Source organism: Candidatus Methylomirabilota bacterium (assembly GCA_035936835.1).
Taxonomy (GTDB): Bacteria; Methylomirabilota; Methylomirabilia; order Rokubacteriales; family CSP1-6; genus AR37.
The window spans coordinates 1-42,487 of the sequence record DASYVT010000125.1 but is presented as its reverse complement, the minus strand read 5'-3'; the positions used below and the strand labels follow the sequence as shown (position 1 = coordinate 42,487).

41 protein-coding genes and 2 pseudogenes are annotated in these 42,487 nt (G+C 69.7%); 2 read left to right on the top strand and 41 right to left on the bottom strand.

Features of this window, described 5'->3' with window-relative positions; genetic code table 11:
• From VGV06_10780 to VGV06_10620, 33 genes and pseudogenes are all read right to left on the bottom strand, one after another.
• A partial coding sequence (locus tag VGV06_10780) for a SagB/ThcOx family dehydrogenase (protein ID HEV2055640.1) occupies positions 1-982 on the bottom strand: 982 nt, incomplete at its 3' end.
• Between the two features lie 4 nt (positions 983-986).
• Positions 987-2,003 (bottom strand): S-methyl-5-thioribose-1-phosphate isomerase, encoded by a 1,017-nt coding sequence (gene mtnA / locus VGV06_10775; GenBank protein ID HEV2055639.1) that lies wholly within the window; start codon positions 2,001-2,003, stop codon positions 987-989.
• A complete protein-coding gene (locus VGV06_10770) occupies positions 2,000-2,263 on the bottom strand; it encodes a DUF167 domain-containing protein (protein HEV2055638.1) in 264 nt (87 codons plus the stop codon). Before VGV06_10770 ends, mtnA begins: the two co-directional genes overlap by 4 nt.
• Entirely contained in the window at positions 2,244-2,723 is a 480-nt protein-coding gene (locus VGV06_10765) for a DivIVA domain-containing protein (GenBank protein ID HEV2055637.1), read from the bottom strand. Before VGV06_10765 ends, VGV06_10770 begins: the two co-directional genes overlap by 20 nt.
• Before the next feature lie 22 nt (positions 2,724-2,745).
• The gene (locus tag VGV06_10760; GenBank protein HEV2055636.1) at positions 2,746-3,015 is read right to left on the bottom strand and encodes a YggT family protein; all 270 of its coding nucleotides are present in this window, start codon (positions 3,013-3,015) and stop codon (positions 2,746-2,748) included.
• Between the two features lie 2 nt (positions 3,016-3,017).
• Complete coding sequence (gene proC, locus VGV06_10755) at positions 3,018-3,830, bottom strand: pyrroline-5-carboxylate reductase (GenBank protein ID HEV2055635.1); 813 nt, start codon at positions 3,828-3,830, stop codon at positions 3,018-3,020.
• A 2-nt stretch (positions 3,831-3,832) separates the two neighbouring features.
• Positions 3,833-4,528, bottom strand: a complete 696-nt coding sequence (locus VGV06_10750; protein ID HEV2055634.1) for a YggS family pyridoxal phosphate-dependent enzyme — start codon at positions 4,526-4,528, stop codon at positions 3,833-3,835.
• A gap of 24 nt (positions 4,529-4,552) precedes the next feature.
• Positions 4,553-5,347 carry a peptidoglycan editing factor PgeF gene (pgeF, locus tag VGV06_10745; GenBank protein HEV2055633.1) on the bottom strand — a complete coding sequence of 265 codons (795 nt, stop codon included), beginning with the start codon at positions 5,345-5,347 and terminating at the stop codon, positions 4,553-4,555.
• A 58-nt stretch (positions 5,348-5,405) separates the two neighbouring features.
• A complete protein-coding gene (locus VGV06_10740) occupies positions 5,406-8,759 on the bottom strand; it encodes an adenylate/guanylate cyclase domain-containing protein (protein HEV2055632.1) in 3,354 nt (1,117 codons plus the stop codon).
• A gap of 163 nt (positions 8,760-8,922) precedes the next feature.
• Positions 8,923-9,357, bottom strand: coding sequence for a large conductance mechanosensitive channel protein MscL (mscL, locus tag VGV06_10735; protein ID HEV2055631.1), 435 nt, complete (start codon positions 9,355-9,357; stop codon positions 8,923-8,925).
• 5 nt (positions 9,358-9,362) lie between these two features.
• Positions 9,363-10,520, bottom strand: coding sequence for a cell division protein FtsZ (gene ftsZ, locus VGV06_10730; protein HEV2055630.1), 1,158 nt, complete (start codon positions 10,518-10,520; stop codon positions 9,363-9,365).
• A gap of 94 nt (positions 10,521-10,614) precedes the next feature.
• Positions 10,615-11,859 (bottom strand): cell division protein FtsA, encoded by a 1,245-nt coding sequence (ftsA, locus tag VGV06_10725; protein HEV2055629.1) that lies wholly within the window; start codon positions 11,857-11,859, stop codon positions 10,615-10,617.
• Positions 11,860-11,867: 8 nt separating this feature from the next.
• Positions 11,868-12,779, bottom strand: a complete 912-nt coding sequence (locus VGV06_10720; protein ID HEV2055628.1) for a cell division protein FtsQ/DivIB — start codon at positions 12,777-12,779, stop codon at positions 11,868-11,870.
• A complete protein-coding gene (gene murB, locus VGV06_10715) occupies positions 12,776-13,657 on the bottom strand; it encodes a UDP-N-acetylmuramate dehydrogenase (GenBank protein HEV2055627.1) in 882 nt (293 codons plus the stop codon). Before murB ends, VGV06_10720 begins: the two co-directional genes overlap by 4 nt.
• Positions 13,658-13,660: 3 nt before the next feature.
• Entirely contained in the window at positions 13,661-15,058 is a 1,398-nt protein-coding gene (gene murC / locus VGV06_10710; GenBank protein HEV2055626.1) for a UDP-N-acetylmuramate--L-alanine ligase, read from the bottom strand.
• A gap of 2 nt (positions 15,059-15,060) precedes the next feature.
• Positions 15,061-16,161: a putative lipid II flippase FtsW gene (ftsW, locus tag VGV06_10705; GenBank protein ID HEV2055625.1), complete on the bottom strand. Its 1,101-nt coding sequence runs from the start codon at positions 16,159-16,161 to the stop codon at positions 15,061-15,063.
• Complete coding sequence (murD, locus tag VGV06_10700) at positions 16,154-17,572, bottom strand: UDP-N-acetylmuramoyl-L-alanine--D-glutamate ligase (GenBank protein ID HEV2055624.1); 1,419 nt, start codon at positions 17,570-17,572, stop codon at positions 16,154-16,156. The genes ftsW and murD overlap by 8 nt, the downstream gene beginning before the upstream one ends.
• Before the next feature lie 13 nt (positions 17,573-17,585).
• Positions 17,586-18,665, bottom strand: a complete 1,080-nt coding sequence (gene mraY / locus VGV06_10695; GenBank protein ID HEV2055623.1) for a phospho-N-acetylmuramoyl-pentapeptide-transferase — start codon at positions 18,663-18,665, stop codon at positions 17,586-17,588.
• Positions 18,665-20,056, bottom strand: a complete 1,392-nt coding sequence (gene murF / locus VGV06_10690) for a UDP-N-acetylmuramoyl-tripeptide--D-alanyl-D-alanine ligase (GenBank protein HEV2055622.1) — start codon at positions 20,054-20,056, stop codon at positions 18,665-18,667. The genes mraY and murF overlap by 1 nt, the downstream gene beginning before the upstream one ends.
• A gap of 8 nt (positions 20,057-20,064) precedes the next feature.
• Positions 20,065-21,576: a UDP-N-acetylmuramoyl-L-alanyl-D-glutamate--2,6-diaminopimelate ligase gene (locus VGV06_10685; protein ID HEV2055621.1), complete on the bottom strand. Its 1,512-nt coding sequence runs from the start codon at positions 21,574-21,576 to the stop codon at positions 20,065-20,067.
• Positions 21,577-21,587: 11 nt separating this feature from the next.
• Positions 21,588-23,630: a penicillin-binding transpeptidase domain-containing protein gene (locus tag VGV06_10680; protein HEV2055620.1), complete on the bottom strand. Its 2,043-nt coding sequence runs from the start codon at positions 23,628-23,630 to the stop codon at positions 21,588-21,590.
• Positions 23,631-23,660: 30 nt separating this feature from the next.
• Positions 23,661-24,122, bottom strand: a complete 462-nt coding sequence (locus VGV06_10675; protein ID HEV2055619.1) for a hypothetical protein — start codon at positions 24,120-24,122, stop codon at positions 23,661-23,663.
• Entirely contained in the window at positions 24,119-25,027 is a 909-nt protein-coding gene (gene rsmH, locus VGV06_10670; GenBank protein ID HEV2055618.1) for a 16S rRNA (cytosine(1402)-N(4))-methyltransferase RsmH, read from the bottom strand. The genes VGV06_10675 and rsmH overlap by 4 nt, the downstream gene beginning before the upstream one ends.
• Positions 25,028-25,029: 2 nt before the next feature.
• A complete protein-coding gene (locus VGV06_10665) occupies positions 25,030-25,470 on the bottom strand; it encodes a division/cell wall cluster transcriptional repressor MraZ (protein ID HEV2055617.1) in 441 nt (146 codons plus the stop codon).
• Between the two features lie 211 nt (positions 25,471-25,681).
• Positions 25,682-26,470 (bottom strand): M48 family metallopeptidase, encoded by a 789-nt coding sequence (locus VGV06_10660; protein ID HEV2055616.1) that lies wholly within the window; start codon positions 26,468-26,470, stop codon positions 25,682-25,684.
• Between the two features lie 9 nt (positions 26,471-26,479).
• Entirely contained in the window at positions 26,480-27,031 is a 552-nt protein-coding gene (locus VGV06_10655) for a prepilin-type N-terminal cleavage/methylation domain-containing protein (GenBank protein HEV2055615.1), read from the bottom strand.
• A 122-nt stretch (positions 27,032-27,153) separates the two neighbouring features.
• Complete coding sequence (locus tag VGV06_10650; protein HEV2055614.1) at positions 27,154-28,047, bottom strand: 3-hydroxyacyl-CoA dehydrogenase family protein; 894 nt, start codon at positions 28,045-28,047, stop codon at positions 27,154-27,156.
• A gap of 53 nt (positions 28,048-28,100) precedes the next feature.
• A complete protein-coding gene (locus VGV06_10645) occupies positions 28,101-29,516 on the bottom strand; it encodes an amidase (protein ID HEV2055613.1) in 1,416 nt (471 codons plus the stop codon).
• A 27-nt stretch (positions 29,517-29,543) separates the two neighbouring features.
• On the bottom strand, positions 29,544-30,383 hold the full coding sequence (locus VGV06_10640; protein HEV2055612.1) for an ABC transporter permease: 840 nt from the start codon (positions 30,381-30,383) through the stop codon (positions 29,544-29,546).
• A 52-nt stretch (positions 30,384-30,435) separates the two neighbouring features.
• Positions 30,436-31,389 (bottom strand): ABC transporter permease, encoded by a 954-nt coding sequence (locus VGV06_10635; GenBank protein HEV2055611.1) that lies wholly within the window; start codon positions 31,387-31,389, stop codon positions 30,436-30,438.
• A gap of 10 nt (positions 31,390-31,399) precedes the next feature.
• On the bottom strand, positions 31,400-33,010 hold the full coding sequence (locus VGV06_10630; protein HEV2055610.1) for an ABC transporter substrate-binding protein: 1,611 nt from the start codon (positions 33,008-33,010) through the stop codon (positions 31,400-31,402).
• 199 nt (positions 33,011-33,209) lie between these two features.
• Complete coding sequence (locus tag VGV06_10625; GenBank protein ID HEV2055609.1) at positions 33,210-33,551, bottom strand: hypothetical protein; 342 nt, start codon at positions 33,549-33,551, stop codon at positions 33,210-33,212.
• A pseudogene (locus VGV06_10620) lies at positions 33,548-33,883 on the bottom strand (MucR family transcriptional regulator). Before VGV06_10620 ends, VGV06_10625 begins: the two are co-directional and overlap by 4 nt.
• A 165-nt stretch (positions 33,884-34,048) precedes the next feature.
• Here VGV06_10620 and VGV06_10615 point away from each other — a divergent pair.
• A pseudogene (locus VGV06_10615) lies at positions 34,049-34,225 on the top strand (phosphonate ABC transporter, permease protein PhnE).
• A 39-nt stretch (positions 34,226-34,264) separates the two neighbouring features.
• Positions 34,265-35,710: a type II CAAX endopeptidase family protein gene (locus VGV06_10610; GenBank protein HEV2055608.1), complete on the top strand. Its 1,446-nt coding sequence runs from the start codon at positions 34,265-34,267 to the stop codon at positions 35,708-35,710.
• Here the strand turns inward: VGV06_10610 and VGV06_10605 are convergent.
• The 8 genes from VGV06_10605 to VGV06_10570 all read right to left on the bottom strand — a co-directional run.
• The gene (locus VGV06_10605) at positions 35,707-36,147 is read right to left on the bottom strand and encodes a heme-binding protein (GenBank protein ID HEV2055607.1); all 441 of its coding nucleotides are present in this window, start codon (positions 36,145-36,147) and stop codon (positions 35,707-35,709) included. The two genes, VGV06_10610 and VGV06_10605, sit on opposite strands and share 4 nt — an antisense overlap.
• 25 nt (positions 36,148-36,172) lie before the next feature.
• Entirely contained in the window at positions 36,173-36,478 is a 306-nt protein-coding gene (locus VGV06_10600; GenBank protein ID HEV2055606.1) for a Rieske (2Fe-2S) protein, read from the bottom strand.
• A 41-nt stretch (positions 36,479-36,519) separates the two neighbouring features.
• The gene (locus VGV06_10595) at positions 36,520-37,206 is read right to left on the bottom strand and encodes an iron-containing redox enzyme family protein (protein ID HEV2055605.1); all 687 of its coding nucleotides are present in this window, start codon (positions 37,204-37,206) and stop codon (positions 36,520-36,522) included.
• A 76-nt stretch (positions 37,207-37,282) separates the two neighbouring features.
• Positions 37,283-38,245, bottom strand: coding sequence for a dipeptide ABC transporter ATP-binding protein (locus VGV06_10590; GenBank protein HEV2055604.1), 963 nt, complete (start codon positions 38,243-38,245; stop codon positions 37,283-37,285).
• Positions 38,242-39,237 (bottom strand): ABC transporter ATP-binding protein, encoded by a 996-nt coding sequence (locus tag VGV06_10585; GenBank protein ID HEV2055603.1) that lies wholly within the window; start codon positions 39,235-39,237, stop codon positions 38,242-38,244. Before VGV06_10585 ends, VGV06_10590 begins: the two co-directional genes overlap by 4 nt.
• Complete coding sequence (locus VGV06_10580; GenBank protein ID HEV2055602.1) at positions 39,234-40,118, bottom strand: ABC transporter permease; 885 nt, start codon at positions 40,116-40,118, stop codon at positions 39,234-39,236. Before VGV06_10580 ends, VGV06_10585 begins: the two co-directional genes overlap by 4 nt.
• A gap of 6 nt (positions 40,119-40,124) precedes the next feature.
• The gene (locus VGV06_10575; protein ID HEV2055601.1) at positions 40,125-41,045 is read right to left on the bottom strand and encodes an ABC transporter permease; all 921 of its coding nucleotides are present in this window, start codon (positions 41,043-41,045) and stop codon (positions 40,125-40,127) included.
• Positions 41,046-41,075: 30 nt separating this feature from the next.
• On the bottom strand, positions 41,076-42,487 hold a 1,412-nt coding region (locus VGV06_10570; protein ID HEV2055600.1), incomplete at its 5' end, for an ABC transporter substrate-binding protein.

Genomic DNA, 42,487 nt, shown 5'->3' with positions numbered 1-42,487 from the left:
TGATGGTCTCAGCGAGCGCGCGGCCCGCCGACGGGCGCGGCGTGGGCAGCGCCACGAGGGCGCCCGCCAGGGACCGCCGCTGCCACGACGCCTCCCGCCAGGCCTGCACCTCGCTCTCGCCGTCGAGCGATGAGTTCTCATACGCATATCGAAGCAGCGGATAGTCCACCTCGGAGGACGACAGCGGGATCACCTCCGGCGTGATCGCGGTGATGACGGGAGACACCGGAGCGGGCCTCCCCTGCCCGCCCACGGGCGCCAGCAGGAGCGCGCCTTCCTTCTCCGCGTCGAGAGCGAGAAGCCCGTTGACCTCGAGGTCCACGAACCCGGTGATCGCGCGCGCGGGCAGGTCGAGCGCCGTCGCGGCTGCGAGCAGGTTGGACAGCATGCTGCCCGAGTCCCAGAAGAGGTGGCGGTAGCCCCGCGCCTGGTACTTCCAGGTGTTGCGCCAGTAGATGGCGGAGAGGATCAGCGTCGCCGGACGCGAGGCCAGGTCGTCGTCGGCAGCGGCGATGGCGAGGGCGCCGCGGAAATCTCCCTCGCGCAGGCGCCGCAGCGCGAAGTCGCCAGGCGAGAAGTGGTAGACCCCGGGCGCGAGCCCCGCCACATCGCCCGCGACCACGTAGACCTCCGTCTGATACAGAGCCCCGGTTGACGGCGCCGCGCGGAAGTACATGGCGCCGCCGCCCGGATAGCTCGTGCGCTTGGTGACGCCGGCCGAGAACAAGAGCAGCGCGGCGAGGCGCTCGAGGTCGAGCGGGGCCGCGCCGGCCGGCTCGGTCGAGATGGCCGCCAGCGCATCGAGAGCCGGCACGGGGAAGTCGCGAGGCAGGGCGACGACCGGCAGGCCGGGGTAGATCTTGAACGGCTCGGGCTTGGTATCCCAGTCGAGCCCGCGGGAGCCTGCGCGGACGGACTGCGGCGAATGCGCGGTAGCGTCGTGGTAGCGCCGGGCGGCTTCCGGGTGCCGGTTGCCGGACACGGCCCTACTTAAAGGAGTACGGGAAGCGGAAGACTCCCCGCTCGGTGATGATGCCGGCGATGAGCTCGGCCGGCGTCACGTCGAACGCGGGGTTGTAGACGGGCGTCTCGGCGGGCGCCGTCTGACGGCCGCCGAAGCAGCGGACCTCGTCACCGCCGCGCTCCTCGATGGGGATGCCGGCTCCCGACGGGATCGACGGGTCAATGGTGGACAACGGCGCCGCGACGTAGAACGGGATGCCGTGGTGGCTGGCCAGCACGGCGACCGAGTAGGTCCCGATCTTGTTGGCCGTGTCGCCGTTCGCGGCGATGCGGTCCGCGCCCACGATGACGAGGTCCACCTCGCCCTGCTTCATGACGAAGCCCGCCGCCACGTCCGAGATCAGCCGATGCGGGATGCCCTCCTTGACCATCTCCCAGGCGGTGAGCCGCGAGCCCTGCATCACCGGCCGCGACTCGTCCACCCACACGAGGGCGACGCGCCCGTGCTCGTGAGCGGCGCGTATCACGCCCAACGCCGTCCCGAACCCGGCCGTCGCCAGCGCGCCCGCGTTGCAGTGCGTGAGGATGCGGGCCCGCTCCGGCACGAGCGCCGCGCCGTGGGCCCCGAGCGCCTTGTTGCCCGCCAGGTCCTCGTCGAGGATGGCCCGCGCCTCGCCGAGGAGGCGCTCTCTCAACGCGGGCACCGGGAGCGCGCGGTGCGCCTCGGCGACGCCACGCATCCGGTCGAGCGCCCAGAAGAGGTTGACCGCGGTGGGCCGCGTGGCCGCGAGCCCCTTGATCGCCTCCTCGAGGTCGGCCACGAGCCCGTCGCCGTCGGGCGCCGCGCTCTGGCGAGCGGCCAGCACCACGCCGAAAGCTGCGGCGCAGCCGATGGCCGGCGCCCCGCGGACGACGAGGGTGCGGATGGCGTCGGCGACATCCCGCCAGCGGGTGTATTCGCGCATGCGCTCCTCGACGGGAAGGAGGCGTTGGTCGAGGAGCAGGAGACGGTGCCGCTCCCAACGGATCGGCGCGATCATCCCGGGATCTTCACGCCCTGGGGCAGGCGGAACCACTTGTCGCGCGACGCGGCGCCGCGCACGAGGTTGATAGACGAGGGGGCGACGTCGAACGTCTCGGCCAGGAGGTCGATCACCGCGCGGTTGGCCTTGCCGTCCTCCGGCGCGGCGGTGACGCTGACGCGGAGCGCCGCCCCGTGCCAGCCTTTGACCGCGTTGGCGCGGGCCTTGGGCTGGACGCGCACGTGGAGCAGGACGGCCTCAGGATTTCGCGGGCTCATCCCCGGCGGCGGCCTTGAGGTCCTGCTCGAGCAGGCGCTGGTACATCTCCACGGTCGAGCGGAGGCCCTCGGCCAGCTGGCGTCGGGTACGCTTCAGCGCGATGATCTCGCTCTGGAGGCTCCCCTCCGCCGCGCGCGAGGCGTCGATGATCCTGTCGGCCTGGACCTCCGCCTCGCGGATGATGACGGCCGCCTCGCGGCGCGCCTGGTCCTTCATCTCCTCGACGAGCCGCTGGGTCGTGACGAGCGTCTCCTGCAGGACCTTCTCGCGCTCCTCGAGGCCGCGCGTGCGCTCCTCGAGCGCCTGCAGCTGCTCCTTGAGCAGCGAGTTCTCCTTGAGGAGAGCCTCGTAGTCCTCCGCCAAGTCCTCCAGGAAGGTGTCCACCTCCTGGGTGTCGAAGCCGCGGAACATCTTCACGGTGAATTGCTGCTGGCGGATGTCCATGGGCGTGATACGCACGGTTCGTTGTCTCCTCTTGCGGCTAGTTCATCAGCGCCCGGAGCAGCATCGGGACGACCCACTGGATCAGAAGGATGACAATCATCGGCGAGAAGTCGAGGCCAAAGGTCTTCCAGGGCGGCAGGAGCTGGCGGATCGGCGCCAGCACCGGCTCGGTCAGGCGGCGGAGCAGGCGGACGACGGGATTGTACGGGTTCGGGGTGACCCAGGAGATGACGGCCGCCGCGATGATGACCCAGGTGTAGATGTCGAGGACGAACATGATGAGCCGGACGACCTCGAAGGGCAGCACCGCTAGCCCGCCCCCAGCTCGCGCGAGCGCAGCGTGGCGCGCTCGACGGCCTGGATCAAGGCGCGGCGGAGCCCGCCGTCCTCGAGCGCGGCGACACCCGCGATGGTCGTGCCGCCCGGCGAGGAGACCATGTCCTTGAGCTGGCCGGGGTGCACGCCCGTCTCGAGGATCAAGCGCGCGGAGCCGAGCACGGTCTGCGCAGCGAGCAGCGTCGCCGTGGCGCGGTCGAGCCCCATCTTGACCCCGCCGTCTGCCAGCGCCTCGATCGCGATGGCGACGTAGGCCGGGCCGGAGCCGGAGAGTCCCGTGACGGCGTCCATGGCGCTCTCCTCGAGCACCACGACCTTGCCGACGGCGGCGAAGAGCTCCTGCGCGGCTTCGAGGTCGCCGGGACGAAGGCCATCGGCGCGCGCGATGGCCGTGACGCCTTCCAGCACGAGGGCAGGCGTGTTGGGCATGACCCGGATCAGCCTCGCGGGCTTGCCGAGCTGGTCCCGGAGCTTGCGCGTCGCCACGCCCGCGGCGATCGAGATCAGGAGCTTGCCCTCGTCAACGGCGGAGGCGACCTCCTTGAGGACGGCGGCCATGATCTGCGGCTTGACCGCCAGGATGATCACGTCGGCGCCGCTCACGAGCGCGGAATTGTCCGTGACGGCCCGGATCCCGTAGCGCTTCGCGATCTCTCCGAGGTGATCCGCTCGGGGGTCCGCGGCGGAGATGGAGCCGGCGGGCACGAGGCCCGTCTGGGTCAGGCCCTTGATCAGCGCCTCACCCATGTTGCCCGCGCCGAGGAACGCGACCCGTTTGCCCTTGATGCTCACGCCCCGCCCTCCGTGACGGCCGCCCTCGGCGCGCGGGGGCCGAAGATCGCGGTTCCCACGCGCACCATGGTCGCCCCCTCCTCTATCGCTACTTCGAAATCACCGCTCATCCCCATGGAACAGTGCTCGAGGCCCGAGGCGTCCCGCAGCTCGCGCAGCCGCTTGAACCAGGGCCGTGAGGCTTCGACGCTGTCAGCCGCGGGCGGGATGCACATGAGCCCGCGCACGTCGAGATTGCGACAGCCCGTCATGGCGTCGAGCAGCCGCTTGAGTTCGGCGGGCTGCACGCCGCCCTTCTGCGGCTCCTCGCCGACGTTCACCTGCACCAGCACCCGCATCACGCGCTCGGCCTGGTGGGCGCGGCGGTCGAGTTCCCGGGCCAGCTCCTCGCGGTCCACCGAGTGGATCCAGTCGAAGAGGTGGACGGCCTCCTTGGCCTTGTTGGTCTGAAGCGAGCCGATCAGGTGCCAGGGCACAGGCCGCCCGAGCGCCGCGACCTTCTCCTTCGCCTCCTGCACGCGGTTCTCGCCGAGCGCCTTGACTCCCGCCTCGATCGCGAGCGTGATCCGCGCGATCTCCACCGTCTTGGATACGGCGATCAACAGCACGTCATCGGGCTTGCGCCCGGCGCGTCGGGAGGCGCGCTCAATCGCCTGCTGGACCTTCTCGAGATTGCCCCGTATGCCGAGCATAAGTGCGTGTCCGGTTGGCCGATTCTAGCACGCTGGGTCTCCCTCTTCCCCTGCGGGGGAGAGGGTAGGGTGAGGGGGCACGGCTGCAACGCTAACCAGCCGTCCCTTGTGGCCGCGGCGGTAGGAGTAGAAAAGGTCGGTGCGGCAGCCCGTGCAGAGCCGGGGGTTGTCTATCCTGTCGCCGCGAAGCCCCGCGCTTCGGAGCTGGTCCTCGTTGGCGGCCCAGAGATCGAGCATCCACTTGCCCAGGCCCACCGACCTGACCCAGGCGCCCCACCGGCCCGGAAAGGCCGCGTCGAGCCGCGCGATCACCGGCTTGTCCACCTCGTAGCAGCAGGGCCCTATGGACGGTCCGACGGCCGCCAGGAACTCCTCGGGCCGCCCGCCCGCCTCCACCAGCGCCAGGACGGCCGCCCGCGCCACCGACTGGGCGGTGCCGCGCCAGCCCGCGTGGACGACCGCGAGCCGCCGCCCGTCGGGGTCGTAGATCAGGAGCGTCACGCAGTCGGCGGAAAAGACCGCGATAGGCAGCCCCGGCCTATTACTCATGAGAGCGTCCGCGTTCCCGACGCAGCCACCCTCCGTCGCGCGGAGGACATCAGCGCCGTGGACCTGCTTGAGGAAGGCCGCGGGCTCCGCAGCGAGGCCGCACTCGGCGAGCAAGGGCGTGGCGTCGGGGCCGAGCGGCGGGAACGGCTCTCTGAAGGCCGTCACGCCCGGGAAGTTTCGCGTGGTGAAGAGATGCGGCACTCCCGCGCCTTCGAGCAGCGGCGAGAGGAAGTGCGTCGGCGGGTCGCCGTGGAAGCGCGGAGCGGTCATTGCGTCGGCCATTGTCTCACGCGGTCCGATCGGGCCGTGAGCTACAGCGCAACGACTCTCATGCCAGCTCCCGCATCTCGGCCTCCGCCTGCTTCAGCCAGAACCGCATGTCCATCTCGCGGTACAGCGTGATGGCGGTGGTGAGGTGGTCGCGGGCCTGCTCCTGCTTGCCCGTGCGCTGGGAGAGCTTGGCGAGGCCGAGGTGGCAGTGGGCGACGAGCGGGCGCATGCCGAGCTCGCCGGCGAGCGCGAGCGCGTCACGGTAGTGGCCGTCAGCGTGCTTCGGGGGATCGCGGCGGGCGGCGATCTCGCCGAGAAGCCGGAGGGCCCATGCCTCGTAGGGGCGTTGACCGCGCTCGCGGGCGAGGGTCAGGGCTCGCCCGGCGAATGCGAAAGCGTCCTCGAGCCGGTCGGCGAGGACGTACGCTTCGCCCAGATACCCGAGGGAAATAGGCTGGTAAAGTCCCAATCCCATAGTCTCAATGGCGCTCAGCGCGTGCTCCAGCAACGGGATGCCCTCGGCCATCCGCCCCGAGAGCGCGTAGGCGTAGCCCAGGCTCCCGGTGCTTATCGCTGAAAAGTAGGTCAGGTTCCACTCGCGACTCAGCGCCAGCCCGCGTTCGAGCAGGCGGACGGCGTGGCTGAAGTCTCCCCCGGTGATCTCGAGATAGGCGAGAACCCAGCACATGGAGGCCAGGCTGTAGGGGTGATCCAGTGCCTCGGCGAGGCGGATCCCTTCCTGGCCGTAGGCGATCCCTTCGTTCAACTTTCCCAGGTCGGCGAACCCCCAAGTCAAAAAATAGCGGGCCGCCACGGCAGGAAATCCGGCGAGGCCAAAGCGTTCCCGGCTCAGATCGCCTTCAAGCAACTGCAGGACTTGCAGGAGAAGCTCCTCGGCCTGTCGGTAGTCCCCCGTCCCGAGGCAGGCCACGCCGAGGTAGAGATTTCCCGTCACCTGGAGCGGAACATCCCCAAGCGACTCGGCAATAGCCTGGGCGCTCTGGCCGAACGCGAGCGCCTCCGTCGGATGACCAGTTATCCAAAGGTTGTGGCACATATAGACGGACAGCTGCCCGAGTCGCTGTCGATCGTCGAGCGTCCTGGCCAGGCCTTCGGCTTCGCGGAGATAGCCGACGATCCGCTCGAATTCTCCAAGCGGAAACAGTGCAGTTCGAAGATCGAAGCGAAGATCAATGGCCTGCTCCAGCCTCTCGCGGGTCTCGAGCAGAAGCTGCAGGGCCGTCAGCGCCTGCTCGAAGCACGTCACGGCCTCCCGGTTGGCGGATCGCGCCAAGGCTTTGGCGCCTGCCTGCCGGAGGTACGTGACCGCCTTCTCCCACACCTCACCCCGCACGGCATGGTGGGCCAGCCGCTCGACGTGCTCGATCAGCCGATCCGGATAGAAGCGCTCGATGGCGCCGACGATGCGGGCGTGCAGGGTCTTGCGCCGGTCCTGGAGGAGCGTGCCGTAGGTGACTTCATGGGTGAGCGCGTGCTTGAAGGTGTACTCGGGATCCGGAAAGAGGCGCGTCTCGTACAGAAACTCGGCCGCCTGCAGATGGGTGAGCCCCCGCTGCACCGCATCCTCCGCCGCCTCCGCCACGGCGTGGAGCAGCACGAAGGGCACGTCCTTGCCGATGACCGAGGCCGTCTGGAGCAGCTGCTTGTCGTCCGGCGGGAGCCGGTCGATCCGGGCCGCCAGGATCACCTGCACGGTCGCCGGGACCTCGATCGCCTGGATCGCCCGCGTCAGACGATACGCCCCGCGCTCCCGGGTGAGCGCACCCGTCTCCACCAGCGTCCGGATGCTCTCCTCGATGAAGAAGGGGTTGCCGCGCCTGACCAGCAGCCGCTTGAGGGGCTCCAACGCCGGGTCGTCGCCCAGGAGGACGCTCAGGAGCTCGCCCGCACTCTCGGGCGGGAGCGCGTCGAGCCGTAGCTGGCTGTAGTAGGTCTTGCTCACCCAGCCATGCTGGTACTCGGGCCGGTAGTTGACCAGCAGCAGGACCCTGGCCGTGGGAAAACTCTCCACCAGACCGTCGAGCACGGCCTGCGTCTCGGCATCGATCCAGTGCAGGTCCTCGAAGACCACGAGGACGGGTTGGCCCTGGCTCTCCCGGAGCAGGAGGTGCTTGACGGCGTCGAGAGTGCGCTGCCGCTGTTGCGGCGGATCGAGCGCCTGCCATTGGGCGTCCTCGACGGGCACATCGAGGAGGGCCAGCAACGCGGGCAGGATCGGCTCGAGTGTGCGATCCAGCGTGAGGAGCTTGCCCGTCACCTTCTCTCGGATCTCGCGATGGGTTTCGCGATCGTGAATCTTGAAGTAGGCCTTGAGGAGATCGATGACGGGCAGGTAGCTGGTCGCCTTGCCGTAGGACACGGAGCCGGCTTCCAGGATGAGCCAGTCCTGGGTACGGTGGGAGTGGGTGAACTCGTACACGAGGCGAGACTTCCCCACGCCGGGTTCCCCCACGACGGCGACGAGCTGGCCGTGGCCATCGTGCGCGAGGGCGAGCGCCCGGCGGATCTGCTCGATCTCGGCGTCTCGGCCGACGAATCGCGTCAGTCCCCGCGCGGCGGCCGCGTGGAGCCGGGTCCGCTGCGCGCTCGCCCCGGTGAGCGCGTAGACTTCCACGGGGTCCGCCATGCCCTTGACTGCGACCGGCCCCCGGGCCGCGACCTGTACGTAGCCTTCGGCGAGCTGGAGCGTCGCGGGGGCGAGCAGGATCGTGCCGGGCGTCGCCATCTGCTCCATGCGGGCGGCCAGGTGCGTCGTCTGACCGACCGCGGTGTAATCCATGTGCAGATCGGACCCGATGGCGCGGACGACCACCTCGCCGGAGTTGAGCCCCACGCGGATCTGGAGGGGCACGCCGTGCGAGCGGAAGACACCCTCCGCGTACTGCGTGACCGACTCCTGCATCCGGAGCGCCGCATAGCACGCCCGCACGGCGTGATCCTCGTGGGCGAGGGGCGCGCCGAAGAGGGCCATGATGCCGTCGCCCATGACCTGATTGACGGTGCCCTCGTAGCGGTGGACCGCGTCCATCATGCGTTCGAGCACCGGGTCGAGGAGCTTGCGCGCCTCTTCGGGATCGCGGTCGGCGAGCAGTTCCATCGAGCCCTTGAGGTCGGCGAAGAGGACCGTCACCTGCTTGCGCTCACCCTCGAGGGCGGCCTTGGAGGTGAGGATCTTCTCGGCCAGGTGCTTGGGGGTGTACGTCTCCGGGGCGGGCGAACGAACCGGGGCCGCGGTGCCGGCGGCTACGGCTTGGCCGCACTGGAGGCAGAAGCGGGCGCCCCCTGGTAATTCTGCGCCACAGGAGCCGCAGGCGAGCGCGAGGTGGGCTCCGCAGCCCAGGCAGAACCTGGCGTGGATCGGGTTGTCCTGCTGGCACCGGGGACACGTCATGCCGGGGAGGCCTCCGATTGGGGGAGTCGGGCCGGTTTCCTTCGTGGGACGAGTGGGCCGACCTTAGCCGGAGACTCTCTGTGGGTCAAGAACCGCCGACCCGGCGTGGGACGGGGGAGGAAGTTCCGCCTCGACCCCTACCTCGCGTACGTCGAGAGCCTGCCTACGCCGGTTTGACCTCCGAAGTGCAGTGGGCGCAGCGCGTGGCCTTCTGCGGGATGTTCGAGAGGCAGAGCGGGCACGGGCGCGTGGTGTGAGCCGGCGCGGCCGGGGGGAAGAGCCGGTTGACCTGCTTGATCAGCAAGAAGACGGCGAAGGCCACGATCACGAAGTCCACGATAGCCTGGAGAAACGCCCCGTAGTTGAGCGTCGGCGCGCCCGCCGCCTTGGCCGCGGCCACGGTCACGTAGTGCTGTCCCGAGAGGTTGATGAAGAGGTTGGCGAATTCCGCCTTGCCCAGGAGAAGGCCGATCGGCGGCATGAGGACGTCGCCAACGAAGGAGGACACGATCTTGCCGAAAGCCGCGCCGATGATGACGCCCACCGCCAGCTCGGCGACATTGCCGCGCGCGATGAACTCTTTGAACTGCTTGAGCATGCTCGCTAGTCCGCTTGCCTCCTCAGGAACGCGGGCACGTCGAGGTCCTCTTCCGTCTGGCCCACGGCCTCGGCGCGGATGTCGGCCGGCACGCGGCGGCGCCAGTCCTTGCTGGGGGGAGCGCCGGGACGGGGCGCGCGCTGCATGTCCACGACCTTGCCCGAAGGCTGGTTGGCCTCCTTGCGCTCGCTGAAGCCCGTGGCGATGACCGTGATGCGCACTTCGTCCTGAAGGCTCGGGTCGATGACCGCGCCGAAGATGATGTGGGCCTCCTCGTGCGCGGCCTCCTGGACGATGCGCGCGGCCTCTTCGACCTCGTGCAGGGACATGTCCGAGCCGCCGGTGAAGTTGATCAGGATGCCGCGGGCGCCGTCGATGGAGGTCTCGTCGAGCAGCGGACTCGCGATGGCCTTTTGCGCCGCGTCGAGCGCGCGGTGCTCACCCTTGCCGACGCCGGCGCCCATGAGCGCCATGCCCATCCCGGCCATGATGGTCCGCACGTCCGCGAAGTCGAGGTTGATGAGCCCGGGCACGAGGATCAGGTCCGAGATGCCCTGCACCGCCTGGAGCAGCACGGTATCGGCGACCTTGAACGCCTCGATCAGCGGCGTGCCGCGGTCGACCACCGCGAGCAAGCGCTGGTTGGGGATGGTGATCAGCGTGTCGACGACGCCCCGCAGCTCGGCGAGCCCGGCCTCCGCCTGCTGGGAGCGGCGCCTGCCCTCGAAGGCGAAGGGCTTGGTCACGACCGCCACGGTCAGGATGCCCATCTCCTTGGCGGTCGCGGCCACGATGGGCGCCGAGCCCGTGCCTGTGCCGCCGCCGAGCCCGGCGGTGACGAAAACCATGTCCGCGCCGTCCAGGAGCTTCTTGATCTGCTCACGGTCCTCGAGGGCCGCGTTCTTGCCCACCTCGGGATCGGCGCCGGCGCCCAGGCCCATGGTCAGGCGCGCGCCCAGCTGCAGCTTCACGGGAGCGGGCGACGCGCGCAGGGCCTGTAGGTCCGTGTTGGCCACGATGAACTCGACGCCGGCGAAGCGGGCCTCCATCATCCGGTTGATCGCGTTGGACCCGCCGCCGCCGAGACCGATGACCTTGATCTTGGCGTTGTCCTTCGTTTCCTCGAGCTCGAACACCGGCCGCCCCCCCCGTGGCTCTACCATCGGCTCCTCCTTGACCACCCTGCGTGAGTATCGCGGCTGGCCCGGCGGCAGCTGGAGGAAGAGCTCCCCCTGCCCCGCGGGCCTGGGCCCATTGCTAGAAGAGCTCGCTAAACCAGTCCCTGAGCCTGCGCATCGTCCCAAGCCCGGAGGAGCCGACGGCGTCATCCACGGAGGCGCCGCTGCGCCGCCCGCGCGCGCCGTAGAGCGCCAGGCCCACGCCCGTGGCATAGATCGGGCTCTGGACCACGTCCGACAGCCCGCCGATGCCCACGGGCAGCCCGCGGCGCACCGGCAGGTCGAAGACCTGTTCGGCCAGCTCCGGCACGCCCTGCATGATCGAGGTGCCGCCCGTGACGACGACGCCCGCCGCGGCGGCGTCCTCGAGCCCGGCCTTGGCGAGCTCGCGGGCGACGAGGGTGAAGATCTCCTCGGCGCGCGGCTGGATGATCTCGGAGAGGATCTGCCGCGACAGCTCGCGCGCCTTGCGCCCGCCCACCGAGGGCACGGAGATGACTTCGTCTTCGCGTACAAGGGCAGTCAGCGCGCAGCCGAGACGCTTCTTGAGCTCCTCGGCCTCGGCCGTCGGCGTGCGGAGCCCCACGGCGACGTCGTTCGAGATGTGGTCGCCGCCCAGCGGCAGGATGCCCGTGTACCAGACGGCGCCGTCGCGGAAGAGCGCGACGTCCGTCGTGCCACCGCCCAGGTCTATCAGCAGGATCCCGAGCTCCTTCTCCTCGTCGGAGAGGACAGCCTCGGCCGACGCCAGCGGCTCGAGCACGATGTCCTGCACCTGGAGCCCCGCGCGGTTGACGCTGCGGACAACATTCCGCACGGAGGTCGTGGCGCCCGTCACCAGGTGCACCTCGACCTCGAGCCGCACCCCGGACATGCCGAGCGGCTCTTTGACCCCGTCCTGGTCGTCCACGACATAGGTCTGGGGCAGCGCGTGGATGATCTCGCGGTCCTGCGGCAGGTTGATGGCGCGCGCGGCGTCCAGCGCCCGCTCGACGTCGGCGGCGCTGACCTCGCGGTGCTTGCCCGAGACGGCGACCACGCCCCGGCTGTTGGCTCCGCGGATGTGCCCCCCGGCCACGCCCGCGATCACGCTCGAGATCTCGACACCCGCCATCTCCTCGGCGTCGCCGACGGCCTGCTTGATGCTCTCGACCGTCGAGTCGATGTTGACCACGACGCCCTTGCGAAGGCCCCGCGAGGGGCTGGTACCGACGCCCACAATGTCGAGCGTGCCGATGGACGACCACTCCGCGATGACGCAGCAGATCTTGGTCGTCCCCACGTCGAGCCCTGTGATGAGCTGCCGTCCTCGCGATCTGCCCATGGCGCCCCCTACCTCGCCGCGGTTCTCAGCACGACCTGGTCGCGGAATCGCAGGTCGATCGACGTCGCCCTTTGGCCCGAGGCGCGGAGCTGCGCCAGCACGCCACCGAGCCGCCCCAAGCGGTCGTCCCAATCTTCTCGGCCGAGCCGCACCTCGACGCCGTCCAGCATGTAGAGCACCGGCCCCTCGGGGCGGCTCACGTCCACTTCGGAGATCTCCCTCAGCAGCGGGCTCTGCGCGCGCATCAGCGTGCGTATCAGGGCCACGCCCGCGGCCACGCGCTCGGACGACGTGCGACCAGCGGCCGCGACATCGTCGGCGCCCGCGGCCGACACCAAGGGCGCGTCGAGGGCGACGGCCCGCGTCTCCGGACCGAGCGGCACGCCCTGCTCGTCCACCCAGTAGAATCCTCCCGCGGGCCAGTAGAACCCTCCCGCGGGCCAGTGGAGACCCCCGGCATGGACGAGGACGAAGGGCTGGCGCTCTTCCACCAGCAGCGTGACGCGGTTCGGGAAGGCGCGGACCAGCTCGGCGCGGCGCACCATCGGCAGCGCCTCGACGCCCGCCACCGCCCGCCGCGCGTCGAGCCGGAAGAGGTTCTGCCCGGGCGAGAGCCCGGAGGCTGCGACCACCTGATCCACCGAGAGCTGACTCTGCCCCGCGACCTCGACGCGCTCGACGGCGAAGCGCGGCGCCATGAGGAGCCACCGGCCGCCGGAAGCGAGCGCGCCGCCCAGCGCGACCACGAGCAGCCCCACGCAGAGCCAGGCACCGCCCCGGCGGGCCAGCCGAAGCATGTGCCGGCGCCGCCGGCGGCGGTCGAGCCGCTGGTCGGCCATGGCCACCGTCGGCTCGGCCAGGTCCGCAAGGCCGCCGTGGGCGGCCCCGCGCGGCGAGAGGACTCCGGTGCGACCGCTCATCCTTCTCCCATGACCCGGATCTCGGGCTCGAGCGCGATGCCGAACTGCGCCTGGACGCGCTCGCGCGCCATGTCCATGAGCGCCGTGATGTCGGCCGCCGTCGCCCCGCCGCGGTTGACAATGAAGTTGGCGTGCTTGGCCGAGATCTCGGCGCCGTTGAGCCGCTTGCCCTTCAGGCCCACCTTTTCGATGAGGCGCCCGGCGACCTCGCCGTGAGGGTTCTTCCACACGCAGCCTGCCGACGCGAGCGCGAGCGGCTGGGTCGCCTTCTTGACCTTCAGGCGCTGCTTCATCTCCTTCTGGATCTCGGCCTGCGGCCGCCGGTGCATCTGGAGCCGCGCGCCCACCACGACCGCGCCCGCGGGCGCTGCGAAGTCGCGGTAGCCGAAGGAGCCGTTGCCGGGCTTGAACTCGCCGAGCGTCCCGTCCGGGTGGAGGAAGTAGACGGCCGAGATGAAGTCGCCGATCCAGCCGTCGGCCGTGCCGGCGTTCATGGCCACGGCGCCGCCGATCGTCGCGGGGATGCCGACGAGGCACTCGATGCCGCCCAGGTTGAGCGCCGCCGCCTCTCGGATCAGCGCCGAGAGCCCCACGCCCGCGCCCGCGACGGCCTCCTCGCCGTGGAACTCGGCGCGGCCCAGGCAGCCTTCGATCTTGACGACGACACCGCGGATGCCGCGGTCGCGCACCAGGAGGTTGTTGCCGCCGCCGATGATCTCCACCGGCAGGCGATCGCGCTCCGCGAAGCCCAGCGCGAGACGGATGTCCTCGACGTCCTGTGGGACGACGAAGATGTCCGCCGGCCCTCCGATCCGAAGGGAGGTATGGAAGCTGAGGGGTTCTTTGAACCGAACCTCGCCCCGTATCTCTCCGAGCATGGGCTACCTCCTGTTCGACTGGTCGCGCGGATCGTTGAGGCGCGTGAGAAGCTCCGCGCCCAGCTGGCCGACGTCCCCGGCGCCCAAGGTCAGCACGAGATCGCCGGGACGGGTGGATTCGCACAGGTAGTTGAGGATGCCGGCCCGGTCGCCGTCCATGTAGAGGACTTCCCGGTGACCGTGGGCCGCGATGCCGTCCGCGAGGTCCGTCGCGTGCACGCCCGGGATCGGCGCCTCGCCGGCGGCATAGATGTCCATGACGATCAGCACGTCCGACTGGTAGAAGGCCGTGAAGAACTCCTGCCGCAGGTGCTGGGTCCGGGTGTACCGGTGAGGCTGGAACACCGTGAGCACGCGCCGGTCGAACCCGGCCTTGGCGGCGGCCAGGGTGGCGCGGATCTCGGCGGGGTGATGCCCGTAGTCGTCCACGACGAGGACGCCCGCCGCCTCGCCTCGGATCTGGAAGCGGCGCTGGACGCCCGCGAATCCGGACAGCGCCTGCTGGATGCGCTCGAAGGGCACCTCGAGGTCGAGGCCCACGCCGACGGCGGCGAGCGCGTTGAGCACGTTGTGCCGGCCCGGCACTTGGATGGTCGCCGCGCCCAGCGTCTTGCCCCGGTGCAGGATCTCGAACCGCGACTGCATACCGGAGAAGGACAGCCTGCGCGCCGTGATATCGGCGCCGGACTCGAGCCCGTACGTCACGACCCGCTTCTCGATCAGCGGGATCATCTGCTGGATGTTGGGCTGGTCGAGGCAGAGCACGGCCGAGCCGTAGAACGGCACCTTGTTCACGAAGGTGAGGAAGGCGGCGCGGACCGCGTCGAGGTCGGCGTAGTAGTCGAGGTGCTCGGCGTCGACCGTCGTCACGACCGCGATGGTCGGCGTGAGCTTGAGGAAGGAGCCGTCCGACTCGTCCGCCTCGGCCACGAGGAACTCGCCCTGCCCGAGCCGGGCGTTGGCCCCGAGGCCGAGGACGCGCCCGCCCACCACCACGGTCGGATCGAGCCCCGCCGCCCCCAGCACCGCCGCCACCATGGAGGTGGTCGTGGTCTTGCCGTGGGTGCCGGCGATGGCGATCCCGTACTTGAGCCGCATCAGCTCGGCCAGCATCTCGGCGCGCGCGATGACGGGCACGCCGCGCTGGCGCGCCACCTGCACCTCGACGTTGGCGCGCGCGACGGCGGAGGAGTAGACGACGACGTGCGCGCCCTCGACGTGGCTGGGCTCGTGGCCGGCGAAGATCTTGGCGCCCAGGCGCTCGAGCCTTTCCACGGCCTCGCCCCGCTTCTGGTCGGAGCCCGTCACGCGGTAGCCCAGGGTCAGCAGCACCTCGGCGATGCCGCTCATGCCGATGCCCCCGATGCCCACGAAGTGGATCTGCTGGTACTTCTTGAACATGGCTACACGGTCCCCGCGTGCTGCGAGATGTTCAGCAAGACACCCGTCGAGAAGAGCGCCATGAGGAGCGCCGAGCCTCCGGAAGAGATGAAGGGCAGCGGCAGCCCCTTGGTCGGCAGGGCCCCCGTCACCACGCCGAGGTTCACGAGGGTCTGGGTCGCGAGCATGATGGTTAGTCCGAGCGCCAGGTAGCTGCCGAAGGCGTCCGGCGCGCGCAGCCCGATCCGCAGGCCCCGCCACACGAGGAGCACGAAGAGCGCCACCACGACCACGGCGCCTGCTAACCCCAGCTCCTCGCCGACGATGGCGAAGATGAAATCGGTGTGGGCCTCCGGCAGGTAGAAGAGCTTCTGCTTGGACTCGCCCAGCCCGCGCCCGAGCCACCCGCCCGAGGCCAGGGCGAGGAAGGACTGGATGATCTGGAAGCCCGAGCCCTGCGGGTCGTTCCACGGGTTCATGAAGGCGACCATGCGCCGCAGGCGGTAGGGCTTCATTGCAATAGCTGCTGCGATCATCGGCAGCGCCGCGGCCGCGATCAGGCCCATGTGATAGACGCGCGCGCCGCCCAGATAGGCCAGGGCCAGCGTCAGGGTCACGAGCACCATGGCGTTGCCCATGTCGGGCTGGAGCATGGTCAGCCCCGCCATGCCGCCCGCCACGAGAAGGAGCGGCAGCAGGCCCTGGCTGAAGGTCTCGAGCATCTCCTGGCGGCGCGTCAGAAAGGCCGCGAGGTAGAGCAGCAGCGAGAACTTCGCCAGCTCCACCGGCTGGAAGGACACGGGACCGGCGCGGAACCACCGCCGCGTGCCGTTGATCTCCTGGCCGAAGGGCGGCACGAGCACCAGCACCAGCAGCACGAAGGACACCGCCAGCAGCGGCACCACGAAGCGCTCCAGCCGGCGGTAGTCGAAGAGCATGCCGGCCCAGAGCGCGCAGACGCCGAGCACGGCCCAGAAGAGCTGCTTCTTGAGGAAGTACAGCGGGTCGTGGAAGCGGTCGGCGGCCATGATGGCGCTGGCCGAGTAGACCATCACGACCCCGAGCGACACCAGGGCCAGCACGAGGGCGAAGAGCCACAGGTCGGGCGTGAGCTTCCTAGGCATTGGCAAGCTCGTGGACGACGGTCTTGAAGACTTCGCCGCGGTGCTCGTAGCTGTTGAACATGTCGAAGGAGGCGCAGGCCGGCGAGAGCAGGACGACGTCCCCGACGCCGCCCAGGGAACGCGCCGCCGCCACCGCCTCCTGCATCGAGCCCGCGTCCACGCACGGGACACCCGCGGCCTCAAGGACGGCGCGGATCTGGGCGCGGTCCGCCCCGATCAGCACGGCCTGGCGCACGCGGCCGCGGGCGGCTTGCCCGAGCGGGCCGAAGTCCTGCCCCTTGCCCTTGCCGCCCGCGATCAGGATGACGGGCTCCGTAAAGCTCTCGAGCGCCTTGATGGTCGAGGCGACGTTGGTGCCCTTCGAGTCGTTGTAGTACGTGACACCGCGCTCGTCGAGGACGCGCTCGATGCGGTGGGCGACGCCCCGGAACGCGCCGATGCCGCGGCGGATGGACTCGGGAGAGAGCCCGGTCCACAGGGCGCACGCGGCGGCCGCCAGCACGTTCTCGACGTTGTGCTGGCCGCGCAGCAGAATCTCGTCGAGCGGGCAGATCTCCTCGACGCGGCCGTTGAGCTTGGCGACGATCCACCCGTCGCGGACGAAGACGCCGTGGTCGAGCGGCGTGAGCCGGCTGAACCAGAGGACGCGCGCGCGGGTACGGGGGGCGAGCGACGCCGCGACCGGATCGTCGGCGTTCAGCACCGCGCAGTCGGCGGGCGTCTGGTTGGCGAAGATCCTCGACTTGGCCTCGAGGTAGCGCCCGAAGGTCTTGTGGCGGTCCAGGTGGTCGGGCGTGACGTTGAGCACCGCCGCCACGCGCGGCCGCAGCAGCTCGGTCGTATCGAGCTGGAAGGACGACGCCTCCGCCACGACGAGGCCGTCCGCCGGGAAGTCGAGGGCGTGGGCGCAGAGCGGCGTGCCGATGTTGCCGCCGACCAGGAGCGGCCGCACGGTGCCGCCGACGAGCTCGCCCGTCAGCACCGTCGTGGTCGTCTTGCCGTTGGTGCCCGTGATGGCGATGAGGTCCGCCTCCATGACGCGCCATCCGAGCTCGAGCTCCCCAATGACCGGCACGCCGCGGGCCCGCGCGGCCTCGAGCGCCGGCAGCTCGAGCGGCACGCCGGGGCTCACGACCACGAGGTCGGCGCCCGCGAAGGCCGCGTCCGGGTGCCCGCCGGTCCAGAGAGCGCACCCCAGATGCTCGAGGTCGCGCGCTTCGGCGGAGAGCGATTCGCGGGCTCCCGAGTCCGAGGCGAGCACGCGGCCGCCCAGGCGTCGGATCAGGCGCGCGGCGGCGACGCCGCTCCGCGCGACGCCCAGCACGGCGGTCGTGCGCTCGGCGAGCCACTGCCGGTACGCCGCGCCCCGCTCCCCCGCCATGGGATCTTCCTCCACCCGCTCGCCTGTCATCGTGTTCACGCGCCTATCTCAGCTTGAGGGTCGTGAGCGCCAGGAGCGCCAGCATGAAGGACACGATCCAGAAACGGACGATGATCTTGGGCTCCGGCCACCCCTGCATCTCGTAGTGGTGGTGCAGCGGCGCCATGCGGAAGAAGCGCTTGCCCGTCGCCTTGAAGTAGCCGACCTGGATGATGACGGACACGGCCTCGACCACGTAGATCCCGCCGATGAGCGGCAGCAGGAGCTCCGACTTCGTCAGCACGGCAAGCGTCCCGATCGCCCCGCCCAGCGCCAGCGAGCCCACGTCTCCCATGAAGACCTGGGCCGGGTAGCTGTTGAACCAGAGGAAGCCCACGGCCGCGCCCACCAGCGCCGCGCAGAAGATGGTCAGCTCGCCGGTGCCCTTGACGTTCAGGATCCGCAGGTATTCCGCCAGTCTGAAGTTGCCGGAGAGATACGCGATGATCGCGAAGGCGCCGCCCGCCATCACGATGGGCCCGATCGCCAGGCCGTCGAGGCCGTCCGTCAGGTTGACCGCGTTCGAGGCGCCCACGATCACCAACAGCGCGAAGGGCACCCAGAGCCAGCCGAGGGTCACCAACCACCCCTTGAAGAAGGGGATGGAGAGCGCCGTGGAAAAGCCGTCGGGCGGCCACAGATAGAGCCACGCCATGAGCGACCCGGCCAGCGCGATCTGCGCGCCGAACTTCTCCTTGGCCGAGATGCCCTTCCTGGTGCGGAGCTTTCTCCAGTCGTCGAGGAAGCCGATGAGGGCGAAGCCCGATGTCGCCAGGATCAGCACCCAGACGTAGCGGTTGTGAAGATTGGTCCACAGGAGCGTCGAGATGAGCAGCGCCGCCAGGATGATGAAGCCGCCCATCGAGGGTGTCCCGGCCTTCTCGCGGTGACGCTCCGGCGTGTCCTCGCGGATCGTCTCGCCGCCGTCCTGCAGCGCCCGCAGCCGCCCGATCAGCCAGGGGCCCAGCACGAAGGAGATCACGATCGCCGTCACCGTCGCCATCGCGGCCCGGAACGTGATGTACCGGAAGACGTTGAAGACGATGCTGTCCCTGGCCAGCGGCACGAGGAGGTCGTAGAGCATCAGCCATCCTCCCCCCCGAAGCGGGCGATGAGCGCATCCACGACGCGTTCCATGCGCATGCCGCGCGAGCCCTTGACCAGCACGGCGTCGCCTAAGGCCAGGCGCTTGAGGAGATGCGCCACGGTGTCCTCGAAGGTCTCGGCGTGGTGGCTCTCGGCCAGCCCCGCCTCACGCGCCGCCTCGACGGCCAGCCTGGCGGCGCGGCCCAGCCCGACGAACTCCGCCGCTCCGGAAGCGGCGACGGCGCGCCCCATCGCCCTGTGCTCCGCCTCCGCGATGGGACCGAGCTCGAGCATGTCGCCCAGCACCACCACCCGGCGCACACCCCCGGCAGACGCCCCGAGCGTGTCGAGCGCAGCGCGGACCGACACCGGGTTGGCGTTGTAGGTATCGTCGAGGATGCGCAGCGCTCCGCAGCGCCGCCACACGCAGCGCCCCTTGGCCGGGCGCGCCGCCTCGAGGCCCTGGGCGATCCGCTCGAGCGGCAGGCCAAGCGCGGCGCCCACGCCGGCCGCTGCGAGCGCGTTCGTGACGTTGTGCCGTCCGGCCAAGCGCAGCCGCACGGCCCCACGCCCCTCGGACGTCTCGAGGGTGAAGCCGACGCCGTCCGCGGTCTCGCTGATCTCCCCCGCCGCGCGGATGTCCGCCGCGTCCCGCGCGCTGAAGGTCCAGACCCGCGCCGCGCTCAAAGCGGCCATGGCAAGGACGCGGGGATCGTCGGCGTTCAGCACAACGGCGCCGTCGGCGGGAATGGCCCGGACCAGGGCGCTCTTCTCCCGCTGCACGTCGTCGAGGGATCCGAGGAACTCGGTGTGCGCGGACGACACCGTGGTGACGGCCGCGATGGTGGGCCGCGCGATCTCGGCGAGCGCGGCGATCTCGCCCGGCCGGTTCGTGCCGAGCTCGAGCGCGGCCGCGCGGTGCTCGGCAGTGAGCTTGACGAGCGTGAGCGGCAGCCCCCACTGGTTGTTGAAGCTCGACTCGGGCTTGAGCACGGGCCCAAGCGAGGCCAGCACCGCCGCCATCATCTCCTTGGTCGTGGTCTTGCCGTTCGAGCCCGTCACCGCCGCGACCGGAATCGTGAACCGCTGGCGGTGCCATGCGCCCAGCCGCCCGAGGGCCTTCGTCGTCTCGTCCACCAGCACGACGGGCACGCCCGGCGGCAGATCGTCGGGCACGGAGTGGATCACGAGGCAGGCGGCGCCACGCCCGACGGCGTCGCGCAGGAAGGCGTGGCCGTCCTGGCGCTCGCCGCGGACGGCGAAGAACACCTCACCGACACCCAGGCTCCGGCTGTCGAGGGAGATGCCGGCCACGGCGATGCCGAGGTCGCCTCCGAGGAGGGCGCCGCGGGTGCCGCGGACGATGTCTTCGATGGTGAATGCCGGCATGCGCGGTCCTATGTCGCTCTCCCCGCGAGAGCGGCCCGGGCGTGGGTGCGGTCGTCGAAGGGGAGCACGTCGGAACCGACAACCTGATAGGTCTCGTGGCCCTTGCCGGCGATGACGACGACGTCGCCGGCACAGGCCCAGGCAAGCGCGCTCTGGATGGCGGCCTTCCTGTCCGGAATTGTCTCATGCCGGTCGAGCGCCGGACCGCCGGAGCCTTTGGCGGAGCTCTTGGCAGGGATGCCCGCGACGATGTCGGCGATGATCGCCTCGGGCCGCTCGCTCCGCGGGTTGTCGGAGGTGATCCAGACGCGGTCGGCGAGGCGCGAGGCGATGGCGCCCATGAGCGGGCGCTTGCCGCGGTCGCGATCGCCGCCACAGCCAAAGACCACCGCGAGCCGGCCGCCGGGGCCGCGGAGCTTCTGGGCCGTCTCGAGCGTCCTCTCGAGGGCATCGGGCGTGTGGGCGTAGTCCACGATGACGAGGAAGGGCTGTCCTGCCTCGACGCGCTCGAAGCGGCCCGGGACGGACCCGACGGAGCCCAACGCGTAGCCTATGACGGCCGGCGCGATGCCGAGAGCCACGCCGACGCCGGCCGCCGAGAGCAGGTTCATCACGTTGTGCTCGCCCACGAGCGGCGAGGCGATATCCAGGTGGCCGGCCGGCGTCCGCACGCTCATGCGGATGCCCTCGGCGCCGGAGGTCCAGCGCGCCGGGCGCACGTCGGCACGCCCGCGTATCCCGTAGGTGATCGTCGGGAGCGGGAGGCCGGCGACCATGCTGACCCCCGAGGGGTCGTCGGCGTTCACCACGGCGGTGCGTCCGGACTTGAGCCCGGCGGCCAGCAGGGCGAAGAGGCGCCGCTTGGCTTCCCGGTACGCGTCCATGGTCGAGTGGAAGTCGAGGTGGTCCTGCGTCAGGTTGGTGAAGACCGCGACGTCGAAGTCGATACCGTCCACGCGCGAGAGCGCGAGCGCATGGGAGGAGACCTCCATGGCGACGGCCGTGACTCCCGCGTCGACCATTCGGCGCAGCAGCGACTGAAGCTCGACGGCCTCCGGCGTCGTCTGGCCCGCCGGAATGACCTCCGCCCCGACCCGATACTGGACGGTCCCGATGAGCCCGGTCCGCTGCCCGCGGGCGGTCAGGAGCGCATCGACGAGATAGGACGTGGTTGTCTTGCCGTTGGTGCCCGTGATGCCGATCACCGTCAGCTTGCCCGAGGGATGGCCGAAGTAGGCGTCGGCCAGCCGTGCGAGGGCCTCGCGAGAAGACGGCACCAGCACGCGACCGGTCGCCCTGCCCTCGAGCAGGTCCGGCCCTTCGAGGACCACGGCGGCCGCGCCGCGCCCGAGCGCGTCCTCGACATAGCGTCGGCCGTCCTGCCTGAGGCCAGGGACGGCGACGAAGAGATCGCCGGGCTTCACCGTGCGCGAATCGTACGCGACACCGAGGACGGTGGCGGGGATCGGTCCCAGCACCGTCTTGTCAGCCAAGGCCTCGAGCAGGGTCGCGGTGGGCACGGGGTCTCCGGTCATCGACTCGCGGCCGGCGGCCCCGCCGGCCCGGTCCCCGCCGGCCCGGTCCCCGCCGGCCCGGTCCCCGCTGGTCCGGTCAATGTCAGGCGGCACGTCATGCCGGCCGTCATCGGCGTCCCCGGCGCAGGGGATTGGGCGACGACGACGCCGCGACCCTCGACCTCGAGCGCCACATCGTATGGGGCCAGCGCGACCATAGCGCCGCGAAGCGAGCGGCCCTCTAGCGCGGGCATGACACGCGCGGCGCCCGAGGCGTCGTCGAGGCTCGCGAGCCTGAGGGGCGCCGCCGCGGCCGTCGTGTCGGCGTCGCCCGCTACATGGCCGCGCATGATCGGCACAGGGCTGGTCCCCCGCGGCGGGACGTTCATGTGGCGCAGCGCCTGGAGACCGATGGCGGCGAAGATTGGCGCCGCCGCCTCGCTGCCCCACTTCTCGTTCTTGGGCTCGTCGAGCATCACGATCATGGCCAGCCGCGGGTCGTCGGCCGGGGCGAAGCCCACGAAGGACAGCACGCCCGGCGCGTGGGAGTAGCGGCGCGTCGCCGGGTCCATCTTCTGCGCCGTGCCGGTCTTGCCGGCGACCTCGTAGCCCTGGATCGCGGCGTTGTGCCCCGTGCCCTCGCGCACGACGGCCGTCAGGATGGTCGTGAGCTCGCGGGCGGTCTCGGGCGAGATCACCTGGCGGACGGCCTTCGGCTCGAAGCCTCGCACCTCGCGCCCCTGGCCGTCGAGCACCGCGCGCACGATCTGCGGCTGCATGAGGCGTCCGCCGTTAGCGATGGCGGCGAAGGCCGCGACCATCTGCACCGCCGTCACCGAGATCTCCTGGCCGATGGACATCGTCGCCAGCGACAGCGCCGACCACTGCGGGGGCGGGCGCAGCTGGCCGCGGCTCTCGCCCGGCAGCCCGAGGCCCGCGGGCTGACCGAAGCCGAAGCCCGTGATGTACTTGTAGTAGCGCTCCTTGCCGAGCTGCATCCCCGCCTTGATCGAGCCCACGTTGGAGGAGTTCTGCAGGACCTCGGCGAAGGTGAGCCAGCCGAATGGCTTCCAGTCGGAGATGACCGCGCTGGCGACCTTGATCTTGCCGTTCTCGCCGTAGAAGCGGTCGGTCGGGCGCACGACGCCTTCCTCGAGCGCGGCCGCGGCCATGATGACCTTGAAGGTCGAGCCCGGCTCGAAGGGGTCGGTGAGGGCGCGGTTGCGCCGCTGCTCGTCCGTCGCCGCGCCGAACGCGTTCGGATTGAACGTGGGCCGGATCGCAAGGGCCAGGATCTCGCCCGTGCGCGGATCCATCATGACGGCCATCGCCACCTTGGAGCGCGTGCGGCGCCAGGCGGCCTCGACCTCCTTCTCGGCCAGGTACTGGAGCGTGGCGTCGATAGTGAGTGCGATGCCCTGCCCCGGCACGGACGCCTTGAGGACGACGGGGGCGCCCGTGACGTCACGGCCGAGGCCATCGCGCTCGACGAGCGCCCGGCCTTCGGCCCCTGCCAGGTGGACGTCCCATGCCTGCTCGACACCGCCCAGGCCCTTGCCGTCGAGCCCCTCGAAGCCGATGACGTGGGCGCCCAGCTCGCGGCTCGGGTACAGGCGCAGGCTCTCCTGGAGGAATCCCAGCCCCGGCTCGTTCAGGTCGCGCACGGCCTGCGCCACGGGCGGAGACAACTTGCGCTTGACCCAGACGAAGCGCTTGGCCGGATCGAGGCGGCGGGCGATGTCGACCGCGGGCTCGCCCAGGATCGGCGAGAGCTCGCCTGCAAGGCGCTGAGCGTCGTCGATGCGGTGGGGCAGCGCGAAGAGCGACTCGGCGTTGGACGACTCCGCCAGTACCTGGCCCCCGCGGTCGACGATCGGCCCGCGCTTGGGCCGGAGCGCGACCGTCTTGGCGTGCTGGCTCTCGGCCAGCCGGGAGTATTCGTCGTGCTTGAAAACCTGGAGGTACGTCAGCCGGCCGAGGATCCCGAGGAAGGCGCAGGCGACGCACGCTGCCAGGATCAGTGTGCGGCTCCTTAGACCCGGGTTCCGGGGGGCCGTCATGGGGGCGGAGCGGCCTCGCCTCGCTTCATGCTAGCGGACCCTCTCGCGCAAAGGCGCAGCGGCCACCGCGGTACGCTCTGCGAGCGCCGTCGATGTCGTGCCGGCGGCCGCGAACTCGCGCGCCAATTGGATCTGCTGCCGGGTGGGAGCGACCATGCCGAGCCGTGAGCGCGCCTCGAGCTCGATGCGCGCCAGCGATTGGAGGCTCGCCTTCTCGACGCGCAGCCGGCGGTTCAACTCCTCGGCGCCGGCCTTGGCCGTGCGCAGGGTGTCGAGCCGGTAGGACAGGCGCACCTGCTGCATGCGAAGCCCGACCAGCCCCAGCACCAGCGCCACGACGACGCCGGCGGCCGCGACCCCTGCCAGCATGGCGCGCAGACGTCGGCGGTCGGTGTCGCGGTGGAAGTGCGCCACCTGCTGGTCGGCCGTAGACGCTCCCCTGAGACCCAGCGACATCTGGATCGGCATCGCGTGGGCACCACCCATCTTCATGCCGCCGCCTCCAGCCGCTCGAGCACGCGGAGCTTGGCGCTCCGGGCCCGCGGGTTGCCGCTGATCTCGTCGTCCGACGCGGTAACCGGCGAAGGCTCGAGCTCGATGAAGCCCGCTCTTTCGAGCGCCCGGAAGGCGCGCTTGACCGCGCGGTCCTCGCCAGAGTGGAACGAGATGACGCCCAGCCTGCCGCCCTGCTCGAGCAAGGCCGGCGCCTCGTCCAGCGCCTGGAGGAGCGCCTCGGGCTCCTCGTTCACAGCCATGCGGAGCGCCTGGAAGGTGCGGGTGGCGACATGCGTGCGGCGCGACCAGGCCGCGCGGGGCACTCCGGCCTTGACCGCCTCGACCAAGTCCGCCGTCATCGTCAACGGGGAGCGCCGCCGCCGCTCAACGATTCGTTTCGCGATGCGTCGCGCGTGGCGCTCCTCGCCGTACTCGAAGAGGATGCGGGCCAACTCGGCCTCCGTTGCGTCCGCCAGCAGGTTCGCCGCCGTGCGGCCGCGAGCGGGGTCGAAGCGCATGTCGAGCGGCTCGTCCTTCTGGAAGCTGAATCCCCGCCCCGAGGCGTCGAGCTGGTACGAGGACAATCCCAGGTCGAGCAGGATCGCCGCGGCCTGGCTGACGCCGGCCTCGCCCGCGTGCGCGCCCACGTCCCTGAAACTCCCGTGGCGGAGCCGCACCCGGTCGCCGAAGCCCGCGAGCCTGCGGCGCGCGCGCTCGAGCGCCTCGGGGTCGCGGTCGATCCCGAGCACCCGGGTGTTCTCTCCGCCGGCTTCCAATAACCGTTCAGCGTGTCCGCCCATGCCGATCGTCCCGTCCACCACCCAGCCCCCGCGTCGGGGGCGCAAGAGGAACGTCACTTCGTCCACCAGCACCGGGAGGTGCGCCGCCGCCTCCCGCTCCATCCCTAGACGCCCTTCGCCGCCAACCTCGCGCGGAGATCGTCGAGCGTCCCGGCGTTGTCGCGCTGGGCGTGCGCCCACCGCTCTTTGTCCCAGACCTCGAAGTACGTCATCATGCTGACGATCTCGACGTCCTTCACCAGGCCGGCCCGTTCGCGATAGTTCTGCGGGATCTGGATCCGCCCTTGCGGGTCCAGCATCACGGCCTTGCCGCCGGAGAGATAGCCGTGCTGGAACATCCTTCGGTCGGGGTCGAGGAGCGGCAGTTTGCCGACCTTGTCCTCGAGCTCCTTCCACCTCCGCTCGGGGTAGACTTCGAGCGCATTGCCGTTCGGGGCAATCATCAATTTGTCTCCAAAGCCGTCGGCCAGCACTTCCCGGAAATCAGCCGGGATGCTGAGCCGTCCCTTCGGATCCACCGTGTGACTGAACTGTCCCCGAAACACCGTCTCCCCTCTCGTTGGGGAAAGAATCTCCCCGGGCCGAGCAGTGAAACCACTTCATGGGATTTCACCCCACTCAGCGGCCTAATCTAAAGGTTGCGCTTGGGGGTGTCAAGAAAAAACTCTGATTTCCTTGATATATCCAGATCATCCGCCAAGGCGACGGGTGGTGTCCGGCCCTGACGGGGCTACCGCATCTTGGAGAAGTGGGGCCTCAGCGGGGGTGGTAGTACTGCATGGCTTCCGGCATCCAGACCTCGATTTGCTGGATCCGTGTGGGCTCCGAGGGGTGGGTGGAGAGGAATTCAGGGGGCTTTCCCGACCCCTTCGAGGCCGCGGCCATGCGGACCCAGAGGTCCCTGGCGGCGTGGGGGTCATAGCCGGCCTCGGCCATCAGGATGAGTCCCAGGTGGTCGGCCTCCGACTCCTGGGCCCGGCTCCAAGGGAGAAGCACCCCGACTGTGGCCCCGGCACCGAGGAGGGAAGCCACGGCCTGGACGGTGGCGGGATTGCCCCGGGAGAGAGCCGCCATGGTTGTCTCAAGGCCGACGTTGACCAGCATTTGCTGGCTGACCCGCTCGCCGCCATGACGCGCGATGACGTGGCCGATCTCGTGCCCCAGGACGGCTGCCAGGCCGTTCTCGTCGCGGGTGATGGGCAGGATACCGGTGTAAACGGCAACCTTGCCACCGGGCAGGGCGAAGGCATTCACCTGCTTGTCATCCTGGATGAGCCGATACTCCCACTTGTATTCCGGGTGGCCCGTGACCGCGGCGATGCGACTGCCGACCCGGGTGACCATCTCGCTCGCCGCGGCATCTGAGGACAGCTTCGTCTTGGCCAGGGTCTGCTGGTAGGCTTGGGCGCCCAACTCGCTCTCCTGCTGGGGCGACATGAACTGGAGCTGCGAACGGCCCGTATACGGCACGGTCTCGCAGGCCGTCACGACGCCCGCCGCCACGAGCGCCACCGCGAGAGCTGGGTGCCACCGGAAGCTGCGCATGGGCGAATCCTACCAGAACGCCCCGTTTCTCAGGGAGACGAGCGTCGCCATGGTCGCCTTGGGCCCGGCACGCCCCGCCTCGATCTCTATCCTGACCGAAGCGACCCGCGCCGGATCAGCCGTGGGCGCGCCGGCCTTGTCGAGGTAGGAGAGACTGAAGCGCCGCACGTTCTCGGCCAGGGGCTGGGCGCCGCCTCCCGCGTCCCGCCGGAGCGTCGTTTCTCCCGAGCGCAGCAGGTAGGTGACGCGCTCGCGCGTGGGGTCGATCAGGCCGTTGCCGTTGAGGTCGCGCTGAAAGACGATCCGGGCGGGCTCGGCCACGAGGACGGCCTCGATCCCCGCATCGGTAGGGTCATAGCCCGCCTCGCGGAGCTCGTGCGCCATGCGCTCGAGAGCCGCGCGTATGGCCTGCTGCGCCTCGACCCTTCCTGCGCCCCAGCCCCAGGCGGCGAGGCCGGACTGGAGCACGCTCAGAGTGGCCGACATGACGAGACCCATGATGGCCGTCGCGACCAGCACCTCGACCAGCGAATGCCCCGTCTGCGCGCGCCGCCCCCGCATGGCGCGCAGGCTGTCTCACACCCCGTTAGGCGTCAATGTCCAGCTTTAGGAGCGTCGCCGGTCCGATACGCCCGTCAGTCGAGGATCGACGTGGGCGGAGCGTCTCCGTCGCGATACGCGTATCAGTCCAGGACCGGCTTGGGCGGATCCGTCGAGTAGTCGTAGAAGCCGCGCCCGGTCTTGCGCCCGAGGTCGCCGCGCTTGACGCGCTTCTCCAGCTCCTTGGGCGGCCGGTCGGCGTCGTTCTTGGTCACAGCAAAGGTCTCGAGGCGGGCGTTGTAGCCGATGTCGAGGCCCGAGAGGTCGCCGAGCTTGAAGGGCCCGAGCGGGTGGTTGAGACCGAGCTCCACCGCCTTGTCGATGTCGGCGTGGCTGGCCACCCCCTGCTCGAGGCAGTAGTAGGCCTCGCGCACCAGGGCGCGAAGAATGCGGTTGACGAGGAAGCCCGGCAGCTCTTTTCGCAGGATCACCGGCTCCCGGCCGCTCCGCCGGCTTACCTCGGCCGTGATCTCCACGGTCTCTTCGCTGGTCCACTGCCCCTTGACCACCTCGACGAGCTTCATGACCAGCGGCGGGTAGAAGTAGTGCATGTTGACGCACTTCTCCGGCCGCTTGGTCGAGGGCGCGATCTGGGAGTTCATGAGCGTGGACGAGTTGGTCGCGAGGATCGTGTGGGGCGGGCAGAGACGGTCGAGCTTGGCGAAGCAGTCCTTCTTCGGCTCGAGCCGCTCCACGATGGCCTCGATGGCGAAATCCGCGTCGCGCGCGGCCTTCTCGAGGTCAGGCTCGAGCGTGACGCGGGCGACGGCCTCTTCCATCTTGTCCTTGGTCATCTGCCCCTTCTGGACGCGGCGCTCGAGCTGCTTGCGGTTCCCGGCCATGCCCTTCTGCAGGAGCTCCATGTTGAGGTCGTTGAGCGTGATCTGGTAGCCGTGCAGCGCGGACTGCATCGCGATCTGGGCGCCCATTTGCCCGGCCCCCACCACCAGGATGCGTTTGACGTCGTCAGCGGTCATGTCGTCTCCCCCTTCGGAGTCACTTGGTCTTCGGAGTCAGTCGGTCTTTGGAGTCAGTCGATCGGGGGTTTGAGATGGTGCCAGGGCTGCGCCCTTTCGAAGGCCGCCGCGGCTCGAAGGACGGTGGCGTCGTCGAAGCGGCGGCCCACGATCTGGAGCCCCACCGGGAGCTTGTCGGCGGTGAAGCCGGCGGGCACCGAGCACGCGGGCTGGCCGGTCATGTTGAAGGGATAGGTGAACGGAATCCACTCGTAGGGCTCCGCCGGACGCCCCGCGATCTCGCTTGGATTATCGAGGCCGATCTTGAAGGGCGGGCAGGCCACCGTGGGCGTGAGCATGATGTCGTAGGTCTCGAAGAGGCGGCGCGGGTGCTCCCACCAGGCCATCCGGTCGAACCAGGCCTGGACGTAGGTTGTGGGCCCCCAGGAGAGGGTTTCGTCGATGAGCGCCGCCAGACCCTCGTCGATGTCGGCGCGACGCTGAGGCAGGTAGGGCGCCAGCCGAGCGGCGACGCCGCCGCAGAAGATCGCCCTCCACATCTGGTGCGGCGACGGCCAGCGGGGGTTGACCTCCTCGACGCGGCAGCCCAGCTCGCGGAAGCGCTTGGCCGCGCGCGCGCAGACGGCCGCTACTTCGGGATCCACCAGCTTTGCGTAGCCCGGGTCGGGCACCCACGCCACGCGGAGCCCCTTGATCCCACCCTTGATCGCCTTGACGTAGTCGACTGGCGCAGCGGGCAGCGAGAACTGGTCACGCGAGTCGGGTCCCGCGCAGACGTTCATCATGAGCGCGGCATCCGTCACCGTGCGGGTCATCGGCCCGATGTGCGAGAGGCTCCAGCCCCCGCTGGGGGGATACACGGGGATGCGGCCGAAGGAGGCCTTGTGGCCGAAGATGCCGGCGAACGACGCCGGAATGCGAATGGAGCCTCCACCGTCCGTGCCGATGGCGAGCGGCCCCATGCCGGCCGCGACGGCGGCGCTGGCGCCCCCGCTCGAGCCGCCCGGGGTGCGATCGAGGTTCCACGGGTTGCGCGTCGCGCCGAAGAGGAGATTGTGCGTGGCGCCGATCCAGCCCATCGTGGGCGTGTTCGTCTTGCCGAGCTGGATCGCCCCGGCCGCGGCCAGCCGCTCCACCATCGGCGCCGTCTCGGTCGGCACGTTGTCGGCGTAGAGCCGCGTGCCGAAGGTCGTCCGGATGCCCTTGGTGACGACAAGGTCCTTGGTGGAGAAGGGGACACCATGCAGCGGCCCGAGCCTGGCGCCCCGCCTCGTGAGCGCGCGCTCGGCCGCGCGGGCGGAGCGCATTGCCTGCTCGGCCGTCAGCGTCACGAACGCGTTGAGCGTCGGGTTCAGGCGCTCGATGCGCCCGAGCACGGCCTTCATTACCTCCACCGGCGAAACCTTCTTCCGCCGGATGGCCGCGGCCATCTCCGAGGCCGGCATCCAGCACAGGTCATCCGAAGCCATGTCTACCTCCTTCAGCGAAGACGTGGGTTAGGCGCCGCGCAGGCGTGGGTCCAGGGTGTCGCGGAGGGCATCACCCAGGAGATTCGCGCCGAACACCGCAAGGCTGATGGCGATGCCCGGGAACAGCACGAGCCACGGCGCCTTCTGGGCGTACTCGGCGGCCGAGACCGACAGCATGCGCCCCCAGGAGGGATACGGCTCCGGCACGCCCAGGCCCAGGAAGGACAGCGCCGCCTCGACGAGGATGGCGCTGCCGAGCTGGGCCGTGCCCAGCACGATGAATGGCCCCACGGTGTTGGGCATGATGTGCCGGAAGGCGATGCGCAGATGGGTGAGCCCCAGCGCGCGCGCGGCTTCCACGTATTGGAACTCGCGGATGGAGAGCACGCTCGAGCGGATGACGCGGGCGGCGCGCGGCATGATCGGGATCGAGATCGCCAGAATCACGTTCGGGATGGACGGCCCGAGCGCCGCAGCCATGACGAGCGCCAGGACCAGCAGCGGCAGCCCCTGGAGGATGTCCATCATGCGCTGGACCACGAGGTCGGTCTTGCCGCCGACGTAGCCCGAGAGGAGTCCGATGACGCCGCCCAGCAGCGAGGCGACGAGGGTCGAGCCCAGGCCCACCAGGAGCGACACGCGCGCCCCATGGAGGATGCGGGAGTAGATGTCACGGCCCAAGTGGTCGGTGCCGAGCCAGTGCGCCGCGCTCGGCGGCGCCAGCGTGACGGCGGCGTCGGTGGCGATGGGATCGTAGGTCTGCAGCACGTTGGCGAAGATCGCGGCGAACGCGATCAGCAGCATGATGACGCCGCCGGCCGCGCCGAGAGGCTTCTTGCGGCAGAAGCGCAGGAGCGTCACCCACATCCCGTCGCGGGAGGGTCGCGCTGCGGGCGCGGCGACGGCCACGGCCGCCCCGCTAGCTGCCATAGCGCACCCGCGGGTCGAGCACGCCGTAGAGCATGTCCACAGCGAGGTTCGAGAAGATCACGACCATGGCGATGAACATGACGAGGGTCTGCACGATCGGGTAGTCACGCCACAGGATGGCCTGCACGAGGAAGCGCGCGATGCCCGGCAGGTTGAAGACGGTCTCGGTGACCACGAGCCCGCCGATCAGGAACGCGAACTCGATGCCGATGATGGTCACGACGGGCAGGATCGCGTTCTTGAGCGCGTGGCTCCAGATCACAACGCGCTCCCCCTGCCCCTTGGCGCGCGCCGTCCTGATGTAGTCTTCTCGCATCACTTCCAGCAGTGCCGAGCGCGTGATGCGCATGATGAGGGCCGAGGAGCGGTAGCCGACCGCCATGGCGGGCAGGGCAAACTGGATCGCGTGGAGCTTGAAGTTCTCGGTGATGGGGACGTAGGTCATCGGCGGGATCCACCCGATCCAGGCCACCAGCGTTAGGATGATGACCATGCCGAGCCAGAAAGACGGCATGCTGAGCCCCGCCAGGCTCACCACGCGCAGCACGTAGTCGAGGGCCGTGTCCTGGCGCACGGCGCTGATGACGCCCGTCGGGACACCGAGCAGGACCGCCACGATCATGGACAGCGTCGCCAGCTCGAGGGTGACGGGGATCAGCGGCCGGATGATCTCCCAGGCCGGCAGGTCGTAGCGGTAGGACTTGCCGAGGTCGCCGGTGGCCATGTGGCCGATCCACTCGATGTATTGGGCCCAGACGGGCTTGTCGAGCCCGAGCTCCTTCTCGATGGCGGCTCGCTCGGAGGGATTCACGTAGCCGCCGGTCGAGAAGAGGATGTCCACGATGTCCCCCGGCGCCAAGCGCAGGAGGACGAAGATCACGAGCGACATCCCGAAGAGCGTCAGCGCCGCGATGCCGAGGCGCTGGAGGAGATAGTTCTTCACCCCAGGCGCGCTACTGGTCCCGCCACACGTCCTGCATGCGGCCGAAGTTGTAGATATTGTTGTGCGGGATGAGGTCGTGCACGTACGGCCACTGGGTGAAATAGTCGAGCTTCCAGTCGAGGATCGGCCGCGCCGCGTCCTCCTCGAGCTTCTTCTGCAGCGCCACGACCATCTCGAGCCGCTTCTGCGGGTTCAGCTCTTGCGACTGCTGGTCGACCATCTTCATCACCTGCTCGCTGCAGTACTGGCTGTAGTTGCGCGGCGAGCCGCAGGCGTAGTTCTCGTAGAAGTTCGCATCGGGATCGTCGACGCCCAGCCCCGTCAGGTTGGCGCCGATCTGGTAGTCGCCGCGCGTGGCCATCGAGTGCCACTGCGCGGTCTCGATCTGCTTGAGCGTCGCGTCGATGCCGATCTGCTTGAGCTCGTTGATGACGAAGGAGGCCATGTCCACGTAGATGGCGATGTTGCGCGTGCCGATTTCGACCTTGAGCGGCTTCTCGGGCGTGTAGCCGAGCTCGGCCATCATCTTCTTCGCTTTGTCCTTCATGTCGGCCGGCTTGCCGTAGCCCGGGAGCGCCAGCAACCCCTGCTCAGCGATGCCCCAGATGCCCCATGGCTTGGGCGGCAGCGCCGCGCCCGCGACGGCTCCGCCCTGGTGGACGGCCTGGATGAGGCCCCGGCGGTCGATCCCGTAGCTCACGGCCAGCCGCACCTTGATGTTGTCGAAGGGCGGCTTCTTGACGTTCATGATGATGTTGTCGCTGACCGTCTGCCCGACGGGCGTGACGACCAACTGGGGCACGGCCTTCTTGACCTGCTCCGATGAGGTCTTCGTCATCTCCCCGGGGAAGGAGACGTCGAGCTTGCCGGCCTGGAGCGCCGAGTTCCGCGTGCCGCGGTTCTCGATGACCACATAGCGGAGGGTGTCCAGGTAGGGCCTGCCCTTGACGAAGTAGTCCGCGTTCTTGACGTAGTCGACGAACTCGCCCTTGCGCCACTCCTTGACCTTGAAGGGCCCGGTGCCGATGCAGCCCGTGCGGTAGCTCGCGGGCGGCACGTGCGCGGCGTAGATGGGCGTGTAGCCCGAGGCGAACATGATCAGGAGCGAGGGCTGGGGGCGCTTGAGACGGAAGACCACCGTGTGAGGATCGGGCGCCTCGATGGCCTCGATGTTGGCGTACCAGTCCTTTCGCGGGTTGATGCGAAGCTTGGCCTGCGCCTCGGGCGCCTCGCGGAGCATGTCGAAGGTGAACTTGACGTCCTTCGAGGTGAAGGGCTTGCCGTCGTGCCACTTGACGTCCTTGCGGAGAAAGAACACGAGGTTTCTATAGTTGTCCTGCCACGACCACTTCTCGGCCAACTCGCCCACGAGGGTCTCGACGCTCTCCGTGCGCTTGTGCTGGTCGAAGAAGATGAGGTTGTTGAAGCAGGGCAGCGACGGGTAGCTCACCGATATCGTCGACGACTCGTGAACGGCGAAGCCCTGGGGCAGGTCCTCGCGCAGCATGATGTTGAGATGCCCTCCGGGCCTTGGCGTCTGAGCCTGGGCGGGTACGGCGGTCACGAGCGCGGCGGCCCCGAAGACCAGCCACACGGCGGCGACAACACGGAAGCGCGTCATTGTGTTCCTCCCCTTCACGCCGGTCGGCCGCGACCTGGCGACTCATGCCCCTGGGTGGGAATTCCTTGGTCTGCCGCAGGAAGACCCCGCGCCACACGCGAATATACGCGAAGGGGCCCGCGCTCTCAACCCTTCTGCGCCTGCGTTACGCGATGCGTCAGGTGCGCGAGGGCACGGAGGGGCAACCGGGGGGACGCGGCTAGCACGTCCCGGGGCTCGGGGACGGCGCCGGCCGCAAGACCCGGATCTTCGTCGTGACCCACTCCTCTCCGTTCTTCTCCTGAACCGTCTCAACCGTGTCCGCGACGGGGATGTCCCCCCGCGCGATGGGATAGCCGTCCACGCCGTAGCAACGCGTCGCGGCGTCGGTGGTGAGCGGGCAGGTCGCGTCCCCCGACTCGAGGACGAAGATGCCGCTCTGGCTGTCGGTCTCGACAATGAGACCGCGGACCGGCGCCGCGCCCGAGACCTCGGCGTGGCCCGCGTCAAGAGCCAGAAGTCCGGCAAAGGGCCACCCCGCAGCCAGCACGCGGCCGTTCACAGCCCGCCTCGCCCGGCCGCACGACGCGCGTCGCGGCGCGTGAGGAGCTCCTCGAGGGTCACGGGCCGCATGCCCCCGCGACGGCGCAGCTCGGGGTCGGCCACGATGGGCCGGCTGCGGATGCGCGACGCAAGGCCGCTCCGCACGGCGCGCTCGGCGTACAGCCGGCAGAACGCGCGGCACATCAGCGGGCGCCCGCGGTTGTAGCCGAAGCGCCCCTTGTATTCGAGCGCCGACAGGGCGTGTCCGCGCAGGTGCGTGTTGGTCAGCTGGCGGAAGCGCGCGCCGCAGATGAGGCACACGATCTGCTCCTCCTCCACTGCCCGGCGTGGCGTGGGTAGCGGACGAGACCAGCGCCAGCCGCGGCACGCTCGACCCGCTCTACTGCGATGCGGACACGGATCTCACGACCAACTGCCCAAGGACAAATCGAAGTGGAAGAATCTCGCCGCCATGGTCGAGACGCTCAACATCGTAACGCTCGGCACGCTCATGACAACGTGCGCGAGTCGGCGGTGCTGGGACTGGTCGGCGCAGGCGGCATCGGTCTCGTGCTGGACGCCGCGATCAACGTATTCCAGTGGCGCACCGTCGCCGCCGTCCTCGTCGCCGTCTTCGCGGTCGTCCTCTTCGCCGAAGTCGCAGTCACCGCCATCCGCAAGCGCGTGCTCTAGCTCCCTGTCCCGTCGGGGGCGGTGCTATACTGCCGCCGCATGTCCGGCCCCGAATTCGACGGCGCCCCGCCCGCTCCCGATCCTTCCGCGGCCCCGCCGCGGCCCTTCTTCCGCCCGTGGGCGACCTGGCTCTCGACGGTCCTCGTGACAGGGCTCGTCGGCTATCTCTTCATGCTGACGCCCGGCGGGCCGCTCGATCGTCTCCACCGGCCGGAGGACTCGCTCGAGCGGTTGACGGAGCGCGAGATGGACGTGCGCGCGGCGCTCCGCCATGCGACCCCGTGGGAACGCCGCCTCTACGCCCTGCTCTCCGGAGGGGACGAGGGGATCGATGACTGGATCCGCTGGCACGAGGAGCTGGCCGAGGTCTCGACGTCGCCCGACGTGGAGCTCTCCCGGCTGATCCTGCTCGGCGAGACGCGCCAGACGGAGGCGCTGCGGTCGGCCCTGGACGACTGGGAGGACAGCGAGCCGGCGGCGACGCGCAGGAGGGACTGGATCGAGGCCGCCTACTTCGAACCGTCCCTCAGTCGCGCCACCGGGCGAGCGCTCATCACCGAGGTGCGCGACGAGCTTCCCGCGGGTTGGTTCGCCGACGCGCTCGTCGCGCGCCTCGCGCGCCGCTCGGGAGACGCCATCGCGCGCCAGCAGGCCGAGTCCGCCATCGCGGCACGCGGTTCGGTCCTGCTCCGCCGCTGGCGCGCGCTCGAGGCGGCGGGACTGCTGCTGGCCGTGGCGGGCCTCGCGACCGTGGGCCTTATGCTCGTGACCCACGCAGATCTGAACGTGGCAGACGCCCGGATGCCGGAAGCCTTCTCGCTTGCGGACGGCTACGCGCTGTTCATCCGGGGCGCGCTGGGCTTTCTCGTCCTGGGCGCCGGCTTGGGCCTGGCGATTCCCGACGACAGTGCGCTCGACGCCCTCACGGGCCCGGCGTCCGTGGCGCCCATCCTTCTCTACGCCGCCTGGTACCTGCGCTCACGCGGACTGTCCTTCACCGCGGCCTTCGGACTCTTGCCCGGCCGGGATCATCTCGTCACCGTCGCCTGGGTCGCCCTCGCTCTCGTCGGGCTCCAGCTGGCAGGCGAGAGCCTGATCGGAGCGGCCCTCGACGCCCTGCGCCTCAGCTCGCACTGGGCCGACGGGCTCCAGGAAAACCTCATATGGGGCTCGTGGGGGCTCGTAGCCCGCGAGACGATCGGCAGCGCGCTCTGGGCGCCGCTCGGCGAAGAGGTGGCCTTCCGCGGCGTCCTCTACCCCGCGCTCCGCAGGCACTTCGGCGTCGCGCCGGCTGCGGCGCTTTCCGCGGCCGTCTTCGCGGTCGCGCACGGCTACGGAGTGCTTGGCTTCGCCGCGGTCTTCTGGAGCGGCATCCTCTGGGCGATGGCCTACGAGCGGACCGGGAGCCTCTGGCCCAGCATCATCGCGCACGCTGCCGGCAACCTGGTGGCGACGGTCGGCGTCGTCGCTCTGCTACGGGGCTAGCGCTTCAAGGAACGGAGAAGCGCGGCGATCCCCGCCTCGCCGACCTGCGTGTCCTGCTCGCCGCTGCCGCCGCTCACGCCGATGCCGCCCACCACGTCGCCCTCCACCTCGATGGGGAAGCCGCCGACAAAAATCGCGAACTTGCCCGGGTGCATGGCGTGGATGCCGAAGGCCTCGTTGCCCGGCAGCGCGGGACCATCGGGCGGCGCGTTGAACTTGTGGGTGGCGCGCCGGTGGCCGGCCGCGGTGAAGGCCTTGGCGATGGCGATCTCGACGCCGGTGATGCGCGCCCCCGTCATCCGGTGGAGCGCGATGGCGTGCCCGCCGTCGTCGCAGACGCAGATGGTCTGGGCGACGCCGATCACCTTGGCCTTGGCCTCGGCCGCCTCCAGGACGATGCGCGCGTCCTCCAGCGTGAGCCGCTTGACCGTGATCATCCGCGCTGCCTCCCGCGACACCGGTTCACGGCACCTCCACCCATATGTCCCCGCCGTCGATCCGCACGGGGTAGGTCGCGATCGCCGCGCCCCGGGCGGGCAGGAGACACTGCCCGGTCCGCACGTCGTAGAGCCACCCGTGCCACGGACAGGTCAGCCTGGCCCCGGCCAGCTTGCCCTCGCTGAGCGGACCGCCGCGGTGCGAGCACGTGTCGGCGCACGCGTAGACGCGCTCCCCGACGCGGGCCAGCACCACGCGCGACCCGTTGATCTCCGCCAGCTTGCAGCCACCCGACGGGACCTCCTCGAGGGAGGCCGCGCGGTACTCCATGTCCGCTCAGCCCGCGTTCCGCTGCGCCTCTCCCCGCGCGGTCACATGTCTTCCTTGAGGACGAAGGCGCGGTGGAGGCCGGACATGTACTGCCATCGCATCTCGGTCGCCTGCCGCACCTGCTCGGCAGCCTCGGCCTGCCTCTCGGGCGTGGTGCAGTGTCCCTCGACGATCTGGTAGCCGCGCTCGCCGTGGACCTCGTCCGCCTCGATGTGGATGGCGAAGAACTCGACCTCGTGATCGGTGAAGCCATAGTGGGTCTTGAGCGGCGGCAGGCTGCGCTGGTAGATGCCGGGCACCTGCGACTCCAGGCCGACGAGGAGCCCCGCCGCGGCGATGTGGAAGGGGCGCTGGGAGGTCTCGTAGCACCACGCCGTGAGCGCCCGGGTCGTGGGCAGCTGCTGCGCGGTCTCGACTTCCTTGCGGCTAACCCCGCACGCCTCGGCGAAGCGGATCAGCAGGTCGACGTGCTTGACGCCCGATTCTTCTTCGATGATGTTCTCGAGCAGGAAGTCCCGGGCGTCCGAGTCCGGGCACTCGGCGTACACGGCCGCGCACCAGCGGGCGAACTGGGATACGTACTGGTAGTGCTGCGACGCCCACGAGCCGAACTGCGCCCGCGTCAACTCCCCCTTGACCCATTTCTCTGTGAAGAGGTTCATCCGACTATGCTTGGCCGCGACGGCGGCCTCGAGGCGCTGGCGGAACGGGCTCTTGCTCTCGCTCATCTCGTGCTCCTTGTCTGTGGAGGTTGACGCGAGACACCCTATAGAAGGCACTCGGCCGGGCGCCGTCCAGCCCCGCCTAGTCGAAGAGGTGGCAGGCGATCTCTCGGCCATGAGAAGACTTGAGCCGGGGCTCATCCCGTGAGCAGCGCACCATAACCTTGGGACAGCGCGGGTGGAAGTGGCACCCGGCCGGCGGGTTGACCGGGCTCGGCACTTCGCCGGCCAGCACGATCTCCTCACGCTGCTCGTCCGGATGCGCGGGAAGCGCGGCGGCGAAGAGCGCCTGCGTATACGGATGCTGGGGCGACGAGGCCACGCGCGCCGACTCGCCCATCTCCACGATGCGCCCGAGGTACATGACGGCGATCACGTGGCTCATGTGGGCCACCGCCGCCAGGTCGTGGGCGATGAAGAGGTAAGCGAGCCCCAGCTCCTTTTGGAGGTCGCGCAGCAGGTTCAGGATCTGCGCGCGGATCGAGACATCGAGGGCCGAGACCGGCTCGTCGAGGACCACCAGCCGCGGCGACAGGGCGAGCGCGCGGGCGATGGCGATGCGCTGGCGCTGGCCGCCCGAGAACTCGTGCGGGAAGAGGTCCTTCGACCGCGCCGGCAGCCCGACGACGTCGAGGAGCTGCGCGACACGGGCGGCGACCGCCGCGTCGTCGAGGCGCTCGTGGGTGACGAGGGGCTCCGCGATGATGGAGTCCACGCGCATGCGCGGGTTGAGTGAGGCGAAGGGGTCCTGGAACACCGCCTGGACGCTCTTGCGGTAGCGCATGAGACCCTCGCCTTCGAGCCCGGCCACGTCCTGGCCCTCGAACAGGATCTGGCCCGCTGTCGGCTTCTCGAGCCGCAGGACCATCTTGGCGGTCGTGGTCTTGCCGCAGCCGCTCTCTCCCACGACTCCCAGCGTGCGGCCGGGCTCGATGGCAAAGGCGATGTCATCCACGGCCCGGACCACGCCCCCGCCGCCGCCAAGGAGCCCGCGGCCCACCGAGAAGTGCTTAGTCAGGCCGCGCGCCTCGAGGAGCGGCGTCATCGTTTAATAAGGCGGGCGGGCGCCTCGGCAGCCAGCCAGCAGCGCGCCCGGTGCTGGGCAGCCACGCGGGTCTCGGGCGGCGCCTCGGTCCGGCAGCGCTCGATCACCAGGGGGCAGCGCGGATGGAAGGCGCAGCCCGGCGGCAGCGCGGATGGATCGGGCGGCTGGCCCTCGATGGCGGTCAGCCGCGTGACGGTGTCGCCGAAGCGCGGGATGGACTCGATGAGCGCCCGCGTGTAGGGATGGGCCGGGGCGTTGAAGATCGTCCGCACCGGACCCGTCTCGACCAGGCGCCCGGCGTACATGACCGCCACCTGGTCGCACATCCGCGCCACGATGCCGAGGTTGTGGGTGATGAAGATCAGGGCGAGCCCGTGCTCGCGCTGGATGTCGCGCAGCAGCTTGAGGTACTGCGCCTGGATCGTCACGTCCAGGCTCGTGGTCGGCTCGTCGGCGATGAGCAACCTCGGCCCGCACGAGATGGCGATGGCGCCGACTACCCGCTGGCGCATCCCGCCCGACAGCTCGTGGGGGAACTCGCTCACCCGCCGCTCCGGCGCCGCGATGTTGACGGACGCCAGCAGCTCCCGGGCTCGCGTCCATGCGCCGCGTCTCGACATGCCCTCGTGCGCGCGCAGCGTCTCGGCGATCTGATTGCCCACCGTGAAGAGGGGGTTGAGCGAGGCCATCGGGTCCTGGAGGATCATGGCCATGCGCTTGCCGCGGAGGGCGCGCATCTCGGCATCGGACTTGTCGAGGAGGTCCTCGCCCTCGAAGCGCATCGAACCGCTCGCGATCCGCGCCCCCGGCGGCAGGAGACGCATGAGCGTCAGCGCCAGCGTCGTCTTGCCGGAGCCGGACTCGCCGACGATCCCGAGGGTCTTCCCCGTTTCGAGCGTGAAGGAGACGTCGTCCACCGCGCGCGTCACGCGGGTTCCGCGCGCGCCGACGTACTGGGTCGATAAGCCCGACACCTCCAGGAGAGCGGTCACAGCGAGCGGAGCTGCGGGTCGAGCTTGACGCGGAGCCAGTCGCCGAGGAGGTTGGCCGAGAGAACCATGAACATGATGCAGAGCCCCGGCAGCACGGTCAGCCACCAGTAGCCGGCCATGAGCCCCTTCTTCCCGTCGGCCAGCATGAGCCCCCAGGCAGGCTTGGGCGGCGGCACGCCGACGCCGAGGAAGGACAGCGCGGCTTCGGTGACGATGACGATGCCCAGCATGAGGGTGCCGAGCACGATTGCGGAGTTCAGCACGTTCGGCAGGATGTGGCGGCGCATGATCGTCTTCTTCGAGCACCCCGCCACGATGGCCAGGCGCACGTAGTCGCGCTCGCGGAGCGACAGGACCTCGCCCCGGATGACGCGGGCGTAGCGCGTCCAGTAGACGGCGGCCAGGATGATGACGATGTTCCACTGGCTGGGGCCGACCACGGCCGCAAGGAAGATCGCAAAGGTCAGCGCCGGCAACGCCAGCCACGTGTCCGTGACACGCATGATCACCTGGTCGACCCAGCCCCCGAGGTAGCCGGACAGGATGCCGAGCGTCGTGCCGAGGAGGCCGGCCACGATGACCGCGGTGAAGCCCACCACCATGGAAACGCGCGCGCCGAAGATGAGGCGCGACAGCACGTCGCGTCCGACGTGGTCGGTCCCCAGCAGGTAGGCTTGGCTGCCGCCGGCCTGCCACGCGGGAGGACGGAAGCGGTCGCCGAGCACGCCGATCTCGGGGTTGTACGGCGCCAGCACGTCGGCGAAGACGGCCACGAGCGCGATGATGCCGATGATGATCGCGGGGATCCAGGGAAAGCCCTCGATCCGGAGCCAGGCGAAGCGCCACGGCACCGTGAGTGTGGCCGCTCGGCTGCCGTTCATAGCCACCTACCTCTCATAGCGGATGCGCGGGTCGATCACCGCGTACAGGACGTCCACGAAGAAGTTGACGATCACGATCATGGCCCCGCCGATAAGGACGGTGGCCTGGACCACCGGGAAATCGCGGAAGGAGATGCCCTCGTAGAGCAGCCGGCCGACCCCGGGCCACGCGAAGACCGTCTCCACGACGACCGCGACATTGACCATGATGACCAGGTTGATGCCGGCCAGCGTCAGCACGGGGATGAGCGCGTTCTTGAAGGCGTGCTTTCCGATGACGAGCGCCTCGGGCAGGCCCTTGAGCCGCGCGAGCTTGACGTACTCCGAGCCCAGCACCTCCAGCATGGCAGAGCGCGTCAGCCTCATGTGGGCCGCCGCGAAGTACCAGCCGAGGGCAAACGCCGGCATGATGACGTGCAGCGCCGTGCCGGAACCGGAGGACGGCAGCCAGCCGAGGTACACGGAAAAGAACAGGATCATGACCAGGCCGACCCAGAAGGAGGGGAGCGACAGCCCGAGCAGCGCGAAGATCTTCCCCGCGCTGTCCCACCATTGGTTCACGCGGACGGCCGCGAGGATGCCACTCGGGATGCCGACGAGGAGTGAGAATGCCATGGCCGCCACGGCGAGCATGAGGGAGTGCGGCAGCCGGGAAAGGTAGAGCTCCAGCACCGGCGTGCGGTAGTAGAAGGAGTGGCCGAAGTCGCCTCGGGCGAGGCTCGACATGAACTGGCCGTACTGGACCCAGATCGGCCGGTCGAGACCAAGCTGGACGCGGATGGCGACCAGGTCCTCCTTGCTCGCCCCGGGCTCCACCAGCAGCACTGAGGGGTCGCCCGTCAGGCGCACCAGCAGGAAGATGGTCAGGGAGAGGAGGAGCAGGGAGAGCACCGCGTAGCCCAGCCGCTTGACGATGAATCGTTTCATGGCCGCCACGTTCCATGCATGTGCCGCCTCTTACTTTCCGTTGAGCTTGAGATCTTCGTAGGGCGCCGAGTAGGCGTGGTTCGCGATCAGGCCGAGGCCGTGGACGGCCGGGCGCGCGCCCACGCCGTTGAGGAAGGCCGGCTCGATCACCGGGCCGAACATCACGCGCTCGTGGATCATCTGCTGGATCTTGTCGAGGAGCTGCCGCCGCACCCGCGGGTTCATCTCGTTCGCCTGCTCGGAGAAGAGCCCGTCGATGTCTGGGTAAGCCCCGTAGGCGTAGCGGCCGCCCGTCACCGCGTTGACCTCGATGCGCGTGGGAGCGTTCCCGGGCGCGCCGCTGCCGTTCTGGACGACGAAGCGGAGCTTCTTGTCGGCGAGCTCCTGGTAGAAGGCCGCGCGCTCGAGCGGGCGGAGCTTGATGCGGATGCCCACGGCCTGGAGATAGTTGACCACCGGCTCGCCGATGGCGGTGCCGTAGATCATGTCGCCGGATAGCTCGCCCGCGTCGAAGCCGTTGGGGTAGCCGGCCTCTGAGAGGAGCTGCTTGGCGCGCTTCGGATCGTACGGGTACGGCGGCGGCGCCCAGAAGTACTCCATGCCCTGGGGCACGAAGCTGTAGGCGAGCTTGGAATAGCCGAGGTAGACGGCCTGGTTGATGCCCTGGCGGTCGACGGCGAGATTCGCGGCCAGCCGTACCCGTTTGTCGTACCAGGGCGACTTGGCATCCCACTGCTCGGTGAAGACCATCCAGATCGTGAACGGGAAGAAGGTGGGCGCCAGCGTCAAGCCGGGCGTGCGCTTGAGCTCCTCCGCCAGCGGCCCCGTGATGCTGTAGGCGATGTCGACCTCGCCCCGCTTCAACGCGGCCAGCCGTGTCGACTCGTCGGGTATCACGCGGAAGACCAGCGTCTTCACGCCCGGAGTCTTCCGCCAGTAGCCGTCGAAGGCCTCCAGCACCAGCTCCACGCCGGGCTTGAAGGACACGAACCGGTACGGGCCCGCGCCCACGGGCGCCTTCTTGAAGCCGTCGTCGCCCACCTTCTCGACGTACTTCTTCGGCACGATCCAGGCGGCCCCGGTGGCGGGCGTCGCGTAGAAGATCATGAAGTCCGGCCACGGCCGCTTGAGAGTGAAGCGGACGCGGTAGGGGTCCACGACCTCGACCCGCGCCACCTTGGCCTTCAGGTCAGCGGCGGACGCGCCGCGGTAGCGCTCAAAGGAGAACTTGACGTCCTCCGCGGTCACGACGTCACCGTTGTGGAACTTGACGCCCTTGCGAAGCGCGAACTCGTACGTCAGGCCGTACTTGGACATGGTCCAGGACTCGGCGAGCGAGGGCGCCATGGCATTGCCAGGCATGGGCTTCACGAGCGCGTCGTGCAGCGCGTAGAGCACCATGAAGGGCGTGATGATGCCCGGGGTCTCGGCCGGGTCGAACC

Bases quoted from the DNA above. Each gene is read 5' to 3' on its own strand.
- mtnA (HEV2055639.1), bottom strand. From the start codon at position 2,003: ATGATCGCGCCGATCCGTTGGGAGCGGCACCGTCTCCTGCTCCTCGAC.
- VGV06_10770 (HEV2055638.1), bottom strand. From the start codon at position 2,263: ATGAGCCCGCGAAATCCTGAGGCCGTCCTGCTCCACGTGCGCGTCCAG.
- VGV06_10750 (HEV2055634.1), bottom strand. From the start codon at position 4,528: ATGCTCGGCATACGGGGCAATCTCGAGAAGGTCCAGCAGGCGATTGAG.
- pgeF (HEV2055633.1), bottom strand. From the start codon at position 5,347: ATGACCGCTCCGCGCTTCCACGGCGACCCGCCGACGCACTTCCTCTCG.
- VGV06_10740 (HEV2055632.1), bottom strand. From the start codon at position 8,759: ATGACGTGTCCCCGGTGCCAGCAGGACAACCCGATCCACGCCAGGTTC.
- mscL (HEV2055631.1), bottom strand. From the start codon at position 9,357: ATGCTCAAGCAGTTCAAAGAGTTCATCGCGCGCGGCAATGTCGCCGAG.
- ftsZ (HEV2055630.1), bottom strand. From the start codon at position 10,520: ATGGTAGAGCCACGGGGGGGGCGGCCGGTGTTCGAGCTCGAGGAAACG.
- ftsA (HEV2055629.1), bottom strand. From the start codon at position 11,859: ATGGGCAGATCGCGAGGACGGCAGCTCATCACAGGGCTCGACGTGGGG.
- VGV06_10720 (HEV2055628.1), bottom strand. From the start codon at position 12,779: ATGAGCGGTCGCACCGGAGTCCTCTCGCCGCGCGGGGCCGCCCACGGC.
- murB (HEV2055627.1), bottom strand. From the start codon at position 13,657: ATGCTCGGAGAGATACGGGGCGAGGTTCGGTTCAAAGAACCCCTCAGC.
- murC (HEV2055626.1), bottom strand. From the start codon at position 15,058: ATGTTCAAGAAGTACCAGCAGATCCACTTCGTGGGCATCGGGGGCATC.
- ftsW (HEV2055625.1), bottom strand. From the start codon at position 16,161: ATGCCTAGGAAGCTCACGCCCGACCTGTGGCTCTTCGCCCTCGTGCTG.
- murD (HEV2055624.1), bottom strand. From the start codon at position 17,572: ATGACAGGCGAGCGGGTGGAGGAAGATCCCATGGCGGGGGAGCGGGGC.
- mraY (HEV2055623.1), bottom strand. From the start codon at position 18,665: ATGCTCTACGACCTCCTCGTGCCGCTGGCCAGGGACAGCATCGTCTTC.
- murF (HEV2055622.1), bottom strand. From the start codon at position 20,056: ATGCCGGCATTCACCATCGAAGACATCGTCCGCGGCACCCGCGGCGCC.
- VGV06_10680 (HEV2055620.1), bottom strand. From the start codon at position 23,630: ATGACGGCCCCCCGGAACCCGGGTCTAAGGAGCCGCACACTGATCCTG.
- VGV06_10675 (HEV2055619.1), bottom strand. From the start codon at position 24,122: ATGAAGATGGGTGGTGCCCACGCGATGCCGATCCAGATGTCGCTGGGT.
- rsmH (HEV2055618.1), bottom strand. From the start codon at position 25,027: ATGGAGCGGGAGGCGGCGGCGCACCTCCCGGTGCTGGTGGACGAAGTG.
- VGV06_10660 (HEV2055616.1), bottom strand. From the start codon at position 26,470: ATGCGCAGCTTCCGGTGGCACCCAGCTCTCGCGGTGGCGCTCGTGGCG.
- VGV06_10655 (HEV2055615.1), bottom strand. From the start codon at position 27,031: ATGCGGGGGCGGCGCGCGCAGACGGGGCATTCGCTGGTCGAGGTGCTG.
- VGV06_10650 (HEV2055614.1), bottom strand. From the start codon at position 28,047: ATGACCGCTGACGACGTCAAACGCATCCTGGTGGTGGGGGCCGGGCAA.
- VGV06_10645 (HEV2055613.1), bottom strand. From the start codon at position 29,516: ATGGCTTCGGATGACCTGTGCTGGATGCCGGCCTCGGAGATGGCCGCG.
- VGV06_10640 (HEV2055612.1), bottom strand. From the start codon at position 30,383: ATGTGGGTGACGCTCCTGCGCTTCTGCCGCAAGAAGCCTCTCGGCGCG.
- VGV06_10630 (HEV2055610.1), bottom strand. From the start codon at position 33,010: ATGACGCGCTTCCGTGTTGTCGCCGCCGTGTGGCTGGTCTTCGGGGCC.
- VGV06_10610 (HEV2055608.1), top strand. From the start codon at position 34,265: ATGTCCGGCCCCGAATTCGACGGCGCCCCGCCCGCTCCCGATCCTTCC.
- VGV06_10605 (HEV2055607.1), bottom strand. From the start codon at position 36,147: ATGATCACGGTCAAGCGGCTCACGCTGGAGGACGCGCGCATCGTCCTG.
- VGV06_10600 (HEV2055606.1), bottom strand. From the start codon at position 36,478: ATGGAGTACCGCGCGGCCTCCCTCGAGGAGGTCCCGTCGGGTGGCTGC.
- VGV06_10595 (HEV2055605.1), bottom strand. From the start codon at position 37,206: ATGAGCGAGAGCAAGAGCCCGTTCCGCCAGCGCCTCGAGGCCGCCGTC.
- VGV06_10590 (HEV2055604.1), bottom strand. From the start codon at position 38,245: ATGACGCCGCTCCTCGAGGCGCGCGGCCTGACTAAGCACTTCTCGGTG.
- VGV06_10580 (HEV2055602.1), bottom strand. From the start codon at position 40,118: ATGAACGGCAGCCGAGCGGCCACACTCACGGTGCCGTGGCGCTTCGCC.
- VGV06_10575 (HEV2055601.1), bottom strand. From the start codon at position 41,045: ATGAAACGATTCATCGTCAAGCGGCTGGGCTACGCGGTGCTCTCCCTG.